At 40.6% G+C, this 57,671-nt stretch carries 47 protein-coding genes and 2 pseudogenes (2 of these 49 only partly in view); 29 read left to right on the forward strand and 20 right to left on the reverse strand.

Going from position 1 to position 57,671, the window contains the following annotated elements:
• A protein-coding gene (locus ACZ5QV_RS15510; RefSeq protein WP_464600647.1) for a sensor histidine kinase crosses the window boundary here: on the forward strand, nt 1-1,668 show its 3' portion. 96 nt of this gene lie to the left of the window's left edge; the window shows 1,668 of its 1,764 coding nt (coding positions 97-1,764); its start codon lies off the left edge, out of view; the stop codon is at nt 1,666-1,668.
• A 40-nt stretch (nt 1,669-1,708) separates the two neighbouring features.
• Here ACZ5QV_RS15510 and ACZ5QV_RS15515 read toward each other — a convergent pair whose 3' ends face one another.
• On the reverse strand, nt 1,709-2,419 hold the full coding sequence (locus ACZ5QV_RS15515; RefSeq protein ID WP_464600648.1) for an RAD55 family ATPase: 711 nt from the start codon (nt 2,417-2,419) through the stop codon (nt 1,709-1,711).
• A gap of 107 nt (nt 2,420-2,526) precedes the next feature.
• Nucleotides 2,527-3,204 (reverse strand): potassium channel family protein, encoded by a 678-nt coding sequence (locus ACZ5QV_RS15520; RefSeq protein WP_464600649.1) that lies wholly within the window; start codon nt 3,202-3,204, stop codon nt 2,527-2,529.
• 676 nt (nt 3,205-3,880) lie between these two features.
• Between ACZ5QV_RS15520 and ACZ5QV_RS15525 the strand changes: the two genes are divergently transcribed.
• Nucleotides 3,881-4,126, forward strand: a complete 246-nt coding sequence (locus ACZ5QV_RS15525) for a hypothetical protein (protein ID WP_464600650.1) — start codon at nt 3,881-3,883, stop codon at nt 4,124-4,126.
• 197 nt (nt 4,127-4,323) lie between these two features.
• On the opposite strand, the gene ACZ5QV_RS15530 is transcribed toward ACZ5QV_RS15525, so the two are convergent.
• Nucleotides 4,324-4,539, reverse strand: a complete 216-nt coding sequence (locus ACZ5QV_RS15530) for a type II toxin-antitoxin system HicB family antitoxin (protein WP_464600651.1) — start codon at nt 4,537-4,539, stop codon at nt 4,324-4,326.
• Nucleotides 4,540-5,409: 870 nt separating this feature from the next.
• On the opposite strand from ACZ5QV_RS15530, the gene ACZ5QV_RS15535 reads away from it, so the two are divergent.
• Together ACZ5QV_RS15535 and ACZ5QV_RS15540 are read left to right on the forward strand one after the other, a co-directional pair.
• Complete coding sequence (locus tag ACZ5QV_RS15535) at nt 5,410-6,774, forward strand: PEGA domain-containing protein (RefSeq protein WP_464600652.1); 1,365 nt, start codon at nt 5,410-5,412, stop codon at nt 6,772-6,774.
• Nucleotides 6,775-6,832: 58 nt separating this feature from the next.
• Complete coding sequence (locus ACZ5QV_RS15540; RefSeq protein WP_464600653.1) at nt 6,833-7,933, forward strand: hypothetical protein; 1,101 nt, start codon at nt 6,833-6,835, stop codon at nt 7,931-7,933.
• A 429-nt stretch (nt 7,934-8,362) separates the two neighbouring features.
• Here ACZ5QV_RS15540 and ACZ5QV_RS15545 read toward each other — a convergent pair whose 3' ends face one another.
• From ACZ5QV_RS15545 to ACZ5QV_RS15555, 3 genes are all read right to left on the reverse strand, one after another.
• Nucleotides 8,363-8,578: a type II toxin-antitoxin system HicB family antitoxin gene (locus ACZ5QV_RS15545; RefSeq protein WP_464600651.1), complete on the reverse strand. Its 216-nt coding sequence runs from the start codon at nt 8,576-8,578 to the stop codon at nt 8,363-8,365.
• A gap of 782 nt (nt 8,579-9,360) precedes the next feature.
• Nucleotides 9,361-11,721 (reverse strand): S8 family peptidase, encoded by a 2,361-nt coding sequence (locus ACZ5QV_RS15550; RefSeq protein ID WP_464600654.1) that lies wholly within the window; start codon nt 11,719-11,721, stop codon nt 9,361-9,363.
• A gap of 1 nt (nt 11,722) precedes the next feature.
• Nucleotides 11,723-12,733, reverse strand: a complete 1,011-nt coding sequence (locus ACZ5QV_RS15555) for an AAA family ATPase (RefSeq protein WP_464600655.1) — start codon at nt 12,731-12,733, stop codon at nt 11,723-11,725.
• 1,351 nt (nt 12,734-14,084) lie between these two features.
• On the opposite strand from ACZ5QV_RS15555, the gene ACZ5QV_RS15560 reads away from it, so the two are divergent.
• The 5 genes and pseudogenes from ACZ5QV_RS15560 (at nt 14,085) to ACZ5QV_RS15580 (ending at nt 19,554) form a co-directional block, all read left to right on the forward strand.
• Complete coding sequence (locus ACZ5QV_RS15560; protein ID WP_464602124.1) at nt 14,085-15,449, forward strand: NAD-dependent succinate-semialdehyde dehydrogenase; 1,365 nt, start codon at nt 14,085-14,087, stop codon at nt 15,447-15,449.
• 115 nt (nt 15,450-15,564) lie between these two features.
• Nucleotides 15,565-15,696 carry a hypothetical protein gene (locus tag ACZ5QV_RS15565; RefSeq protein WP_464600656.1) on the forward strand — a complete coding sequence of 44 codons (132 nt, stop codon included), beginning with the start codon at nt 15,565-15,567 and terminating at the stop codon, nt 15,694-15,696.
• 167 nt (nt 15,697-15,863) lie between these two features.
• A pseudogene (gene iscB, locus ACZ5QV_RS15570) lies at nt 15,864-17,240 on the forward strand (RNA-guided endonuclease IscB).
• Nucleotides 17,241-17,590: 350 nt separating this feature from the next.
• Complete coding sequence (locus ACZ5QV_RS15575) at nt 17,591-19,297, forward strand: acetolactate synthase large subunit (RefSeq protein ID WP_464600657.1); 1,707 nt, start codon at nt 17,591-17,593, stop codon at nt 19,295-19,297.
• 29 nt (nt 19,298-19,326) lie between these two features.
• Entirely contained in the window at nt 19,327-19,554 is a 228-nt protein-coding gene (locus tag ACZ5QV_RS15580; RefSeq protein ID WP_464600658.1) for a hypothetical protein, read from the forward strand.
• A 123-nt stretch (nt 19,555-19,677) separates the two neighbouring features.
• Here the strand turns inward: ACZ5QV_RS15580 and ACZ5QV_RS15585 are convergent, their stop codons facing one another.
• Nucleotides 19,678-19,845: a hypothetical protein gene (locus tag ACZ5QV_RS15585; RefSeq protein ID WP_464600659.1), complete on the reverse strand. Its 168-nt coding sequence runs from the start codon at nt 19,843-19,845 to the stop codon at nt 19,678-19,680.
• A 316-nt stretch (nt 19,846-20,161) separates the two neighbouring features.
• On the opposite strand from ACZ5QV_RS15585, the gene ACZ5QV_RS15590 reads away from it, so the two are divergent.
• Both ACZ5QV_RS15590 and ACZ5QV_RS15595 read left to right on the forward strand, forming a co-directional pair.
• Nucleotides 20,162-20,431, forward strand: coding sequence for a helix-turn-helix domain-containing protein (locus ACZ5QV_RS15590; RefSeq protein WP_464600660.1), 270 nt, complete (start codon nt 20,162-20,164; stop codon nt 20,429-20,431).
• A complete protein-coding gene (locus tag ACZ5QV_RS15595) occupies nt 20,424-20,879 on the forward strand; it encodes an RNA-guided endonuclease InsQ/TnpB family protein (RefSeq protein WP_464600661.1) in 456 nt (151 codons plus the stop codon). The genes ACZ5QV_RS15590 and ACZ5QV_RS15595 overlap by 8 nt, the downstream gene beginning before the upstream one ends.
• A gap of 16 nt (nt 20,880-20,895) precedes the next feature.
• Here ACZ5QV_RS15595 and tnpC read toward each other — a convergent pair whose 3' ends face one another.
• Complete coding sequence (tnpC, locus tag ACZ5QV_RS15600) at nt 20,896-22,368, reverse strand: IS66 family transposase (protein WP_464599339.1); 1,473 nt, start codon at nt 22,366-22,368, stop codon at nt 20,896-20,898.
• Between the two features lie 90 nt (nt 22,369-22,458).
• Here tnpC and ACZ5QV_RS15605 point away from each other — a divergent pair.
• Nucleotides 22,459-22,941: pseudogene (locus ACZ5QV_RS15605) on the forward strand (RNA-guided endonuclease TnpB family protein); the annotation flags it as partial.
• Between the two features lie 129 nt (nt 22,942-23,070).
• On the opposite strand, the gene ACZ5QV_RS15610 reads toward ACZ5QV_RS15605, so the two are convergent.
• Both ACZ5QV_RS15610 and ACZ5QV_RS15615 read right to left on the reverse strand, forming a co-directional pair.
• Nucleotides 23,071-23,382, reverse strand: a complete 312-nt coding sequence (locus tag ACZ5QV_RS15610) for a hypothetical protein (RefSeq protein ID WP_464600662.1) — start codon at nt 23,380-23,382, stop codon at nt 23,071-23,073.
• Nucleotides 23,383-23,435: 53 nt separating this feature from the next.
• Nucleotides 23,436-26,051, reverse strand: a complete 2,616-nt coding sequence (locus tag ACZ5QV_RS15615; protein WP_464600663.1) for a HEAT repeat domain-containing protein — start codon at nt 26,049-26,051, stop codon at nt 23,436-23,438.
• Between the two features lie 202 nt (nt 26,052-26,253).
• On the opposite strand from ACZ5QV_RS15615, the gene ACZ5QV_RS15620 reads away from it, so the two are divergent.
• The 6 genes from ACZ5QV_RS15620 (at nt 26,254) to ACZ5QV_RS15645 (ending at nt 30,492) form a co-directional block, all read left to right on the forward strand.
• Nucleotides 26,254-26,448 carry a YwbE family protein gene (locus ACZ5QV_RS15620; protein ID WP_464600664.1) on the forward strand — a complete coding sequence of 65 codons (195 nt, stop codon included), beginning with the start codon at nt 26,254-26,256 and terminating at the stop codon, nt 26,446-26,448.
• A gap of 250 nt (nt 26,449-26,698) precedes the next feature.
• Complete coding sequence (locus ACZ5QV_RS15625) at nt 26,699-26,887, forward strand: CxxC-x17-CxxC domain-containing protein (protein ID WP_464600665.1); 189 nt, start codon at nt 26,699-26,701, stop codon at nt 26,885-26,887.
• Between the two features lie 420 nt (nt 26,888-27,307).
• Nucleotides 27,308-27,496 (forward strand): CxxC-x17-CxxC domain-containing protein, encoded by a 189-nt coding sequence (locus ACZ5QV_RS15630; protein ID WP_464600666.1) that lies wholly within the window; start codon nt 27,308-27,310, stop codon nt 27,494-27,496.
• A 969-nt stretch (nt 27,497-28,465) separates the two neighbouring features.
• Nucleotides 28,466-28,642 (forward strand): CxxC-x17-CxxC domain-containing protein, encoded by a 177-nt coding sequence (locus tag ACZ5QV_RS15635; RefSeq protein ID WP_464600667.1) that lies wholly within the window; start codon nt 28,466-28,468, stop codon nt 28,640-28,642.
• Nucleotides 28,643-29,379: 737 nt separating this feature from the next.
• Nucleotides 29,380-29,568: a CxxC-x17-CxxC domain-containing protein gene (locus ACZ5QV_RS15640; protein ID WP_464600668.1), complete on the forward strand. Its 189-nt coding sequence runs from the start codon at nt 29,380-29,382 to the stop codon at nt 29,566-29,568.
• 735 nt (nt 29,569-30,303) lie between these two features.
• Complete coding sequence (locus ACZ5QV_RS15645) at nt 30,304-30,492, forward strand: CxxC-x17-CxxC domain-containing protein (RefSeq protein ID WP_464600668.1); 189 nt, start codon at nt 30,304-30,306, stop codon at nt 30,490-30,492.
• Nucleotides 30,493-30,929: 437 nt separating this feature from the next.
• Here the strand turns inward: ACZ5QV_RS15645 and ACZ5QV_RS15650 are convergent, their stop codons facing one another.
• On the reverse strand, nt 30,930-31,862 hold the full coding sequence (locus tag ACZ5QV_RS15650; RefSeq protein WP_464600669.1) for a Fic family protein: 933 nt from the start codon (nt 31,860-31,862) through the stop codon (nt 30,930-30,932).
• Nucleotides 31,863-32,338: 476 nt separating this feature from the next.
• On the opposite strand from ACZ5QV_RS15650, the gene ACZ5QV_RS15655 reads away from it, so the two are divergent.
• Nucleotides 32,339-32,491, forward strand: coding sequence for a type II toxin-antitoxin system HicA family toxin (locus tag ACZ5QV_RS15655; protein ID WP_464600670.1), 153 nt, complete (start codon nt 32,339-32,341; stop codon nt 32,489-32,491).
• A gap of 28 nt (nt 32,492-32,519) precedes the next feature.
• On the forward strand, nt 32,520-32,756 hold the full coding sequence (locus ACZ5QV_RS15660) for a type II toxin-antitoxin system HicB family antitoxin (RefSeq protein ID WP_464600671.1): 237 nt from the start codon (nt 32,520-32,522) through the stop codon (nt 32,754-32,756).
• 225 nt (nt 32,757-32,981) lie between these two features.
• Here ACZ5QV_RS15660 and ACZ5QV_RS15665 read toward each other — a convergent pair whose 3' ends face one another.
• Nucleotides 32,982-34,268 (reverse strand): ATP-binding protein, encoded by a 1,287-nt coding sequence (locus ACZ5QV_RS15665; protein ID WP_464600672.1) that lies wholly within the window; start codon nt 34,266-34,268, stop codon nt 32,982-32,984.
• A gap of 558 nt (nt 34,269-34,826) precedes the next feature.
• On the opposite strand from ACZ5QV_RS15665, the gene ACZ5QV_RS15670 reads away from it, so the two are divergent.
• The 9 genes from ACZ5QV_RS15670 to ACZ5QV_RS15710 all read left to right on the forward strand — a co-directional run bounded on the left by ACZ5QV_RS15670 (nt 34,827) and on the right by ACZ5QV_RS15710 (nt 41,314).
• A complete protein-coding gene (locus ACZ5QV_RS15670; protein ID WP_464600673.1) occupies nt 34,827-35,015 on the forward strand; it encodes a CxxC-x17-CxxC domain-containing protein in 189 nt (62 codons plus the stop codon).
• A gap of 765 nt (nt 35,016-35,780) precedes the next feature.
• Entirely contained in the window at nt 35,781-36,032 is a 252-nt protein-coding gene (locus tag ACZ5QV_RS15675) for a type II toxin-antitoxin system HicB family antitoxin (protein ID WP_464600674.1), read from the forward strand.
• A gap of 1 nt (nt 36,033) precedes the next feature.
• Nucleotides 36,034-36,252: a type II toxin-antitoxin system HicA family toxin gene (locus tag ACZ5QV_RS15680; RefSeq protein ID WP_464602125.1), complete on the forward strand. Its 219-nt coding sequence runs from the start codon at nt 36,034-36,036 to the stop codon at nt 36,250-36,252.
• An 820-nt stretch (nt 36,253-37,072) separates the two neighbouring features.
• Nucleotides 37,073-37,261, forward strand: a complete 189-nt coding sequence (locus ACZ5QV_RS15685) for a CxxC-x17-CxxC domain-containing protein (RefSeq protein WP_464600675.1) — start codon at nt 37,073-37,075, stop codon at nt 37,259-37,261.
• Between the two features lie 1,008 nt (nt 37,262-38,269).
• Nucleotides 38,270-38,995, forward strand: coding sequence for a flavodoxin family protein (locus ACZ5QV_RS15690; protein ID WP_464600676.1), 726 nt, complete (start codon nt 38,270-38,272; stop codon nt 38,993-38,995).
• Nucleotides 38,996-39,452: 457 nt separating this feature from the next.
• Nucleotides 39,453-39,671 carry a type II toxin-antitoxin system HicB family antitoxin gene (locus ACZ5QV_RS15695; RefSeq protein ID WP_464600677.1) on the forward strand — a complete coding sequence of 73 codons (219 nt, stop codon included), beginning with the start codon at nt 39,453-39,455 and terminating at the stop codon, nt 39,669-39,671.
• Nucleotides 39,672-39,896, forward strand: a complete 225-nt coding sequence (locus ACZ5QV_RS15700) for a type II toxin-antitoxin system HicA family toxin (protein ID WP_464600678.1) — start codon at nt 39,672-39,674, stop codon at nt 39,894-39,896. It begins immediately after the preceding gene.
• Between the two features lie 489 nt (nt 39,897-40,385).
• Complete coding sequence (locus ACZ5QV_RS15705; protein ID WP_464600668.1) at nt 40,386-40,574, forward strand: CxxC-x17-CxxC domain-containing protein; 189 nt, start codon at nt 40,386-40,388, stop codon at nt 40,572-40,574.
• A gap of 551 nt (nt 40,575-41,125) precedes the next feature.
• The gene (locus ACZ5QV_RS15710; RefSeq protein ID WP_464600668.1) at nt 41,126-41,314 is read left to right on the forward strand and encodes a CxxC-x17-CxxC domain-containing protein; all 189 of its coding nucleotides are present in this window, start codon (nt 41,126-41,128) and stop codon (nt 41,312-41,314) included.
• 653 nt (nt 41,315-41,967) lie between these two features.
• Here ACZ5QV_RS15710 and ACZ5QV_RS15715 read toward each other — a convergent pair.
• The 8 genes from ACZ5QV_RS15715 to ACZ5QV_RS15750 form a co-directional block, all read right to left on the reverse strand.
• A complete protein-coding gene (locus ACZ5QV_RS15715; protein WP_464600679.1) occupies nt 41,968-42,294 on the reverse strand; it encodes a hypothetical protein in 327 nt (108 codons plus the stop codon).
• 1,078 nt (nt 42,295-43,372) lie between these two features.
• Nucleotides 43,373-43,936 carry a DUF4276 family protein gene (locus ACZ5QV_RS15720; protein ID WP_464600680.1) on the reverse strand — a complete coding sequence of 188 codons (564 nt, stop codon included), beginning with the start codon at nt 43,934-43,936 and terminating at the stop codon, nt 43,373-43,375.
• The gene (locus ACZ5QV_RS15725) at nt 43,933-45,126 is read right to left on the reverse strand and encodes an AAA family ATPase (RefSeq protein ID WP_464600681.1); all 1,194 of its coding nucleotides are present in this window, start codon (nt 45,124-45,126) and stop codon (nt 43,933-43,935) included. Before ACZ5QV_RS15725 ends, ACZ5QV_RS15720 begins: the two co-directional genes overlap by 4 nt.
• A 2,722-nt stretch (nt 45,127-47,848) precedes the next feature.
• Nucleotides 47,849-50,230: an ATP-binding protein gene (locus ACZ5QV_RS15730; RefSeq protein WP_464600682.1), complete on the reverse strand. Its 2,382-nt coding sequence runs from the start codon at nt 50,228-50,230 to the stop codon at nt 47,849-47,851.
• Complete coding sequence (locus ACZ5QV_RS15735) at nt 50,214-50,390, reverse strand: hypothetical protein (protein ID WP_464600683.1); 177 nt, start codon at nt 50,388-50,390, stop codon at nt 50,214-50,216. Before ACZ5QV_RS15735 ends, ACZ5QV_RS15730 begins: the two co-directional genes overlap by 17 nt.
• A gap of 931 nt (nt 50,391-51,321) precedes the next feature.
• The gene (locus ACZ5QV_RS15740; RefSeq protein ID WP_464600684.1) at nt 51,322-51,963 is read right to left on the reverse strand and encodes a hypothetical protein; all 642 of its coding nucleotides are present in this window, start codon (nt 51,961-51,963) and stop codon (nt 51,322-51,324) included.
• Nucleotides 51,964-51,989: 26 nt separating this feature from the next.
• On the reverse strand, nt 51,990-55,559 hold the full coding sequence (locus ACZ5QV_RS15745) for a HEAT repeat domain-containing protein (protein ID WP_464600685.1): 3,570 nt from the start codon (nt 55,557-55,559) through the stop codon (nt 51,990-51,992).
• Between the two features lie 961 nt (nt 55,560-56,520).
• Nucleotides 56,521-57,671, reverse strand: partial view of an argininosuccinate synthase gene (locus ACZ5QV_RS15750; protein WP_464600686.1) — the 3' portion only. 37 nt of this gene lie beyond the right edge of the window; only the last 1,151 of its 1,188 coding nucleotides appear in the window; its start codon lies beyond the right edge, outside the window — the gene reads right to left on this strand; its stop codon occupies nt 56,521-56,523.

Raw genomic sequence — 57,671 nt, forward strand, 5'->3', positions numbered from 1 at the left:
CGGACTCCAGGGCTCCGGACCTTTCCCGGAAACTATCCCAAATGGGAAACCCTGTTTAAACTGCTGGAGGAGGAAAACGGTAAAACGTATATGGAATACCTCCTGCTCTGCGGTGGAAAAGAGCTTAAAATCCCCGGAGAATACGAAGAACGGGTCCAGGCACACTGTTTTGAACATTTGGCCGGAGCATTTCTTGGCCCCTCTGCCTTAAGAAAAAAACTTCGAGATGGGACCTGTCTGCTGCTTCCCGGTATGCTCAATGCCCTTCTGGAGGACAGAAAAAGAAACGTGGAAACGGCGGAGACAAAAGAAATTCTTGAGGCTCCGGCCGTCCTGCTGGTGGATACGGGACTGGACCCGGAGATAGAAAGAAAAGTAAAGGCCTTTTCCGCCACTTTCGGAGTTTCCTGCGGAAGGAAAGAGGCCGACCTCGACTTTTACAGGCTCTTCCTCAAAAACCTGATCATTTCCCGAAAGCATGAAAAACTCGAACAGAGAGAAAGAAAGGCAGCCGAAAAAAGCGCTTTTTATGCCATGGCTTTTGAAATGCTCAGGGAACTGATGCATACGGAAAATGAGATAAAAGCTATAGAAGGCATCACTGAAATCTTTAAGATGCTCTTTGCCCCTGGAAAGCTTGTTTATTTTTCCGTAAAAGACGGAAAGATCGGGAAACCGGGGGAAGTCCACGGATATAGAGGAAAGGAGACTCCGGAAAGAGGGGCTGAAAAAAAGACTGAAAGAGAAACTGAAAGAGAAAAGGAAGTGGAAACGGAGACAGAGAGTAAAACTCTGGAAGTGCCCGAAACCGCTTTTCTGGAATCAGAAGCCAACTACCTTATAGAAAAAGCAGGTTTTGCCCTGAAACTCCGAAATAACGGGGAAACCCTCGGAATAATAGAGCTCCGGGAAATTCTTTATCCTCAATACATCAAGCAGTACCTGAGCCTTGCCCTGGACATTGCCACGGTCTGCGGGCTTGTCATTTCCAATTCCCGCCGCTATTCTGAAATAAAGAGTTCCAGAAAAGTACTGGCACAGTATGCGGATGTCCTCAAGGTCATAAACAGGACTCTGAGGCATGACATAAATAATCAATTGAACATGATCAGCATGGCCCTGGAACTCTACATGGAAAAGCCCAATGAAAAGTACATCCCAATGGCCCTTAAAGCGGTTAACCGGGGAGCGGAAATAATTCAGCAGATGGGAGAACTCGAAAACCTGGTCTCAAAGGGGAGTGAACTGAATCCCTGCAATATAAAAGAGGTTGCTGAGGAGCTTTTGAGAAATTACTCTATCCGGACCCGGGTAGAAGGTGGCTGCCGGGCCCTTGCGGACGAGGCCTTCCCCTCCGTCCTCGACAATATAATAAGGAATGCCATAACCCACGGGAAAAGCGAACAGATAGACGTCTTTATTAAGGGAGAAGAAAAGCACTGCGTAATCCGCATTGCAGACTACGGGATAGGCATCCCTGATGAGGTAAAAACAAAAATCTTTGAGGAAGGGTTCAAATATGGGGATACCGGGAACACTGGCCTCGGGCTCTACATCGTAAAAAAAGTAATTTACCGCTACGGAGGGAGTATTTCCGTAGAGGATAACCAGCCCCGGGGAACAGTTTTTGTTATAAAATTGCAATGTGCCAGACAGGATGACGCCTGAAATCGGAGATTTTAGGAGGGATAGTTGACAGCTTGGAACCTTACCGGATTCCGCTGACTATTTTTATTCCTGCCTGAGTAAGGATATAGAGGGAGTATCTGATCGGCACCGGTTTGTTGCGCATTTTCTGGATGTAGAGATACTGTTTGGTCCTGCCGGCACTGAGGTTTTCTTTTACGATAAATTTCATGGTACCGAAAACCATGGAACCCGGAAGCCCATTGGTGAGGGCATAGGAGTCGTCGTCCATGATAAAAAGGCTTGTACAGTCGCTTTTCAGGAGGAGAATGCTGATGGAACTGAATTTATCCGCAAATTCCCTTGCATCGTGGTCAATGGCCATCATTCCAATGTTGTCGATGATAACCACATCAGCCCCGCCTGCGGTAGAGCTTATGTACTCGAGTATATCCATGTCCACGGAACAGAGGCCTTTTCCAAAGCGTGCGGAACTTTTGATTTTATTGATCTTGTCTTCGAATATGTTCTTGATAAGGAGTTGTCCGGAATTCATGAAAGGCCCGAGGTCCATCCCAAGCTCTTTTGACTGGAGGAGCACGTCATCCGTAAGTTCCCTGGTCAGGATAAGGACGCATTTTTTGCCGTTCTCACAGCTCCTGTGCAGGAAATGAAGCCCGAGAATGGTCTTTCCGGAACCGGGAGGGCCCGTTACCAGAATGCTTTTTCCTTTAGGATACCCCCCGTCGATCAGGACGTCCAGTTCTTCTATGCCAGTTGATAAACTTTCCATTTTTTAATTCTCCTTATTAAAGGTGTTTTTTATTTGCCGTGCGTTCATGTAATACATTATTTATATAATATTTACTATATTTAAGATGTATGAAATTTGACCAGTTTTCACTCAATATATTTTTTCTTAAACTCTGAGACCTGTTTCCTGCTCCCCACAACCGCTATAGTATCTCTTTCTTTGATAAGGGTCTTTTTGGAAATCCTGGTCATAACAAGCCCACCCCGCTCTATCCCGATTATGGTGCAGCCGATTGAATTTTCAAGGTTCAAATATTCTACTGAGCGGCTCGCGAGAGGGGAGCCTTTTTCAACGTGGTGTTTTTCGATTTCGATGCCCTCGTAGAGCATGATATCTTCATCGATTGTACAGCTTTTCCCCACGCAGCTTGCAGTCATTTTGGCCAGCATCTGCCCTGCTACTATTGAGAGGGAACCCACGTAATCGGCCCCGGCTCTGTAGATCTTGTCAATGGACTTTACGGAATTGGCCCTGGCAACGATGGTGGACTCAGGGTTCAGGCTTCTTGCTATAAGGGTTGAAAAAATGACGTTCGTGTCATCGTTCAGGACCACAAAAATAAAAGACGCTGTCTTCACGCCTGCGGCAATGAGCACGTCCTCGTCCGCCCCGTTGCCTACTATGTGCTCGAAGTCCACGGATTCGAAAACTTTTTCGTTTGAGTCAACGACAACAAAACGGAAAGTCCCGTTTTTGAGCACCTTGACAACGCTTTTCCCGACATCTCCGTATCCGAGTACAATCAGATGTCCTTTTGCATTCATTTTTTCACCATAACTTGATTAACTTTTAGTCTATGAAATTATATAGTCGTTTCTTCGAACATTTCTTTGTTTTTAACTATATTTTTCAAAACCGACCGACAAGCTCTGAAAAACTGAAAAAATATATTTGGCCGGTCTTGGCGAAAAGCCTTTTGAGTCGCCTGGCCTGGGTTTTTGAGCCGGATATTTTTGGTTTACCGGGACAGGGTTAATTGCTGAGGAGAGGAAAAAACGGGCCCTCAACGACTGAAAAGTGATCTTTTTGAGTATGATGCAATACGGATTCAAACCACGGAACACACGGAACACACGGAAAAAAGAATGACGTGAGACATCATTTAAGGTTGTTCTGGCTGAAGTTGAGAAGCGAACTGATAAAAATACCGGCCTGCGGAGTTGAAGGGCCGGAAACCTCAAAAAACTGAAAAAATATATTTGGCCGGTCTTGGCGAAAAGCCTTTTGAGTCGCCTGGCCCGGGTTTGTGAGCCGGATCTTTTTGTTTTGGCGGGACAGGGCTGATCTGAATATAGGAAAAACGGGCCCTCAACGCCCATCAGGGCGGCCCTTCTCAAGAATGATGCGAAACGGATGCACACTTTTACGCTGCTGTTTTTTGAGAGGAAAAGAAATTTCAGCACCCAACGCAGGGTTTCTGTGAAGTCAAGTTTTTTATGTGTGTCATCACGAAAAGGCCGCTCGCTGATGCGACCGGTGAGAGCGCCGTCTTCTATTCTTGAAATCATGAACGATTACCGGGAATTGGGGTTGATTCGAAAAAGTGAAGCCCTGGTCGAAGTGGAGAAGAGGACATATCAAAACTGGCCCATGGCGTTGAAAACCCGGAAAGCTCGAAAAACAGGGAAAATATATTTTGCCGGTTTTGGCGAAAAGCTTTTTGAGTCGCCTGGCCCGGGTTTCTGAACGGTTCAAGATATATTATTCCGGCCGGGTAGGATTGATTGCTGAAGAGAGGAAAAAACGGCCCCTCACCGACTGAAGAGCGATCTTTTTTAAGAATGATGCAAAACGAATTCAAACCACGGAACACACGGAACACACGGAAAAAAATGATAATTTGTGTTATTCCTGACAAAGTTTTTAATTTTTTATTCAGAATGTCAAACCCCTTCTTCGAAGCGTAAAAAACCAGAAGGAAAACGGGTCTGGTCTTCGGCCTCAATACAGACCTGGATAGCTTCCCTAACTCGCTCCATGGCCTGTTCCACAGTTTTTCCCTGTGTATAACAGCCGGAAATGTCCGGTACTGTTGCTATGTACATTCCGTCCTCATCCTGTTTGATCAGGACCGTGTAATTCAAGCTCTTGCCTTCCATTTGTACCATAACATTATTGGGTCAATAAGTATTTAAAACTGATTTGAATAAGGGAATTTAAACCTCTGTTGACAGTTGTGGTTCAGAAAAAAACGGATCCTCAACGCTCATCAGGGCGGCTTTTTTCAAGAATGATGGAAAACGGATGCATACTTTTCCGCCACCGTTTTTTGAGAGGAAATAGAGAGTTCAGTATTCAAGTCCGGGCTTCTGTGATATTTGAAATTTTTTAAAACCGGCGGCAGGGACGAAGGGCCGGAAAGCTCGAGAAAACAGAAAAAATATATTTGGCCGGTCTTGGCGAAAAGCTTTTTGAGTCGCCTGGCCCGGATTTGGGCACTTGATATTTTTGTTTTGGCGGGGCTGGGTTGATCTGAATCTAGGAAAAAAGGGTCCTCAAACCTGAAAGAGCGGCCTTTTTCTAGAAGGTTGTAAAATATATGCATACTTTCCCGGCAGTGTTTTTAGTAGAATTCTTAAAATTTTAATCCTGCATTCCGCATTTTTAGGCGCATAAATATCTCTTGATGCCGAATTATGCACTTAAATTTAAGCGTATAATTCTTCTGGCCGTATTTTAAAATCGGTATCTATTGAGAGATCATAGGTTTGTAAAAATGCTTATATGTGCTTAAAAATGGGAACTAATGTGTAATTCTTTCAAAATAATTGATAGATATCTTATTTTTCAAAAGGGAGATGTTTCTACAAGTTTTTTTGTCGAAAGCTGTTTTTCTAATCTTTGTTTCCATAAGTATATTTCTCATGACATAATATAATAATTCATCCATTTTTATAAATACAGATCGTATAATTGATTTTCCTAGTAGTGGACCTATCGAATTCTAATCTGAATAGGAGGAAATCTACTTGAAGATTGGAAAAACCACATTAATTTTTTTAATAATCTTGGCTTTAATAATAACCGTTACACCATCTGAAGCTGTAATTGATGACTCTGTACCTATTCTATTTATATACTCATCTGATAATTCCTCTGCGAGCAGTTTTAAATCCCTCTTAGATTCAAATGGATATTCTACAGTTATGGTTTCCCGGATGTATCTGGATGAAGTTGATTTTACAGAGTATAATTTGATCATCATTGGACCTGATACGGGTTACTGGGATGATTCAGAGTTTGTTTCGGCTATAAAGAGTTCCGAGAAACCCATTATGGGACTTGGAGAAGGTGGATACTCTTTTTTTGGGCAGCTTAACCTTGATACAGGATCTCCTCACGGGTGGCACGGCTATGAGAACAGAATATACGTTGTGGATGACTCTGATATTATTCTTAACACACCAAATTTAATAGAAATAGCAGATGATCAAACAGTTCAGCTTTATACATCCACAGGTCATGTAGGAATCTACCTTCCTTCAATACCATCAGATGTCATCGTCTTGGGAAGAGAACCTGACGACAGTAACCATTATTCTATTACTCTGGAAGAAGATAAGTACCTTCTATGGGGTTTTACGGCCTCCCCCTCGAGTATGACCAGCTCAGGAAAGGATCTATTTGTCAATACATTAAGTTATATGTACTTTCTAGGTGAGATGCTTGAACTAGAGGAAGTGGAACTTGTTTATCCCTACTTTTCCATGACTATTTCTTCTTCTCCTTCTGGAGCTGACATATTTATTGACGACGATTATATGGGTAAAACTCCAAAAACAATCTATATTGAAGATATGGATCCCCACTTAATGTGCCTTAAAATGGAAGATTATGAAAATTACGAAGAAAAATTCCAATTTCAATCTGGGGATGACAAAAAGGAAACAAGTCCTATATTATCCATTAGTAAATTTAAGTTAAAAGTCATTTCCAATCCAAATGGTGCTGACATATTTATCGATGAAGATTATATGGGTAAAACTCCAAAAACAATCTATATTGAAGATACGGATCCCCACTTAATGTGCCTTAAAATGGAAGACTATGAAAAGTGTGAAAATGCTTTTCAATTTTTATCTGGAGACAACGATAAAGAAATAATTCTACATATGTCTCCGGTGGTAGTAGAGGAAGTAGAGGAAGTAGAGGAAGTAGAGGAAGTAGAGGAAGTAGAGGAAGTGGAGGAAGTAGAGGAAGTGGAGGAAATAGAGGAAGTAGAGGAAGCAGAGGAAGTAGAGGAAGAGGAAGAAAATGGTGCTTCTGGCTTTTTGCTAATAACTGCAATTTTAGCGTTTCTCTTTTGGTTTCTGGTTTTAAAAAGAAAGGTATAATAGCTATAAATAATTAGGTTTGTGGGTTGATTAAGAGGGATCAAGAGGGATCATTTTCATGAGACTCAAAAAATTCATGAGAACATTATCCACTAATTATTTACTTACAGCCTTTGGAATATCCATTATTATTTTTTTGATTTTGATTTTTTTTACAACCAAGATACGGTGTTTTCCCCTTAAATTTCCAACCTTTCTTGTTTTAGTTTCATCAAGTATTGTTATTGGTTACCAGTTTGGATTGATTATATATTTCATTTCCAGCATGCAATCTGTATTTAAAAAGTTTGAGCCTCTTTTTCAGGAAAAAAAATTCATGGTTTTCCGGGATTGTGTGGACAAAAGATTCCAAAGAACTGGAAATTATTATTTCATAATAATTCTGGTTTTAATTCCTTTTATCCTGCTAGATCTTATCGAATTCTTTAAGTGGAAATTTGCTGAGGGTCCTATTCCTCCCTATTTTTATCTATTTGAGCCGACGTTTTGGTCTCTCCTTCTCGACGTGGTTAATAATATATTTGGATATCTGATGCTCTTCTTGCTGGCAAATGTGGTATGGATTGTCTTCAACCTGATTTTGATAGTAAGTGTCCTTGATAAGGCACATTATCTCAAAGCTGATGTTTTCCACATTGATCAAAGTGGTGGATTGCAGCCACTTCGAAATTATATTCTATTTATTGTAGTTAATTATTTTCTAATCATAACGCTTGCTATGCTTTCCTACATTTCTCCAACTGCAAGCGTACTTGTTTTCATTTCTCCAACAGCAATCATTTCTTATGAAATCATTTTTCTAGCCGGTTTGCTATTTCTGGGAGTTGTTCTCTTTTTCCAAACAGAGAAAGTAATCATAAGTCTAATTGATAAGAGTATGGAATGTGAACTTAGAAGAATCGATAACGAATATCGAAATACTTTTGAAAGATTGAATGAACTCAATTCAGGGTTAAAAAATAAGGAAAATGGAGTAGAATTAAAAAATTTATCACTCATACTGGATATTCTGGGAAAGGAAGAGGCAAAAATAAAAAGTCTGAAACATAGAAGGTTTGACCTTAAAGGGATTTTTACTTTCATAAGTTCATTCCTGATACCTACCGTTACTGCAATTACCAAAGAAAAATTATTTGAATTCGTTCTTCGAATAAGCTGAGAGGGTGAAAAGGAATGTCTATCATATGATACAAAAAAGATGCATACTTTTTACGCCACGTTTTTTGAGAGGAAATGGAGATTTCAGTATTCAAGTCCGGGTTTCTGTGAAATTCAAAATTTTTTAAAACCGGCGGCGGGGACGAAGGGCCGGAAAGCTCGGAAAAACTGAAAAAATATATTTGGCCGGTCTTGGCGAAAGGCTTTTGGAGTCGCCTGGCCCGGATTTGTGAATTGTTCGAGATATGTTTATTCCGGCCGGGGAGGATTGATTGCGGAGGAGAGGAAAAAACGAGCCCTCAACGACTGAAAAGTGATCTTTTTGAGTATGATGCAAAACGGATTCAAACCACGGAACACACGGAACACACGGAAAAAAATGATAATTTGTGTTATTCCTGACAAAGTTTTTAATTTTTTATTCAGAATGTCAAACCCCTTCTTCGAAGCGTAAAAAACCAGAAGGAAAACGGGTCTGGTCTTCGGCCTCAATACAGACCTGGATAGCTTCCCTAACTCGCTCCATGGCCTGTTCCACAGTTTTTCCCTGTGTATAACAGCCGGAAATGTCCGGTACTGTTGCTATGTACATTCCGTCCTCATCCTGTTTGATCAGGACCGTGTAATTCAAGCTCTTGCCTTCCATTTGTACCATAACATTATTGGGTCAATAAGTATTTAAAACTGATTTGAATAAGGGAATTTAAACCTCTGTTGACAGTTGTGGTTCAGAAAAAAACGGATCCTCAACGCTCATCAGGGCGGCTTTTTTCAAGAATGATGCGAAACGGATGCACACTTTTACGCCACCGTTTTTTGAGAGGAAATGGAGAGTTCAATATTCAAGTCCGGGTTTCTGTGAAATTCGAAATTTTTTAAAACCGGCGACGGGGACGAAGGGCCGGAAAGCTCGGGAAAACTGAAAAAATATATTTTGCCGGTCTTGGCGAAAAGCTTTTGGAGTCGCCTGGCCCGGATTTATGAGCCGGATATTTTTGTTTTGGCGGGGCTGGGTTAATTGCGGAGGAGAGGAAAAAAAGGGCCCTCAACGACTGAAGGGTGATCTTTTTTGAGTATAATGCAAAACGGATTCAAACCTATGGGGTCAAAATAAGGTTAGATTTTTGGCTCACAAAAATCCCACCATAGCAGCCCATTCTACTTCTACGTGCCTAATATGGCATTTTTTACTGCAGAGTGGCAATATATTGTAGTGGAACCGTAGTACAACAATATGAGTTGTATACAAAAACTACTTATCGTTACAAAAACGATAGCTTGAAGACGAATACTCAGTTGAAAATTGGATCTCCAAACTCGACATTTCCAACCCCATAATGATGCCATAAGATCAAATTCACATTGGATTTTTTATGGTTGATAAATAACGGTGGGATGAATATAAAATAATTTCAATTGTTGTTGACGTTACCGTCTCAATATTAAAGGCAACCTTTCTCTATTTTTAAGCCTAATTTGGTTGTAAAGATCAATTCTACTAGAATGCTCTACTGTTGCGACTACTGCATAATCCTGTTCATAATTTTCGTCTTTAACCCATACATCTTGGCATATCACAACTAATATTAATGGTTTTTCGACATCTATTTTAGGCTTCCCTCTATACTGTTTAATGCCTTTTTGGTGAACTCCCTTTTTCCTTAAATTGATTCCAGGACTCAATTTGATTTCTTTGTTTCGAATTTTACTTGGAACTATATCTTCCGCTTCATTTTCTATTTGAACTGGACTGTATAATTGAATTACGTCTTCAAGATTTACATTTCTGAACAAATGTGTTTCGAATTTTGTTCCAAGATATTCTATTCTATTTTTGTTAGTATGTGGGTCAAATACCAGTGTAACAGACAATGTTTTATCTCCTGGTATATCTACAAAATCTTCTGGAATTGATATCTGATATATGTGAAAATGATTTAGCTTAATTTTATTCTCGTTCATTAAAAGAACACGACTTGATTCTGAAAAAATTGCTTTTTCAAAATCTGGTTTTCCATAACCATAAATCTTCAGGAGATTCTTTAATTCATAATCACTAGAGTTTAGGTCTATTGTTGACAAACACTCAGGTCTATTTTCGGGTATACTTGTGGAAGACAAAAGTAAAGCTTTGATTAGATTTAGAGACTTATCAGGGTATTTGTTTATTAATTTCGATAGCTGATTAGATACTTTAGGTGCACTGTAGCTAGTCCCATAAACTAAGGTGAAAAGTCTACCTTCTTGTATCCAATTCCTATTTGTAGTAATTATATTAGACTCATCACCAAATCCACCCCCACCACTTTCGACAATTTCGGGTTTAATCATTCCTTTGTATCCCATTCCAACCCTAGTCACAGGAGATGGATAATTCTCGTAGGCATCAAATAATGTACTAATCCTATTTTTTGATACAGACCCCACCGTTAATGCAAGTGCAGCTGTAGCTGGATCAGTAATTTTGAAATAATCAGTACTTTCATCAATCAAGTAATCAGGATATGAATCTGGAATATTCGCATCAAGTGGAACATCAGCAATATTTCCGGCTGAAACCACGAAAATAACGTTCAGCTCTTTAGCTAAATCATCTATCAAACTTGCTATTTTAAATTGCCTTTTACCTTCAATCATTCTCTTAGTGGTATCACCAATTGACAAATTTATAATTTTACAATTTGAGTAACTATTTACAATCGATCTAACCGCTTCATCTAATTGGTGTTCTAGCAGTTCTTTTTCATCATAGATAGCATAGCCATCTTCATCTTTGAACATTACTTTGGCAGAAAATACCCACGTTTCAGGTTTGAAATTATTGTTTTCCAAACACTTTTGTAAATCACCATATAATGCTATTCCTGCTACTTCGGTGCCATGACCGATTTCATCATAAGGATTATCAGTAGACACACTTGAATGATTTATTGTAGATACTGAAATTGCATCTCCTACCGCATTTTTTAAAAGAGGATGATTTGAAAGTATTCCCGAGTCAATAACTAAAATACCACTTGCATCTTCTGATGGTTCATCATATATTTCAAATTCATCGATATCTGCATTTAGTGACGCTTCCAATTTAATTCTAGGTGGTCTATCAATATAAGCAACTTCTCTTAAATACAATAAATCTATATACAAATTGTAGTTAACATGTACTCTTAAAAGACAAAAATTGTTAGTGGTTAATAAATCAGAGATATTTCCATTTTTATTTTCAATCATTTGATTAAGCTGTAATAGAAAACTATTTAATTCACTATCTTCCATTCTCCATATTTCAACATCTAAATAAGATAATTCATTTTCATCAAATGGGTTTTTTTGTAGATTTTCCCCCATTTTTTCTTCAGGAGGAATTAATCTCAATTCATCTATAGCATCGAAAAATTTGTACTTGTCATCCTGTACATATTTTTCAAGTCTCCCTTTAAAATTTTCTCTTTTTTCATCATCAGCAAAAACAATCCAATAACCTTTGTTGTCAGGAGAAGGAGATATAACTTCAATACCAGCACGTTTAAGCTCATTTCTAAAGGTATCTTCGGAAACATTCTGATTTATATTTATTTTAAAAATTAATTTTGGGTCAATAAATCCTTGATACCTTTCTTTGTCTTCTTCATGTTTTTGATGAATATCTTCAAATGATTGCAAAATATTTCGGTAAAAATCTTCTTTATCACGAGTACCTCTACTGTATCCAAATCCACCACCATTTTTCCTACGCATGAACTCATCGGGTATATGTTGAAGGTCGAGGTGCCCTAAATATTCTACCACATTAATCACTTCGAATTATTTTTTTTCTTTCTTTGTGTTCATCGATTACTGAATATATATTTTCAAACTTGATTTCATTGATATTCAGTAAAATAGTTCTTCTTAAAGATTCTTCACATACTTGAGAAATATCAGCTGGAGAAAATCCTTCCGTAAGTTTGGATAGTTTTAAAATATCTAAATCTTTCGATTTTTTCATCACGCGCAAATATTTTTTGAAAATCTGAGTTCTTAATTCCTCAGTTGGAATATCAAAATACAGTACGTCATCAAACCTGCGCCATATTGCAGTATCTAATAAGTATTGGTGATTTGTAGCAGCGATTATTATGCTCCTACCATTGTAGTTATCAAGCATTTGCATAAAGTTATTAACTACTCTTTTAGTTTCACCATGCTCATAGGGATCATCCCTCTTTTTGCCAATTACATCAAATTCATCAAACAATACTACCCATTCACCTTTGTCTATAAAATCAAAAATTTTCCTCAAATTTGTTGAAGTTTCTCCCAAAAATGAAGATACTATTGAGTCAAATCTAATGTAGACTAACGGATAACTTAACATAGAACTAATTAAGTAAGACGTTAAAGTTTTTCCAGTCCCAGGTGGACCACAAAAAAGGTATTTTTGCTTTGGCTTTAAACCATAGCTTGAAAATATTTCTTGATAATTTATCTCTTTAGGAATATTTTCAATTTTTTTCTTTATTTTTGCATCTAAAATTAAATCATCTAAATTGAAATATCCTTCTTTAATTTCTAATAAAGGAAAACCTTTGTCACTATCCCTTGGAATAGGTATGTTTGATTTATATCTTTTAGAAATATTTGTGTTTAAATTGAATTTATTCTGGTTTTTTGAATAGAGAATCTTTTTCAAATCTTTTGCAAGCAAATGGTGTTTCTTTTTTTCTTCGTCTTCAATAATTTCAGCCGCTACTCTAACAAATTGATCGTTGTCATTTTCGATAAACGACTGAAATATATTTTTTAATAGGTCACTTCTCATCGAAAACACCTTATTCAATAGTAGATATTATAAACTCATTCAGATAATTAGTTTTATCGCAAGAAGACTTAAAAGAACTATATCTTTGCTAATTAATTTATAAATATTGTCGCTTCTCAACAACCAAGTGTTGAATAATTACGAACTATTGTAATTGATTATATGCGACAATACATGTTTGGCACAACACGATTTAGTTTTTAGAAGTATCATCATTTGACTACATCTTTAAGTAAAGGCATAAATTACAATCTTTCTAATTTATAACGATATCGACAGCAAGTGTAGGTATACATCAAATATACAAATGTTGAAAATTTACTTAGGACCCGCAACGAAATAACCTATACAACTTATTTACTCATTGTAACTTCGATTGACGATCTTGATCTTGAAAATCAATATGTTCAAGTGAAATATGCATAGTGTCGCGTCAACAATCAAGCATATGACAATTGCAAATGATTGTAATTGATTTTATACGACCGTTCATAATTGACATGACAATAAGTTGTTTTGTGATAAGTCCTTAAATAAACGATTTTTTGCAATCATTAAGGAATGGTAAAAATATAATTCAGATTTTCAGTTTGGTAATTGCTTTATACTCATACATACTGTGTTTTTGTTGGTGGAGATGTTTGTTGTGTGTATTCAAACCACGGAAAGTCACGGGAAAGCACGGGAAAATAAAGGCCAGAAGACGGTAATTACGGTTGCTCTGGCGTTTTTTCCACAATGGATTTTGAATTGATTATTTAAAATCCCGGCGTACTCACCGGCCTTCAGGCTGGTTTCCATGTCCTTCCATGTTTTTCCGTGATTAAGGAACGGTAAACAAAAATACTTGATATTATATTTGACTCATTCCTAACCATACTTCTAAAACGGCAATAGTTACGCACAATCTAGTCATTTACTCAAAAAACTACACTTAATATAAAAACTACACTTAATATAAAAACTACACTTAATATAAAAACTACACTTAATATTATACTCATTGCTGGGACAATTCATGTGACAAAACCTATTATTTATGGTTTTGTCTCCGATCAAGAGATTGGGTATAGATATTTACGTAAAGAATATAATATGACTGTACCATTCTTCATAATAATTTAGTAAATATTTAAACTTTTGCCAATAATTTATATTTAATTGTGCTTTTAATATTCCAAAACTTATCCATACAATTTTAAACTCATAAAAATAATAGTAAAATAATTATTTTTACCAGCTAAAGAATGTAAACCGTCTTGGGAACCCAATCGCCTAGAGAAATCCCCTCCTTATTATCCTTCCCTTAATTATAATAACAAAAACCCCCTAATTACAGAGGGGGATAATTCTGAAAATAAAGTCCATTAATCCTTATACTGAAGAACTTAACTGGGCATACGATGCGCTTTCTTTTAAGGAATGTGAACAGGAAATAGAGAAATCCCGGTTTGCTTTTGAGGGCTGGAGTTCGCTGTCGGTGGAGGGGAGGGCCAGGTACATAGCTCGAGCTGCCTCAGTCCTCAGGAAAAATGAGCGGATCTACGCCGAAATCATAACAAAAGAAATGGGAAAACCCATAAAAGAGTCCCTGGCCGAAATCGAAAAATGTGCCTGGATCTGTGACTATTACGCTGAAAACGCGGCCGAATTTCTAAAGTCCGAAACCGTCGAAACCGGGGCCGAAAAGAGTTATGTAAGCTTTGAGCCTCTCGGCGTCATCCTCGGGATTATGCCCTGGAACTTTCCTTTCTGGCAGGTCTTTCGCTTTATCATCCCTGCGCTCTCGGCCGGAAACGTCTGTCTTCTCAAACACGCCTCAAACGTGCCGGGCTCGGCCCTGGAAATCGAAAAGGTATTTCTGGAAGTGGGGCTTCCTGAAAACGTTTTCAAGACGCTCCTGATCGACTCGAAAACTGCCATGAAGCTAATCGAAGAGGACCTCGTAGACGGCGTATCCCTCACCGGAAGCATCAGGGCCGGGTCGGCCGTAGGAGAGCTTGCCGGAAAAAGGATAAAGCCTCTCGTGCTCGAACTTGGCGGGTCCGATCCCTTTATCGTATTCGAGGACGCCGACATAGACGCGGCCGCACAAATGGCGGTAAAATCTCGATTTATGAATGCCGGGCAGAGCTGTATTGCAGCAAAGCGTTTCATCGTCCTGGAACCGGTCGTCGGGGTTTTTGCGGCCAGATTCGACGAATACATGCAGCAGCTTAAGGTAGGAGACCCCCTGGACGAGGAAACCGACATCGGACCCGTGGCAAAACCTGAATACGTGGGAGAGCTTGAAAAGGTCCTGAAGGACGCGAAAAAGAAAGGAGCCGAGCCGAAAGTGCACGAAGCTCTGCCCGAAAAAGGCTTCTTCTTCAGCCCGGCCCTCGTCCCGGCCGCAAAAACCGATATGAAGGTCTGCTCCCTTGAAATCTTCGGGCCGATTGCCCCCATAATCACCGTCAGAGACGAAGAAGAAGCCGTGGAAGTTGCAAACTCCACGGAATTCGGGCTCGGAGGAGCTGTCTGGTCAAAGGACCTTGAGAGAGCCGAAAGAGTTGCCGGAGAGATTAAAGCCGGTTTTGTAGCGGTCAACGGAATGGTAAAGTCCGACCCCAGGCTGCCTTTCGGGGGAATCAAAAAGTCCGGGGTCGGAAGAGAACTTTCCCACTACGGAATAAAGGAATTCGTGAATATTAAGACAGTTGTGATTAATAAATAATCGTTGTCCAATCAAAATTTTTTAGTCCGCTTGAGCTCGCAAAGCGAGCGAAACGGACCGCGTGCTCCCGAAGCGCAACTCGGGTGCCGAAACGAAACTAGGGAGAGGGGAAAATATGCAGACTCCAGAATTTTTGAAGAAGGAAACAGAGCAGGGGAAGGAAAAATTACAGAAAATAGGATCTGAAAAACTAAAGATAGTCAACTACCCCCACCTAAAACCTTCGCCTAACGGCTCAGGTTTTTGAGGAGGGGGCTTGTTTCGACAAGTCCCTAGTTGAATAGCCTTTCGTTATACTGGTCATGATATTCGAGGATACTCCACACGTTCTCGGAGATTTCGATCTGGATTAAACATCCCTGAGAGGTAGGGGAAGTGTTCAGGTCATTAACAAGCCAGTATAACAGTGGCGATGTGGACCCACTCCAATCAAGGAGGACAAAACTTTTGAAGGTCTTTGTTATTAACAACAAAAAAGAACCACTAATGCCCACGACCCCTCGAAAAGCTAGAATATTGTTAAAAGAAGGACGTGCGGAAGTGGTACAAAGGAATCCATTCACGATCAAACTTCTTTATCCTTCGGGAAAAAATACTCAGGAAATAACCCTAGGAATCGATACTGGGTTCCTTAACATAGGATTTTCGGCAGTTTCCGAAAAAGAAGAACTTATTTCAGGAGAGGTAAAACTTCTTGCTGGAATGCCAGAGCGAAACGAAGAACGGAGAATGTACCGAGGAAACCGAAGAAACCAAATCAGACACAGGAAACCTGGGTACAATAAAAACACCAACTAGGAAGGTTGGTTAGCTCCTTCTATCAAACACAAGCTTGAAAGCCATATCAGATTAATAGAGGATCTTGCCGAAATCTTGCCCATAACAAAAATCGTTGTCGAGGTTACGAACTTCGACATTCAAAAAATCAAAAACCCGGAAATTGAAGGCAAACAGTATCAGGAGGGGGAACAGGCAGGCTACGATAACGTTCGGGCCTATATTTTGCACAGAGACGGATACTCTTGCCAGAACCCGGACTGCAAAAACACATCAAAACGGCCTTTGCTCCAAGTGCATCATATCCAGTACAGAAGTAACAGTGGTTCTGATCGGCCTGATAACCTGATTACACTCTGCAATCAGTGTCATACCCCTGAAAATCATGAAGGATTCCTTTTAACATGGAAACCAAAGGTAAGAGGCTTCAAAGATGCTACATTCATGAATATAGTACGCTGGAAGCTCGTGGATATTTTAAAAGAAAAGTATGATGTTGAGCACACTTTCGGATATGTCACAAAAGCAAAAAGGTACGAGCTTAATCTTGAGAAAACTCATTCAACCGATGCCTTTTGTATTGCTGGAGGGGGAACTCAGACTCGATGTGCTCCCCATGAAATACTACAAATAAGAAGAAATAACAGAAGCCTCTCGAAATTTTACGATGCGCAGTATATTGATTTGAGGGACGGCACTCAAAAAACCGGACAGGAATTAAATTCAGGAAGAACTACCAGAAACAAAAATCTTAACGGGGAAAATTTGAGAGTGTATAGGGGTAGGAAAACAAAGAAAGGAAGGTACAGCATAAGGAAAAATCATTATCCTATTCAACCAATGGATTTAGTTGAGTACGAAGGAGAGCTATATTATGTAGCTGGAGCACAAAATTACGGAAAGTATGTGAAACTTCGAGCCTCAGCAATTAAATCATCCAAAGTAGTAAATATTCAAAAAGTTAAAATTGTAAAGTACGGTAAAGGATTCTGTTGGATTGACCAATCACCTTAGTTCCCAAATTTTAAGCGCATATAAGCATTTTTACAAATCTATGGCCTCAATAGATGTCGATTTTAAAATACAGCCAAAAGAATGATGTGCTTAAATATAAGCGCATAATTCGACATCAAGAGACATTTATGCGCCTAAAAATGCGGAATGCAGGCCAATCAGTACCACGTTAAAAAAATATAGAATCCGGCCCCCGTAGTCTCGACGCATTCATCTCCCACCTGCCAGTTCCGCCAAAGCCGGAACTGTCGAGGAAGGAGTCTTCTGCTGTTTGAGATAAACGCAAAAAGGACACTCAGTGGTATATGAAGAATACATCAAATGTAACACATTATGCAGGAGGATGTTCCATGACTATAAAACCTGAAAAAATGCAGGAAATAAAACCGCCGGAAAAAATCGAAACCGGGAAAGGAAAAAGCATGAAAGCCTCGGATCTCTTCGTGGCCCAGCTTGAGGAAGAGGGGGTGGAACACATCTTCGGGCTGCCGGGAGAGGAGAACCTCGACCTCCTTGAATCCCTCAGAAAGTCCAGCATAAACGTAATCATAACCCGGCACGAGCAGGCAGCCGCCTTCATGGCTGCGGCCTACGGGAGGCTAACCGGAAAGGCGGGGGTCTGTTTTTCGACGCTCGGGCCGGGGGCCACGAACCTTGTGACAGGAGTTGCCCAGGCCCAGCTGACAGGGGCTCCCTTCATCTCGATTTCAGGGCAGAAGGCCCTGGTTGATAACTGGCAGGCCCGCTTCCAGCTCGTGGACGTTGTCAGGATGATGGAACCCCTCTGCAAAAAAGCGGTCTCCATAGCCGACCCCGGGGTGATCCCCACGGTCATAAGGAACGCCTTCAAACTGGCCGAAAGTGAAAGGCCCGGGGCGGTCCACCTCGAACTTCCCGAAGACGTGGCCGAAGAGTTAACCGACGCAACAGTCCAGAAACGGAACGGAATAGAATACCCGCTCCCGAACCCCCTGGCCGTCGAAATGGCTGCGGCCCTCATACGAAAAGCCAGAAATCCTTTGATCCTGGTCTCCTCAGGGGCAAACCGAAAAGCCATCGCCACCGAACTGGAGAGCTTTGCAGAAAAAACCGGCATCTACCTCGTGCATACCCAGATGGGAAAAGGCGTGGTCCCGGACGACTGTAACAGAAGCCTCTTTGCAACCGGCATCCACGCCCACGACTACGTGAACTGTGGAATTGACAGAGCGGACCTCATAATCACCCTGGGCTACGACGTCGTGGAATATCCCCCCTACCTCTGGAACGAAGACCTCAACAAACAGATCATAAACATCGACTTCATGGAATCCGTACCTGACAGGTACTTCAACCCGGACCTGGAAATCATTGGAGACGTCGCAGCCACAATCCGGGCCCTTGGGGACCAGATCCTGCAAAAACGGGAGTTTCCGATCTTTGAGAAAATGAGGACTATTCTGGAGGACAAAATCAACGTCCCTGCCGAAAAACGCTACCCTGCCCTTCCGGAGGAAATCGTGCAGGCCGTCCGGAAGGTCATGGACCGGGAGGACATTATCTCCCTCGATAACGGGATCTACAAACTCTGGTTTTCCCGCAACTACAAGACCTATGCCCCCAACACCGTGCTTCTCGACAACGCTCTCGCCACCATGGGAGCAGGCCTGTCCGCCGCCATGACCGCTAAAATACTGCACCCGGAAAAGAAAGTGCTTGCGGTCTGCGGAGATGGAGGTTTCCTCATGAACTGCCAGGAACTCGAAACCGCCATCCGCTATAAGATTCCGGTGGTCGTCCTGGTCCTGAATGACAACGCCTTTGGCTTCATTAAGTGGAAACAGCAGAAAATGCATTTAGAGCCCTTCGCCCTTGATTACGGGAACCCGAACTTCGCCCGTTTGGCGGAAAGTTTCGGAGCTCCGGGTTTCCAGGTGAAGGAAAGGGATGACCTGGCAGAGGTCCTTGACATGGCCTTTGCCCTGAACAAGGTGACTGTGGTCGAGTGCCCGATTGATTACTCCGTGAACTACGAAACCTTTTCAGTCGAACTCGGCAACCTGGTATGTAAACTCTGAGTTTCAGTATTAAGGGGATGGGGGTCAAATTGGGGGAAGAATCGAGAGTGTTGGTTTCCATGCCTCCGCTCAACACCACGGTCATCTCCAAAATCCCCCATGCGTTGGCCCAGGCCGGGCAGTTCGAGCTAAACGTCATGACTCGGTTGAGCTGCAATATCCCGGAGTTCCTGGTTCTCCTTACGAACTACCGGCCTGTTTTTCGGGAGCACTGCGTTTTGGGGATTAAAGCAAACGAGGAAAACTGGTGGTCATGAAAGGGGGTTTGAGTAAAGAAGCAGCTGACGAACTCTTAAGAAATCACATTAAATCGGAATAAAAAATATAAAAAAATAAAAAGTAAATAATGATAAATGTTGTAAATACTTCTGATTTTTGGCTTATTTTTTCTCCCGCTTGAAAATCGCTGTCGCGGTTCCTTCCTCGTCCAGGTCATCCTTTATTAAAACAAGCTCCCAGCCTTCGTTTCCAATCTTTTCAAGGTCGGTCATCTGCTGTGGCATGTGAACAGCGTGAATCTTTCTGGAATCATATTCCCATAATTTCATACAATACCCCTCATGTTATTGATAATAAGAAAATAGTTTAATATTTAATATTTAATATCGCAACAAAAGTATAAAAACCTAAACAACTAAAAAAACATGGCCCTGTGACGTGAAAATCGATCAGGTACTTAAGAATCCGGGAGGGCCTTAATCTCAGATCTAACTGAAACAGCAGAGGTCTCCTTCCTCGACAGTTCCGACTTTGGAGGGACTGGCAGGTGGGAGGTGAATGCGTAGGAGCTACGGGGGCCGGTTTAAATAATCTCAAATGTCAATAAGTATTTTTACATAATATTAAAAATATATAGATGATTGCATGAAACAGGGATATTTTTTCCGGCTATATCCAACAAAAAAACAGGAAATAGCACTTGCTCAACACTTCGGAGCTTGCCGTTTTGTGTATAATCATTTTCTCAATATTAAGACAGAGATGTATAAGAAGTTTAGGGCAAGTCCCACAAAAAAGCAACTTCAAAAATACTTGACAGTGGCCAAACATACTATTTTTGATTGGATGGGGGATATTAATTCTCAATCCCTCCAGAGTGCAAATAAGAACCTTTTCACTGCAGAATATGTTTGAGCATGGCAGAGGATATCCACAATTCAAGTCAAAAAACGATCTAGATCAATCTTTTCAGGTGCCTCAAAGTTACAAGATTAATCTGACTACATCCAAAATATATTTGCCTAAAATCGGGTGGATAAAAATCAAGTTACACAGGGATTTTTTAACGCCTGAGATAATGGAAAATTGCATTACCTACACGGACTTAAACGGGGACAGGATAATCGAAAAAGATCTGAATAAGGACTTTTTCAAAACTGCAACTGTTTCAAAAAAATCTTCGGGAAAATACCACGTAAGTATCCTAACGGAAGACGAAACAGCAGCACCGGAAAAGGTTGAATATTCAGAGGATACAACTATTGGAATTGACTTGGGACTCAAGGACTTTGCGATCCTGTCAAATGGGGAAAAGATAGAGAACCCCAAACACTTGCAAAACTGTAACTATTCAGCCTACTGATAAAAAAAGCATAGTTTCAGCTAATGTTGCAACTATCGGATAATAGCGGCGCTCCATTGAGCGCCGCTCGAATAGCATCCATGACATTCAAGCTATTCTTTCTAATAGTGGATATGTATCCCCGAATTCTGCAGAAAGCTACCGCTCCTTCGATGCTTCGGAAAGTTCCCGAAATCTTCTGTTGTAGCTTCATCATTCTGATGTCTCGCTCTGCTTGATTATTATCAAATGGAACTCTCAGGTCATTGAGGAATTTCAGAATCCTATCCTTGTATTTTATGAACCTATCAAGGAGATTCTTTGCTTTTGTTTGTGCTGGTCTTCCTCTTTTTTTAACCTGTTTTGAGAGGTCAGGAGGTGGATTTTCTTCAATTCCCTCTTTAATTATTTTATCGTATATTTCCTCGAATGCCCTGACTTTTATTGGATCTATTGGAATTTCCATTTCTCTGCATTCGTCGGTATATTTTTTTACTTCACTCAGAAGTTCATTTACTTTTTTAGCCCATTGCTGCTCAAAATTCTCTTCAACTCCAGTGAGGTCCCTCTTAAGATGAGCATTGCAGAGAGCATGTTCACATCCATATTTGTTGTATGATGCCCAACCATCATGAACTACTACCCCCTTGTATTCTGGAAGAAAACCCAAAGCATTCATTGCCTCTGATCCTCTTTTTGGATGTACAAAATAGTATGTCCACAGACTGTTTGAAACAACATGGAGCCACCATTTTGTCCCTAAAACCCTCATTCCTGTTTCATCACAATGTACAGAATAGGCTACCCGTAGATGTTCGAAAACAGCTTTTTCGAAAGGTTCCAATTTCTGGAATAATTCCTTTTCAGCTCTTTTTATGGTAGCAGGGCTGATACGTATTCCATAAAAGTCCTCTGACAAATCACAAATCCGTTTATAAGGAATCAATTGAAAGTTCCTTAAATATACAAGAGAGGATAAAAGGCGAGGTCCATATTGAATAGGGAATTTTATAGAGTCTGGAAAAGTACCTTTGTTTATTTTCCCACAGTGAGGGCATTTCTTGGACTCAGCACGATGTTCGGTAAATATGATGTTCACAGGAGGAATATCAGCTTCTTGCCTGCGTTCACAGTCCCGAACTTCAGTATCTTCAAGATCATGACCACAATTTTCACAGCAGTGAGGGGAATGAAATATTATATGGTCAGGATCCCCAACCATTTCGAAAGTACTTCCAGAATGACCTTTTTGACCACCAGGTTTTTTCCCACTTCTTGTGCGGCTACTCTTAGGTTTAGGTTTTTCATTCACAAAAACGTCAGTAGAAGGAGGTTTACTGCTGTTTTGGCTGTTTTGATTTAGACGAGCCTCTAAAACCCTTACACGTTCCTCAAGTTCAGCAATTTGAGAAGCCTGTTTCTCTATGATAGTCTCAAGTCTCTGAATTACAGCAACGACTGCTTCAGGGCCTTCTTCATAGATTTCAAGAATCTCTTCACGTGTAAGCATGATACTGAAGAGATAGAGTTATTTTATATGCAATTTTTCCTCGAAACGAGGAAAAATTGCCTTTGTTCAAAGTATGGCTGAATAGTTACGCAAAACTCAGAAAAACGCCTAAAGGTACTTCAAAGAAGAGTAAGCAGGAAAGTTAAAGGTTCCAATAACCGAAGAAAAGCAGTAAGAAAACTTGCAAGACAACACGAAAAAATCGCAAACCAAAGAACGGATTTTCAGCAAAAACAGTCTTCAAAAATAGTCTGCGAAAGCCAAGCAGCCATAGCCGTGGAGACGCTGAACATTGAAGGGATGCGAAAGAACCACAAACTTGCAAAAGCGATAAGTAGTGTTTCGTGGGGTTCTTTTGTTAGAATGTTAGAGTACAAGGCGGAGAGGGTAGGGAAAACCCTCTTAAAAATAGGAATGTTTGAGCCTTCGACAAAAACCTGTAACGTTTGCGGGTTCCGTAATCCTGATATAACATTAAGTATCCGTGAATGGGAATGTCCTGAATGCAAAACGTTCCACGATAGGGATATTAACGCTGCAATTAACATCAAAAAGTTTGCACTTGCAAATTAATTAAAGGAACACCGCCGGAACGGCGGGAAGAGCCTGTGGACTCGTGGAGATTTCTCCGGGGTACGAAGCAGGAAGCCCCTTCCTCGATGTTTCTAATTGAAAATTAGAAACTCCTGTTAAACCTATGGTTTAACACGACAGCCGAAGGCTGACAGGTGGGAGTAGTTCACAAAGGACTCCATCGGTGTAGCTGAGCACACGAATTCTTTCCCTCGTCATAAAGTCAAGGATAAGCTCAATATCCTCCGGGTAGCGGGATTCCACGTAAACAGGGTTCATGGGTTCGGAATCCTGCCTTCCGATATAGAACATGTTCTCCCCGAAATGAATGATGAACCGCAGTTCATATTTTTCAAAGGTCAAGCAAAGGAATTTTTTGGAAAGCGGGGGTGTTGCAAGTTCAAAGTCCTCGTCGGTAATTTCTATATCTGCCCCGTACATAACAGAATTATTGGCAGGACCGGATATTAAATATACAGGCCCGGGAAATTTACTCAAAATTTCCTGACTTTTCGGGCAGGCATCCGGGCCCCGGGCAGGAGACCTACAAAACGGGCCGTTTTTCGGTAGCGTTCCAGGAGGTCTTCTTCATGCTTGATCTCTTCGAGCCTGTCAAAGATATACATATTTTCGGAAACCGGGGGGATTGTGGTCGTGAGGACCTGGATAAGAGACTCAAGCTGCCCTTCCAGTTCTTTTCGGTCTTTATCCAAGTTCTTGATTTTCCACTTTTTGACCCTCCGGCTTACCAGACAGGCCAGCTCCTCGGTTGGGGTCCCCTTTGCCCTGAGGCAGGCTGCCTTTGATTTGTTCTGGATTTCCGAAAGGGCTTCTTTTATTTTCCGTTCCGAAAGCATTTTCCCGATATCGGGACGCTCTTTTTTCGCCAGCTTTCCGGCGAGGATTAATTCCTCTTCTGTGAGGTAAAATAATTCCGAAGCCCTCTCAAAAGCCAGGATGCAGCCTTCAAGCAGCTCTTTTTTTCCCGCGAGGTCTTCCGGCTCAAGGTCTCCGGCAATTTCAAGCAGGCTGGCAAATTGCCTTATTTTTTCGAGCAATTGCTCTCTTTTTCCGGGCTCTCCGATTTGTCCTATTTGCCCGACCTGCCCGACCTGCCCGATTTCTCTGATTTCCCTCTCCATTTTTAAAAAATACCTTTCGGACTCGGGCCCTGCTTTTCGGAAAGTCTGCTCGCTTTCAAGGATGAAGAGCAGGGACTCAAAAAAAGGCAGGTAAAATTCCGGGACTTTTGTATCGGTAGAAATTTCAGAAGCTGCCCTGAAGTAGCGGATCGCTTCTTTCAGGCCGAAAATGTAGGTGACCCTGTCTGTTCCCTGCAGGGATCTCCAGAGGGAAGCTTTCCCGAGGGACTGGAAGGCGTACTTTTTTACATAGACGCAGCCCGTCCTGGTAAGTTTGAGCATATCTCTCCAGGCCCGGGTCTTGTCCCTGACGAGGTAAAAGGCCAGACCCATGACCCTGACCGTCCCCCTCCTCACGTAGCTGTCCCCATGCCCGGAAAGCCGCATAAGGTCCTGCCATCCCTCTTCTTTATCCGGGACTTCCGGAAATGCGACCGCAAAAGCCAGGACAGCGTTTTTCCGGACCTCCCTGTCCTCGTCCCCGGAGGCCAGCCGGACAAGTTCGATCCAGGCCAGTTCTTTGTCCCGCGCCTCCTTAAAACCCAGGCCCAGGAGTTCGGAAGCTTTCCTCCGGACGCTGGCGTCCCCCTCCGCAATCAGGTTCAGAAGGTCAAAAAAGGCCCCGGACTTATCTTCCAGGTCGGGAAATACATGAGAAAGCATTTCATCCGCGTTTTTCCGGACCACGACGTCTTTATCCCCTGCCATTTTCAAAAGTTCAGCCCAAATGTCCCGTTTTTTGCCCTGACATCCGGCCGAATACAGGGCCAGGAGAGAACTTACAGCTCCCCTTCGCTCGGTGGATTCGGCAGTCGTTGCAGAACCCAAACGGAAGAGTTCACGGCAGACCTCTTTTTTATCCGGCAGGCGGGAAAAGGAAGCTGCAAGGGCCTGGGCCGCTTCCTGCCGAACATAACTGTCCCGGTCCCCGGTCAGTTTAAGGAGCTCAAGTCCTGGTCCTTTGCCTGTTCCATTCACGGACCCGGCTTTTGCCTGTTCCGTGCCCATACTCTCTTTTTCCTGCGTCTTCTCTTCCTTCTCCTGATTTTCTTCCTCCTCATTCCCCTCCTGCAAAAAAGCGGCCCCAAGAGCCTGTGCCGTGTCCCTTCTGGCGTAAGCTGCCTTTCGAGCCGCAAGCCCGTAGAGTTTTTCAACCCCGTTTTCCTCGGTAAGTTCGGGGTAAAGGGAAGCGAGCACCTTTAAGGCTCTCCGGGTCACGTAACTGTCCCCCTCTTCACTCAGGCGGACGAGGTCCGAACAGGCTTCGACTTTCCCCTCTTCCGGAACGAAAGGATAAACTTCCATGAGAGCTTTTACGGCCTCTCTCCTTACCTTTTCGTCCTCCGACCCGGCAATTTTCAGGAGCTTTTCCCAGGCCTCTCCCCTTTCATTTTCCGAGAGCTCCAGACAGACCATCCCCAGGCAGAAGCCCGTATTTTTCCTTATGTTTCCATCTCCGGTTTCATCCCCCGCCATTTTGAGCAGGAACTCCCAGGCCTGTGATTTTCCTGTCTCCGGCAGATGCGGAAGGACCGAGGGGAGACTCCTGACAATTATCCTGCGGACCCCTTCGGTGCTTGAGGGGGAAGTTACCAGGGCCGCAAGCTCTTTCCAGGCTTTTTCCCGCTCCGTTTCCGGAAGGTGAGAATAAGAAGAGACCAGGGCCTGGGCGGCGTTCCTTTCCACCTCTTCTACAGGGTAGGCCGTAAGGTTCAGGAGCCTGTCCCATACTTCCTTTTTCCGGTTTTCCGAGATATGAGGGTAAACGGATTCAAGGGCCTGGATTGCGGCGGCCCTTACACGGCTTTCGGAGTCTGCTGAGAGCCTTAGCAGGTCTTCAAGGGCCTCTTTCCTGTCAGGGCTTTCAGGGAGAAATTCAAAAAGAGCGCTCAACTGCCTTAAGGCATCGATACGGGTATTCGATGCCGGGCTGTAGGTTCTGTCGTGTAGTTTGGGTTGTTCGGTCAAGATTTCCACCAGATTTTCCTGAAAGGCCCGTTTTTGTTTATATTATATGTTTGAACAGGTTTATTTTTATCTCAAACCGCAGAAAACTCCTTCCTCGACAGTTCCGGCTTTTCCTGAAATGGAAAGGAGGGGGGTTCACACGTCGTAGTTAAATTTTATCTAAATGTACATGTTTTATATTATCATGGATTTACTTTTCGTTATGAACGGTGGCAATATTAGGAAAAATATTAAAGAAGGTTTAAATGTAGGGATTGTTCTGAAGCAGGACCAGAGAACGGGAAAAATTACTAAAGGCGTTGTGAAGAGACTTTTAACCAAATCTCCGAATCACCCGCATGGAATAAAGGTCCAGCTTGAAGACGGCCAGGTCGGAAGGGTTAAGGAAATTTATTGAATAGTTAGAGGAGGGAATCGATTTTAAAGTCCATGTTTGTGGCTGTAATCTGAAATCGCAGTGCTGGAAAGAGTGTATTTTCATCCTGTATGGGTATATTTATATGTTATAAGTGCAATGTGTAGATGTTGAAAATAATGAGAAGTGTAATAATCTGTTGTTAAAAACCAATTTTTGTTTTTATCAAAGAGTTCTATACAATCTTATTTTTAAACTATTTAACTAATAATTAAAACAAAGGTGAAACAAAATGGCTTTTAATGACAGAAATACCAGAGGAAATAATAATTTCGGCGCACCCAAAGAAATGTTCAAGGCAACCTGCTCTGATTGCGGTGTTGAGACTGAAGTGCCTTTCAAACCTGATCCAGAAAGACCTGTCTACTGTAGAGAGTGTCTTCCTAACCACAGGACACCCAGAGATAACAGTAGATATTAAGCCCGAATCCTGTTTCGAGATTTGAAAAATCTATAATTTTTCTGCTAGTTGCATTGCAAATGTAACAGCACGATGTCCGCTTCACTCAAGCGGACTCATACTTTTTTAAAATTGTAAGCCCGGTATTTTTGCACTTCCTCAATCGATTTCCACAAGGCCGTTTTTTTACTGCATCAATACGATTTTAGGCCTGAAGCGGCTGTTCGAATAATGGTGGGAATTTTACAAGTTCTTCCATTTGAGAAAGTGTGCTCCTATTTTCATAGGCATGTTTATATATTATAAGCGTGAGGTATGCGTGTTGAAAATAATGAGACGTATAATCTGTTGTTAAAAAGAAATTTTTGTTTTTATCAAAGAGTTCTATACAATCTTATTTTTAAACTATTAACTAATAATTAAAACAAAGGTGAAACAAAAATGGCTTTTAATGACAGAAACTTCAGAGGAAATAATAATTTCGGCGCACCCAAAGAAATGTTCAAGGCAACCTGCTCTGATTGCGGTGTTGAGACCGAAGTGCCTTTCAAACCTGATCCAGAAAGACCTGTCTACTGTAGAGAGTGTCTTCCTAACCACAGGACACCCAGAGATAACAGCAGATACTAACCCTGAATCTTGTTTTGGGATTTTAAATAATCTGTTATTTTTTTGCAAGTTGCACTGCAAGTGCAACAGCACGATGTTCGCTTCACTCAAGCGGACTCATGCTTTTTTAAAATATACCATCGATCTGGAATACTTTTTTTTAACTCGTGAATTTTTGCAGCCTTGAGAACTGGCACTTCGCAGGCCCGATTATCTTTGCGTTTCCTCGATCGATTCCTCGCGGGACTGTTTTTTTACTGTGATATTTGTCTATCAATCGGCCAAAACAACCTCGACCAGTCTCTCTCGATAAAAAACTGGATAAAGCAGAATCCTGAAATCACGGAAAACGCGGAAAGACACGGAAGAAACGTAGATGAGGGAAATGAATTCCAGAAAAAGAGGCCGGTGTTCAGTCAACTACCCCCACCTGTTAGCCTTCGGCTGCTGAGGAAGGGGACTCCAGCTGAGTCAGTTGAAAGAAAAGCGAAAGAAAATAACATATCCAAAGCAACAAAAATATATTTGTTCAGTCAGCGGACTGCTTCACTCTCCCCCCGAACCCTTTTGTAAAATATGAAAGATCAAAACCGGAGAACGTTTACACATTGAGAGGTAGCAGCTGGCAGGCTCAATTATTTTTATCCTTTATCGATTCCCTGGGGCTGTTTTTTAGATAGTCAATAGGATTTTTGCCTGAGGTAGTTGTTTTCAAGTTATAGTGAAAAAATATCAGGCAATCCTGATTTCAAAATTTATTAATAAATGGGGTACAAACTCCGCCGTAAACCATGTATAAGTTCTCATTTGAGTGTGTGTACGTCCATTTGTATGGATGCACTTATATAATCGGACTGTATAGTTGTATATATTGAAAATAAAGAGACGTATAATCTGTTATTAAAAACCAATTTTTGTTTTTAATCTAGGGGTCTATACAATCTTGTTTTTAAACTATAAACTATCCGCTAAAGCGGAGGTGAAACGAAAATGGCTTTTAATGACAGAAATTCCAGAGGAAATTCCGGAGGTTTCCGCGGTAACAGTGGACCAAGGGAAATGACAAAAGTAACCTGTTCTGACTGCGGTGTTGAGACCGAAGTACCGTTCAAACCTACCGAAGGCAGACCAGTATACTGCAGAGATTGTTTTAATAAACACAGGTAATTCTAACGATAATCTGCATCAGGTGTTAATTTTGTAATTAAGTTTACATTAACACCTGATTCATCTTTTTTTGAAACTATTTGGCCCAGGCAAAACAACATCAATAACCATCTTTATGAAGATTCAATGGGCAAATTTAGATGAATTGATTTTATTTAATTGTTGACTATTGGTTGCGTTTTTTCGTATTTCATCAGTGTTAGTAATCAGACTTTTCTGTTTTCAAAATCAATATCAATCAACTGATCCACTTCGGGACCGGAAAAATCGTTGATTTTACTTTTAGCTACGATGAAATTGCAACAGCACGGAGGGATCCCCCGTTTCGCTTCGCTCAAGTGGACTAAGAATTTTTAAAAATAATTGGCCCGAGAAGTTTCGTATTTCCTCAATTGATTCCTCAAGGACCTGTTTTTTGATTGCATGAATACTTTTTCATCGACCGGCAAACGCAAGCTCGACCAGTTTAATTTTATTCCGCAAGCCTGGCACCCGGGGGTTGTTTTTTTAACTGCATCTATATGATTTTAGGCATAGGGTGTCTGTTTTCGAATAATAGTAGATACCCCTCAGTTGTATCGATATGTTTATATATTATAACTGCGATGTATGTGTGTTGAAAAATAAAGAGACGTATAATAATCTGTTGTTAAAAACCATTTTTTGTTTTTAATCAAAGAACTCTATACAATCTTATTTTTAAACTCTTAACTAACAACAAAAAAGGTGAAACAAAAATGGCTTTTAATGACAGAAATAACTTCAGTGGTAACAATTTCGGCGCTCCCAAAGAAATGCACAAGGCAACCTGCTCAGACTGCGGTGTTGAAACCGAAGTGCCTTTCAAACCTGACCCCGAAAGACCTGTTTACTGTAGAGAGTGTCTTCCTAACCACAGGACACCCAGAGATAACAGCAGATACTAAGTGTTGTTTGTGTAATTAAGTTTACACAACACTTTTTTTTCTACTTTTTTTAAACACACTATAAATCTGAATATACCTTTTTTCTTAACCCGTGATCTTTATCAGGATGAGAAGGAGCACTTTACAGGGTAATCAGTTTTGTTTCATAGAGAGATTTTTCTCGGTTTTTTTCTTACTGCATCAATACAATTTTTTACAAGGGGTAACTTTTTCGAATTATAGTGGAGAATTTTTCAGATTCCAAATCAACTAAAATATATTTTTTTGGTAGGTGGGCCGCTTCATTCTTCCCCCTAATCCTTTTGTAATCAGAGAGATCGAAAACTCGTGAACCTTAACAGATTAAGAAGTAACAGTTGACGAACCCGATCATTTTCGCATTTCATCTATCGATTCCCAGCAGGATTTTTTATTAGATTTCATCGATACTTTTTCATCGACCGGCAAACACAAGCTCGACCAGTTTAATTTTATTCCGCAAGCCTGGCATCTGGGGACTGTTTTTTGGACTGCATCGATATGATTTTAGGTATAGAATGGCCATTTTCAAATAATAGTGGATAGCCCCTATTTGTATAGATATGTTTATATATAATAACTGCAATGTATATGTGTTGAAAAATAAAGAGACGTATAATAATCTGTTGTTAAAAACCATTTTTTGTTTTTAATCAAAGAACTCTATACAATCTTATTTTTAAACTCTTAACTAACAACAAAAAAGGTGAAACAAAAATGGCTTTTAATGACAGAAATAACTTCAGTGGTAACAATTTCGGCGCTCCCAAAGAAATGCACAAGGCAACCTGCTCAGACTGCGGTGTTGAAACCGAAGTGCCTTTCAAACCTGACCCCGAAAGACCTGTTTACTGTAGAGAGTGTCTTCCTAACCACAGGACACCCAGAGATAACAGCAGATACTAAGTGTTGTTTGTGTAATTAAGTTTACACAACACTTTTTTTTCTACTTTTTTTAAACACACTATAAATCTGAATATACCTTTTTTCTTAACCCGTGATCTTTTTTAGCTTGAGAACCCGAGTTCCACTTCCCAAGTTCCGCTTCGGGATCACAGGAAATCGAAGATTTCCTGGGAGTTGCGATGCAATCGCAACAGCACGGTGTCCGTTTCGCTTCACTCAAGAGGACTGAGTATTTTTTAAAATCTGAAAAATCGATAAACGGCTGGCGTGTAAAGTTGAGAAGCAGCAGAAAAAAGGCCAGAGAAAGTTTGAACTTCCTCTATTTATTCCCCGCCGGCCTTCCTCCACAGAAAAGCAAAAGAAAAGAGAAGAACTGTCTCCCTCGGCGGAAAAGTGGGAAAAAAATGAAATGGGAAAAACATAAAAAGAGTCTGAAATCAAACATCCTTTTTTCCATGTTCGGACATATATTGTTCGATAGCCATTTTTGAACTATGCCATGTTTTTCCAATTTTCACCGCGTCCAGAAACCCCTGCCTTGCCCGCAGGCTGAGATATTCCTGAGAATAGGGAGTTTCTCCGGTAAGTTCTTTGAGGGGGCGCAGTTCATCAAGGCCTCCTGATATGGAAAGATAGATAGTCAGGCTTTCATCCACGGCTTTTGCGATGAAATTGGCAAAATGACTCAGGTTTCCGGAATCTGCGGCTCTCAGGGCCCTGTAGTATTTTATTCTGTCTTCTTTCTTGAGCACTATGGACGGATAATTTTTCGAAATCAAATACAGGTTTGTGAGGAGCCGGGCAACCCTGCCGTTCCCGTCGATGAAAGGATGAATTTCAACAAAGCTGTGATGTAGAAATGAAGCGGTTTCAATGGGATGTCTTTTGTCTTCAGCCATATTTTCAATCAGTTTATCCATTAACTGTAAGATATTTGACCAATCAGGCGGGGCCTTTACAGCACCGGTTATCCTCACATTTTTTGTTCGGTATCTCCCGGCATCCTCAAGTATACCCCTGGTTACGATTTCATGAATCTCCTGAATTGTAACATGGTTTATCGCCTTTTTTTTCTTTGCGAGTTCTTCTATCCGGTCGAAAGCTTTTGCGTTATTACTTGCTTCAAGGTGCTCCCGAACCGATTTTCCTCCTATAGTCAGGCCCTCTTCCAAAATGAGTTTTGTTTCCGAGAGTGTGAGAGTGTTCCCCTCTATCGCATTGGAGTGGTAGGTATGCACCAACCTCATCTCTTCATGCAATCTTCCCAGGGCATCCGCTGAAAGGGGACGCATGGCGTGGAGCCGCTTCATTTTTTTATCTATACGTGCAAGAAGTTCTTTCTGAACCAGGTTAGTATCGGTATCGGCCATAATTCAACGTATCCGATATTGACCCCACGGCATATATCGGTATCGGCCATAATTCAACGTATCCGATATTATGAATTTATTCACTCCCCGAGTTCCACTTCTCGAGTTCCACTTTTCGAGTTCCACTTCCCAAGTTCCGCTTCGGGATCACAGGAAATCGAAGATTTCCTGGGAGTTGCGATGCAATCGCAACAGCACGAGGTCCGTTTCGCTTCACTCAAGAGGACTGAGTATTTTTTAAAATCTGAAAAATCGATAAACGGCTGGCGTGTAAAGTTGAGAAGCAGCAGAAAAAAGGCCAGAGAAAGTTTGAACTGCCTCTATTTATTCCCCGCCGGCCTTCATCAAAAGAAAAGCAAAAGAAAAGAGATCAGGCCTGGCCCCCTCTACAGGAAGCGAAAGAAAAAAGCAGGCCGGGAAAATTTGAAAAAACACAATTATGTTTAAATATCCTTGAAGACCAAAGATGGATTAAAATGAAAGTACGTGAAGTTATAAAAATATTAGAAGCTGATGGCTGGTATCTTGTTGCTACGAAAGGCAGCCATCAGCAATACAAGCATCCAGACAAACCAGGCAGGGTAACATCGCTGCTCATTCTGGACACGATCTTGCACCGGGGACATTGAATAGCATATTAAAGATGGAGAAATAAAGATGTATCGTTTCCTTGTTGTAATCGAGAAAGTAAACAACAACTATTCAGCCTATTCACCTGATTTACCGGGTTGTGTGGCCACTGGCACCACCCGAAATGAGGTGGAGAAAAACATTTATGAAGCTATTGAAATGCATGTACAGGGATTACCGGAGGATAATTTACCTGTTCCTGAATCATTTGCAGAGTACGTGGCAATTTCTGGAGAATCCTCTACAACATCCAAAGCAGCATAAACCGTAAACAAACTTCACCACATATTTTTTACAATGGCCGAAAGCAGGGATTTCCAGCTTCAGGCAACTTAGTTTTTTTGCATTCCTGGATTCCTCTACAGAAAACAGGAAAAGAGGCCGGAAGGCAGTGAAAGAAAATACCCGGCCGATGGCTGGTGAAATATATTTTGTAACGGAGCGAGTCACGGCAACTTTAATAATTTTCTAATTGAGTAAAGAAATCCTTCATTCGATTTCCAGAACCCATTTCCAGAGAGGAATGTAGCTGATTCCGGCTTCTTCTTTTACCAAGTTTTTCGTGAGCAAAATAAGCCTCGATATTTTTTCTCCGAAATGCTCTTTGAAATCCAGAAGAGCCCTTATTTCTCCGGCCCTTACTTGATCGGTATAGGTGCAGTTTATTCCTGTGAGTGTGCCGTCCCTGTGCTTTATAACAAAATCCACTTCACCTTTTTCTTTCCAGTAAAAAAATTCCACTTTGCGTCGCTTTAATTCCACAAAAACAAGGTTTTCAGCCAGCCTGCCCTCATCAGCAGAGAAAGTGAACGCCACCGAATTCCGAAGTCCGTTATCGATGCAGTAGATTTTCCGGGGCATTTTGATTGAGATCGAATTTTTCACAGAATATGAAAAGAAGTTAAGCTGGTAGATGAGATAAGCCTGTTCCAGATAGAGCAGGTACTCTTTTAGGCTGTTGACGGAAAGCCCCGTGGCCGTTGAAATCTTTGAATAACTCAGAAGTGTAGAGACGTTTGAAAGTGAATAATTTGTAAGCTCGATCAGTTTTGCGCTTTCCCGGATCTTTTTGCCTGCCACGATGTCCCTGAGCAGGATACTGTTGAAGTATTCGCCGAGCCGCATGTGGTTAATATCCTCATCTTTTTCCAGGACAACCTCGGGAAAGCCCCCCTTGAAGAGGTATTTGTTGAAGTGGTGCAGAACCTCGTTACTCTGAACATCTGCGTCTTTTAGCTCGAAACCCGCAAATTCCAGATACTCTTTGAACGAAAGGGGAAAAACGTGTTGCGTGATCATCCTCCCTGTCAGGAGGGTTGCGAGCCTGTCCGAGAGCATGGTGCTGTTCGAACCCGTGAGCACGAACTTGATTTCTTCCCCATAAAGGTCGTAAAACTTCTTGATCCACCGTTCCCAACCTTCGATGTTCTGGATTTCGTCCAAAAAAAGGTATTTTCTCCCCTTCGGCAGATGCAGCTCGATATATTCGTTAAAAAGGCGATCAAGTAGCCTTACTCCTTTTTCCTCGAAAGGCTCGTCCAGGTTGAAATAGAGGATATTTTCAGGCTTTACCCCTCTCCCAATCAGCCTGTCGATTGCCTGATACATAGCAGTCGATTTCCCGCACCTCCTGACCCCCGTTATGCAAACGACCTCCCTTATGTCCAGAAGTTTCAGGATTTTTTCAAGGGTCTCAGGCCTGAAAATCCTTTTTTTGGAGGCCGGGACCTGGCCCTCTGTCCACCAGGGATTCCACATCTTCATGAGCTGCTTCATGAGTAAGTGTTTGCTTTGAGACTATTTATATCTTTCATTATAATGATGGTTTTTGTGATAGATATACTAATTGTAATGATGATAATAGTGATTTTTACTATTATTACAATGAGAACTATTTAAATAAAAATTAGTTTTCAGGAACCGGTTTCAGTATTATTTGAGAGATACAATGAAAAAGTCTTTTTGAGTTTGTAAGTATCGGTATAGGTAATATTTTGAGCAATCCGATAATGGATTTGATTCGCAGGCCTGGTTCTCTCAATAAAGAACTCGAAAAGAGGCCGGAAGACAGCGAAAGAAAAGCGAGATATTTAACCCGGCCCAATGCTGTTTAAATATAGTTATTCTGTCATCAGCCTGCTTCACTACCCGAGTTTCGCTTCGGGATTGCCGTAATTATAGATATAGTTATATATTTTAAGTGCAATGTATGTGTGTTGAAAATAAAGAGACGTATAATCTGTTGTTAAAAACCAATTTTTGTTTTTACAAAGAATTCTATACAATCTTATTTCTAAACAATTAACTAACAACTAAAACTAAGGTGAAACAATAATGGCTTTTAATGATAGAAATAACTTAAGTGGTAACAATTTCGGCGCTCCCAAAGAAATGCACAAGGCAACCTGTTCAGACTGCGGTGTTGAAACCGAAGTGCCTTTCAAACCTGACCCCGAAAGACCTGTTTACTGTAGAGAGTGTCTTCCTAACCACAGGACACCCAGAGATAACAGCAGATACTAAGTATCATTTGTGTAATTGAGTTTACACAACACTTTTTTTCCACTTTTTTTAAATACACTATAAAACTGGAATATACTTTACATTTCGACCCCCCTTTCAAAAATAAGGTGATTTTTGAAGCAACTGTGCATATTTAGTGAATCTAATGTGGACACAAGCTCAAAAAACTCGATGATTTTGGCTGAATCCCATAATTCTCCAAAAATTCCTTGCGAAATTCACAAAAAATACCACGAAGTTAGCCTGTTTTTCAGTGATATGTCATGGAAGTTTGAATTATTAATTAGGAAATAGGGCAAAATGAACAATAAACTGTATGAATAAAAAAATTAAGTAGCTTTTTTTGGTGGGGGTCGAAATGTATGATATACCTTTTTTCTTAACCCGTGATCTTTTTCAGCTTGAGAGCCCGAGTTGCACTTCCCGAGTTCCGTTTCGGGATCACAGGAAATCGAAGATTTCCTGGGAGTTGCACTGCAAGTGCAACAGCACGGTGTCCGTTTCGCTTTGCTCAAGCGGACTGAGAATTTTTTAGAATATGAGAAATCGATAAACGGCCGGCGTGTAAAGTTGAAAAACAGCAGGAGAAAGAACAGAGCAGGTTTGAGCTTCTTCTGTTCTCCGTTTATTTCCGCGGGCCTTCATCCAAAGGAAAAACTCCAGCCGAAAGCTAGCGGGAAAGGTAGTTCACTCATCCGAACCCATAACCTATATATAAACACAGCGTAAAAGCAAATAATTAATATTTCAGGAAGGAGTCTTACCATGCTTATTCAATACATCCATGCAGCACTTGAAAAAGCCACATATGAAATAATCGATGACGAGGAACCGTTCTATGGGGAAGTGCCAGAACTGGAAGGAGTATGGGCTACCGGAAAAACCCTGGAAGAATGCCGCAGAAACCTGGAAGAAGTTATCGATGAGTGGATAATTATCCGGTTGAGAAATGGACTTCCTCTACCTCGGGTAGGAGATCACATGATCAAAGAACCGGGAGATATTGCTGTTGTCTAAATTGGTACCCGTCGATTGGCGGACCCTCGTAAAAAGGTTGCGGGATCTGGGGTTTGAAGGGCCGCATTCAGGTGGGAAGCACCCATTTATGATAAAAGGAGATCTGGTTCTTACAATTCCCAATCCACATAAGGAAATAATCGGGGTCGATCTACTGAAAAGGATTCTTAAACAGGCCAGAATTTCAAGGGAAGAATGGCTTGGTGAACAAAATTCCTGAAAAATTCTCTTTTATAAACCCCAAATTTCAAGATAAATATATTATTTCAGTCGCCGGATCACTTCACTTTTCCCCCGAAACCTTTTGTAAAATCTGAGAAATCGAAAAACGGCCGGCGTGTAAAGTTGAGAAGCAGTAGGAAAAAGGCCAGAGCATGTTCGAGTTCCCTCTATTTATTCTCCGCCGGCCTGAATCCAATGAAAAGCGAAATAATCAATCCGGCCAATAATGCCTAAATATATTTTGTCCGTCGTTGGCTTACTTCACTTTCCCCGTGAACCTTTACACATTGAAAAGCAGCATTTGACAGGCTCTGTTCCTTCGGTGGATAACTGGAAAAAAACAGAAAATGGGTGAGTGAAAAGCCAGAAAAAGAGGCCGGAAGGCGGCGAAACAAAAACGAGATATTTAATCCGGCCCAATGCTCCCCAAATATATTTTTTCTGTCGTCGGCCCGCTTCACTCTCCCCATGAACCTTTTTTCTGTATTCGAAAAATTGAAAAACGGCCGGCGTGTAAAGTTGAGAAGCAGTAGAAGAAAGGCCAGAGCAGGTTCGAGTTTCCTCGATCGATTTCCCGATGAATTGGTTTTTGATTGCATCGATATGAAAGTTATGTCTAGAAAGAGTTCTCTTATTTGAGAGAGTGTACCACCATAACAATAGATATATTTATATATTTTAACTGCAATGTAGGGGTGTTGAAAAATACAGAGACGTATAATCTGTTGTTAAAAACTAATTTTTGTTTTTACCAAAGAGTTCTATACAATCTTATTTCCAAACAATTAACTAACAACTAAAACCAAGGTGAAACAAAAATGGCTTTTAATGACAGAAATAACTCCAGTGGTAACAATTTCGGCGCTCCCAAAGAAATGCACAAAGCAACCTGCTCTGATTGCGGTGTTGAAACCGAAGTGCCTTTCAAACCTGACCCCGAAAGACCTGTTTACTGTAGAGAGTGTCTTCCTAACCACAGGACACCCAGAGATAACAGCAGATACTAAGTGTTATTTGTGTAATTGAGTTTACACAACACTTTTTTTCACTTTTTTTAAATACTATAAAACTGGAACATACCTTTTTTTTAATCCGTGATCTTTTTCAGCTTGAGAACCCAAGTTTCACTTCCCGAGTTTCACTTCCCGAGTTGCACTTCCCGAGTTGCACTTCCCGAGTTCCGCTTCGGGAGCACGGTGTCCGTTTCGCTGCGCTCAAGCGGACTGAGAATTTTTTAAAATATGAGAAATCGAAAAAAGGCCGGCGTGTAAAGTTGAGAAGCAGAAGAAGAAAGGCCAGAGCAAGTTCGAGATTCCTCTATTTATTCTCCGCAGACCTTCAGCGAAAGAAAAGCGAAAGAAAAAGGCAGGCCTGGAACCTTCTCGAAAAAGAACTGGAAAGAACAAAATCCCGAAACCACGGAACACACGGAACACACGGAAGAAACGTAGCCGGGAGATGTGAAAAGCCAGCGAAAGAGGCCGGAAGGCAGCGAAAGAAAAGTCCGAGAATTAATCCGGCCCAAGGCTCCCAAAATATATTTATTCCGTCGTCGGCTCACTTCACTTTCCCCCAAAGCCTTTTGTAAAATCTGAGAAATCGATAAACGGCCGGCGTGTAAAGTTGAGAAGCAGCAGGAGAAAAGCTAGAGCAGTTTTGAGCTTCCTCTATTTATTCCCCGCGGACCTTCAGCAGAAGAAAAGCCAGATATTTAATCCGGCCCAAGGCTGCCTAAATATATTTTTTTTTTGTCGTCGTTCCACTGCATGTGAAATGAAAGTTATTCCCCTCGATTCAATATGATCAGACTTTTGATCGTTTTATATAAAATATATATTTATATTTCAAATCAATACATTAAAAGGGGGCGTTTTTCATTTCAATTGGACCCACAAGATAGACCCATAATGTGGGAAGCCTGGAATGATTATGGTTTGATGCAATAAAACATCAGCTTGTTCCCTTATTTGTTCTCTTACTTAAGAGTGGATTAGGAATATTGGAGGAAATCACACATGAAAGTTCTGGCAATAAACTCCAGTCCCAAAATGGATAAAAGCAACACGGCTCTGATATTGAACCCCTTTCTTGAAGGGATGGAAGAGGCCGGGGCAGAGGTAGAACTCTTCTATACAAGGAAACTTAATATCAATCCCTGCACAGGGGAGTTTAACTGCTGGCTGAAGACCCCAGGTAAATGTTACCAGAATGATGATATGAACATCCTGTATCCCAAAATCGATGAGGCTGATGTTATTGTCTTTGCCACGCCGGTTTATGTGGATGGGGTCACAGGTCCTATGAAAAACCTGATTGACAGGATGCTTCCCAGATTAGAACCCTTTTTTGAGATGCGCGACGACCACTGCCGCCATCCCGTGTGCGGGGGACCAAAGGCACTAAAATTTGTGCTGGTTTCTAACTGCGGTTTTTGGGAAATGGATAATTTTGATCCCATGCTTGTATATATGAAAGCCTTTTGCAAGAATGCATCCGCCGAATTTGCAGGAGCCCTTCTGCGCCCTCACGGTGAAGCTATGCCTACAATGCTGGAGATGGGGAAGCCGATAGGCGATATTTTCGAGGCAGCAAAAGAGGCAGGTCATCAGCTCGCAAAGGGACAGAAGATGTCTCAGGAAACCCTTGACATAGTCAGTCGTGAACTTATGCCAAGGGAAATGTACGTGCAGATTGTAAACCAGTACTTTCAGCAGTGTCTGAGAACACCGGTGAAACAATAAATGTAGCTCAGATCATTCTTTATTTTATCATTTTTGCTTACTGAGGGCTGGATATACTAAAATGGATGCTCACCTGATCGTATCTCTGATCTTACTGTTTTTTCAATTGCCGAGTTCAGCTTCCCGAGTTCCGCTACCTGAGTTCCACTTCCCGAGTTCCGCTACCTGAGTTCCGCTTCGGGAGCACGGGGTCCGTTTCGCTTCGCTCAAGCGGACTGAGAATTTTTTAAAATATGAGAAATCGATAAACGGCCGGCGTGTAAAGTTGAGAAGCGGCAGAAGAAAGGACAGAGCAGGTTTGGGATTTCTCTGTTTATTTCCCGCCGGCATTCCTCCACAAAAAAGTGAATGAAAAAAGCAGTATGGGAAAAGTGAAAGTCAAGAAAAGAGGCTGGCAAGCGAATTTGAAACATTCTCACCCATAGGAATTTAAGCAAAAAGCCTTATAACCGGTACTATGAGGTTCAAAATAATCCTTGAAGAGGATGAAGAAGTAGGGGGGTTTATTGCCAGCTGCCCCGGCTTATCTGGTTGTTTTTCGCAGGGGGATACGGTAGAAGAAGCTGTTGAAAATATTAAAGAAGCAATTCAGGCCTGTCTGGAATCCCTCGCAAAAGATGAACTTCATGAATGCTTGGGGAAATCCTCCTGCAGAGTGGTTGATGTTGTTGCTTAAATGTCCGGGCTTCCTGTAATCTCCGGGATGAAGGCGATTAAAGCCTTTTCTAAAGCAGGCTGGATCCCTCACCGGCAGGTGGACAGCCATGTGGTCCTGAGAAAAGAAGGCTCGAAAGTTACGTTGACTGTCCCGAAGCATAAGGAACTGAAACCGGGCCTTTTGAGAAATTTGATAAAAGCTTCAGGACTTACGATAGAAGAATTCGAAGCCCTTTTGAAGTAAGGTTTTTGTGGACCTGGCCACTCTCCCGGATGAAACCTCATTCCCGAAGGAATGCACATCTTTTAGCTCTTTTTAAATATGTTCCTGATTATCAGATCAATTGGAATATATTATCCCAGTAAGCGGCCCGCTTCACTTTACCCCAAAATCCTTTTTTAAAATATGAGATATCGATAAACGGCCGGCGTGTAAAGTTGAGAGGTAGCAGTTGACAGGCCCGATCATTTTGCGTTTCCTCGATCTATTTCCTGCGGGATTGGTTTTTGACTGCATCGATATGAAAGTTATGTCTAGAAAGAGTTATCTGATTTGAGAGAGTGTACTACCATAATTATAGATACATTTATATATTTTAAGTGCAATGTATGTGTGTTGAAAATAAAGAGACGTATAATCTGTTGTTAAAAACCAATTTTTGTTTTTACAAAGAATTCTATACAATCTTATTTCTAACAATTAACTAACAACTAAAACTAAGGTGAAACAAAAATGGCTTTTAATGACAGAAATAACTTCAGTGGTAACAATTTCGGCGCTCCCAAAGAAATGCACAAAGCAACCTGCTCTGATTGCGGTGTTGAAACCGAAGTGCCTTTCAAACCTGACCCCGAAAGACCAGTTTACTGTAGAGAGTGTCTTCCTAACCACAGGACACCCAGAGATAACAGCAGATACTAAATATCATTTGTGTAATTGAGTTTACACAACACTTTTTTTTCTACTTTTTTTAAATACACTATAAAACTGGAATATACCTTTTTTTTAATCCGTGATCTTTTTCAGCTTGAGAACCTGAGTTGCACTTCCCGAGTTGCACTTCCCGAGTTGCACTTCCCGAGTTCCGCTTCGGGAGCACGAGGTCCGTTTCGCTTCGCTCAAGCGGACTGAGTATTTTTTAAAATCCGAGAAATCGATAAACGGCCGGCGTGTAAAGTTGAGAGGTAGCAGTTGACAGGCCCAATCATTTTTGCGTTTCCTCGATCTATTTCCTGCGGGATTGGTTTTTGACTGCATCGATATGAAAGCTATGTCTAGAAAGAGTTCTCTATTTGAGAGAGTGTATCACCGTAATTATAGATACATTTATATATTTTAGGTGCAATGTATGTGTGTTGAAAATAAAGAGACGTATAATCTGTTGTTAAAAACCAATTTTTGTTTTTACAAAGAATTCTATACAATCTTATTCTAAACAATTAACTAACAACTAAAACTAAGGTGAAACAAAAATGGCTTTTAATGACAGAAATAACTTCAGTGGTAACAATTTCGGTGCTCCCAAAGAAATGCACAAGGCAACCTGTTCAGACTGCGGTGTTGAAACCGAAGTGCCTTTCAAACCTGATCCCGAAAGACCAGTTTACTGTAGAGAGTGTCTTCCTAACCACAGGACACCCAGAGATAACAGCAGATACTAAGTGTTATTTGTGTAATTGAGTTTACACAACACTTTTTTTCCACTTTTTTTAAATACACTATAAAACTGGAATATACCTTTTTTCTTAACCCGTGATCTTTTTCAGCTTGAGAACCCGAGTTCCACTTCCCGAGTTGCACTTTCCGAGTTGCACTTCCCGAGTTCCACTTTCCGAGTTGCACTTCCCGAGTTCCGCTTCGGGAGCACGGGGTCCGTTTCACTTCGCTCAAGCGGACTGAGAATTTTTTCTGTGTTCGAAAAATCGAAAAAAGGCCGGCGGGAAAAGCTGAAAAGCAGCAGAAAAAAGGCCAAAGCAAGTTCTTGCTTCCTCTGTTTATTTCCCGCCGGCATTCATCACGAAAAAACCAGAGAAATGCCCCGGCTGATAGCTGATAAAATATATTTCTCCGGTGGCCGGGCCGCTTCCCTCTTCCCCGTGAACCATTTGTCGGGATTCTATATTTAAAAAGGCCGGCGGGAAAAGCTGAAAAGCAGCAGAAAAAAGGCCAAAGCAAGTTCTTGCTTCCTCTGTTTATTTCCCGCCGGCATTCACCAAAAGAAAAGACAGAGAAAAGCTCAGGCCTGGCAACCTTTCGGTAGAGAAATGAAAAAAGCAGAAATCCCAAATGCAAGACTTTATTCAGTTACTCGAGTTTATAATTTCGCTTTCCTTGCTAAAAAAGTAGAACTTTCTCCGAGATGAATTCTAAATTCGCCTTCCAGCACATCTTTTTCCTTTATCCTGACCCAACCACCACCCGATTCAGGAGTGCCCTCTTCCATTCCTTCCCAGGTAAATTCAAACTTTTTGCCTTCAACATAATCAACAATCCTGCCGTCTATCTCCCCATAAACCAAACAAAATTGAAAACGCCCCAAGTTGTCTGGCTTTATCTCAATATAAGCCTGAACTTCCGTATTGAAAAATTCTTCATCCCATTGTTCCATTTGATAAATATGCCATGTTCCTGTGAAGTCCATACTTTTGATATTCCGTTTTTGTATAAGAAATATCGCTATATAGTATCATGAATTTGGACCTTTTGGAGACAACAGAAAAAGGCCGGCGGGAAAAGCTGAAAAGCGGCAGAAAAAAGGCCGCGGGAACCTCAGCAGAGAAGCGAGAGAAAAGAGCAGAAATCAAGAAACCACGGAACACACGGAACACACGGAAGAAACGTAGACGGGAGAAGTGAAAAGCAAAAGAAAACAGGCTGAAAGAATACAAAAAAAAGCTCCGGCCGATAGCTGACAAAATATATTATTTAGGTGGCCGGACCACTTCCCTCTCCCCGTGAACCTTTTGCCTGAAGTCTATTTTAAAAAGGCCGGCGGGAAAAGCTGAAAAGCAGCACCAAAAAGACCAAAGCAGGTTCTTGCTTCCTCTGTTTATTTCCCGCCGGCATTCCCCACGAAAAAGCCAGAAAAAAGCTCAGGCCGATGGCTGATAAAATATATTTATTCAGTTGCCGGGCCACTTCTCCCTTCCCCCGAAACCTTTTGTTTGAATTCTAAAAGTAAAAAGGCCAGCGGGAAAAGCTGAAAAGCGGCAGAAAAAAGGCCGCGGGAACCTCAGCAGAGAAGTGAAAAAAAAGAGCAGAAATCAAGAAACCACGGAACACACGGAACACACGGAAAAAACGTAGACGGCAGAAGTGAAAAGCCAAGGACAGAGGCCTGAAGAAAGCCAGAGAAAAGCTCAGGCCGATAGCTTAAAAAATATATTTTACCGGTGGCTGGGCCGCTTCCCCTTCCCCCGTGAACCTTTTTTAAAATCTGAAAAATCGATAAACGGCCGGCGTGTAAAGTTGGGAAGCAGCAGCAGAAAGGCCAGAGCAGGTTCGAGTTTCTTCTGTTTATTCCCCGCCGGCCTGAATCCAAGGAAAAGCCAAAAAAGAGGCCGGAAGACAGCCAAAGAAAAGTGAGATATTTAATCCGGCCCAATGCTCCTTAAATATATTTTTTCAGTCGTCGGCCCGCTTCACTTTCCCCCGAATCCTTTTGTAAAAAAAGAGAGATCGAAAACTGAGTGGCGTGTATAGTTGAGAAGGAGTACATTTCATGATTCTATAATTTTTTCCACACCTGAAATGAATATTTTGAAACTATTCGAGGTGTTATTTTCTAAATCTAGATGAGGTGATATTTTTTTTGCACCGCCGATTTTTTGATAAGTACCACAAAGTTTTTTCAATTCATCGCAAGCATTGGTAAGATCATCCGGATTTCTGAATTTTTTTTTATTCTGCATTCTGGCAATGTTTCTAATACCCATTCCCAATTCAACGGCATTCAAATCCCCTAAAAACCATGATTCAAGTTCGTTGCATACTATGCGTACTAAAGAATCGGATCGGCCTGCATCAGAGCATAGTCGTACTAAATTCTTTTTAAAACTGATGCAATCTCCTCCATCTTTATCACGAAGAACAATAAATTTATACTCTATACCTTCGCAATTATTCCAGGCTCTGAGTTTCTTTGGGATCGATTTTTCAAGATCTTGTTTCCCTTCATGGGGGATTATCTGAAATGTCACATCATCAGGGAGAAATTTTGGAAGGATGTGGCTTAGACATACTTCCATTGATGCCTCCTCAGTCATAAAAACGAGATGTTTCACTTCAAATTTACCCCCTTGAATAGTTTTTGTTTCCACAAATAGCCTGGTTTGTCGCCTTCATTGATCAAGCTTACAAGTTCAGGGTAATCGCTTCCTCGATGAACCACTGAAAATCCATTATTTTTCTCCAGCCAATATACCTCGTCAATATTCACTCCATTAAGGAAGTCTGGAGAGTGAGTTGTGACAAATATCTGGCCCCCTCTTTCTCCATAACTTCTAAACTCTTCTGCGAGTTCTAACATTAATTCAGGATAAAGCTGATTTTCAGGTTCTTCTACACATAATAGTTTATGGGGTTTTGGGTCATAGAGTAAAACCAGATAAGCAAACATTTTAATTGTTCCGTCCGAAACATAACGTGCAATAAAAGGATCTTTGAATGATCCGTCTTGAAATCTTAATATTACTCTTCCATCTTCTGTTACTATTGCATCCACTTTTTCAATTCCTGGTACACGGGAAGACATCTTTTCCCGGATTTCATCGAAAATATCCCTGTGATTTTCGTAGATATATTTGGTTACAATTGGGAGATTTTCTCCTTGTACAGAAAGATGTTCTGCATAGCCGTCATCCAGTATCTGTCTTGCTGCATTTATATGAAAATCAGAAACATGCCAATCTTCTATCATTTTCCTAAATGCATTTACTGCTTTAAATCTTTGGAATTGTCCAAGTCCTTTAATTGCAAGAATATCAGGAGAATCCAATTTTTGAAAATCTCTATTCATTTCCTTAAAGCTTTTGCCTTCGTAATCTTCTTCATCTATGATAGCAAAACCTTCTCCCTTTTTAAAATCAAGGAAATGCCATGGCTGTCCGCTACTTCCCCTTCTGAACTTTAATATTTCACGCTCTACAATAGGGTGATTATTTTCTTGAGAAATTGATACACTATATGTTGCTAATTTCCCTGAAGGTTCGCGGAATTTTATTTCAATTAAGATTGGGCCTTCTGAATCTCTACTTACAACTTCTTTGAATCCTCCCCTACGCGTTAAAGCGATATTTACATTATGGGTTAAGGAATCTTTAAGAAAGCCAAAAACATCGAAAAAGGATGATTTTCCTGATCCATTGGCACCTACAATGACGCACATTTCTCCAAGGTTTTTAAATTCAGTATCTTTAAAAATTTTGAAATTTTTTATGTTTATCTGTTCTATTTTCATTATATCTTTCTTCATCACATTCACCCTTTTCATAAAATTATAGATGATAAATGTAAATGTAAATGTTGCAATTCCTCTATGATTTATAGTTGAGTTACTGTTTTCCTAATATTAACCACTTAACACTCATAAAATTTAAAGTCATATCTATTTTACTGTTAAAGTCAGGTTCCAGCAAACATCGGAAAACCATAACATTTAAAATAGTTTAACTTCCCGAATTCCACCTACCCGAGTTCCGCTTCGGGAGCACGGTGTCCGTTTCGCTTCGCTCAAGCGGACTGAGAATTTTTTAAAATCTGAGAAATCGATAAACGGCCGGCGTGTAAAGTTGAGAAGCGGCAGCAAAAAAGCCAGAGCAGGTTCGAGTTTCTTCTGTTTATTTCCCGCCGGCCTGAATTCGAAGAAAAGCCAGGAAAAGAGGCCGGAAGGCAGCGAAAGAAAAGCGAGAGATTTAATCCGGCCCAATGCCCCCAAAATATATTTATTCCGTCGTCGGCTCGCTTCACTTTCCCCGAGAACCTTTTGCTGTATTCGAAAGATCGATAAACGGCCGGCGTGTAAAGTTGAGAAGCAGCAGCGGAAAGGCCGGAGCAAGTTCGAACTTCCTCTGTTTATTCCCCGCGGGCCTTCCTCCAAAGAAAAGTGGAAAAAAAGAGCAGAAATCCCGAAACCACGGAACACACGGAACACACGGAAGAAACGTAGCCGGGAGATGTGAAAAGCAAGAAAAAGAGGCCGGAAGGCAGAGAAACAAAAGCGATATATTTAATCCGGCCCAATGCTCTCAAAATATATTTTTTCAGTCGTCGGCTCGCTTCACTTCCCGAGTTCCGCTTCGGGAGCACGGGGTCCGTTTCGCTTCGCTCAAGCGGACTGAGAATTTTTTAAAATCTGAGAAATCGAAAAACGGCCGGCGTGTAAAGTTGAGAAGCAGCAGGGAAAAGGCCAGAGCAGGTTTGAGTTTTCTCAATTTATTCCCTAGCGTTTTTAGCGTGTTCACTCTTCATTTTCATTTCGGAAAGCCTGACCTTTTGCGTTGGCCGTTGAGAGGGCCGGGTCAAAAATAGATTCAATAAAGACCCGGCCAAAGCAAGCTCGGTCAGTTCAACTTTATTTCACAGACCTGTCTCCTTCGATGGAGAACTAGAAAAAACAGAAAATGGGTAAGTGAAAGCCAGAAAAAGAGGCCGGGAGGCAGCGAAAGAAAAGTCAGAGATTTAATCCGGCCCAAGGCTCCCAAAATATATTTTTACCGTCGTCGGCTCGCTTCACTTTCCCCCAGAACCTTTTGCCTGGATTCGAGAAATCGAAAAACGGCCGGCGTGTAAAGTTGAGAAGTAACAGTTGACAGGCCCAATCATTTTTGCATTTCCTCGATCTATTTCCTGCGGGATTGGTTTTTGACTGCATCGATCGTTGAGAGGGCCGGGTCAAAAATCGATTCAATAAAGACCCGGCCAAAGCAAGCTCGATCAGTTTAACTTTATTTCACAGGCCCGGTTCCTTCGATGGAAAACTGAAAAAAACAAAAAATGGGTAAGGGAAAAGCCAGGAAAAGAGGCCGGAAGGCAGCGAAAGAAAAGCCAGAGATTTAATCCGGCCCAATGCTCCCAAAATATATTTTTTCAGTCATCGGCTCGCTTAACTTTCCCCGTGAACCATTCTGAATCTGATAACTTCGAAAACGGCCGGCGTGTAAAGTTGAGAAGTAGCAGTTGACAGGCCCAATCATTTTTGCGTTTCCTCGATCTATTTCCTGCGGGATTGGTTTTTGACTGCATCGATCGTTGAGAGGGCCGGGTCAAAAATCGATTCAATAAAGACCCGGCCAAAGCAAGCTCGGTCAATTCAACTTTATTTCGCAGGCCTGTCTCCTTCGATGGAGAACTGAAAAAAGCAGAGATGGGATAAGTGAAATGCCAGAAAAAGAGGCCGGAAGGCGGCGAAAGAAAAGCCAGAGATTTAATCCGGCCCAATGCTCCCAAAATATATTTTTTCAGTCGTCGGCTCGCTTCACTCCCCCCGAATCCTTTTGTCGGAATTCTATAAGTAAAAAAGCCGGCGTGTAAAGTTGAGAAGCAGCAGAAGAAAGGACAGAGCAGGTTCGAGTTTCCTCTATTTATTCTCGTGAACCTTCACCCAGAGAAAAGCTCTGGCCGATGGCTGCCTAAATATATTTTTCCGGTGGCCGGATCACTTCACTCTCCCCCGAAACCTTTTGTCGGAATTCTGTAATTAAAAAGGCCGGCGTGTAAAGTTGAGAAGCAACAGAAGAAAGTCCAGAACAGGTTCAAAGCTGGTGAAATATATGTTTTCAGTCGTCGGCCCACTTCACTTTCCCCTTGAATCCTTTTCTCAATTCGAGAGATCGAAAACCGGCGAACGTTTACAGGTCGAGAAGCAGCAGAAGACAGGCTCGATTAGTTTTACATTTTCCGAGTTCTGCTCCGCTCAAGCGAACTAAATACTTTTTTGAAATAATAGGTGGTCAATTTATATCTAATCAATAGTATATAAGAGGTAGCAACGCGAATTCCACGGATTTGAGTGAAATTTAATTAATTTTATGAATTGGGGAATCGCATCCTTGCGCCCCATTCAAGTTATAAACTTCATGGATTTAAAGTTTAAGTATTTGCCTAGCTGGAAAATTCACCGCTGATTTTGAAGCGGATACATATATTTCACTGATTACATATATTAATCATGGAATAAGGAATAATTTAGATTACAATCATCTAGTTTTTTCCTCAAAAGGTTTTTCACATCTAGGATTTGGACACCTTAATATTTTAAGATCCGAATAATATTTAATGAAAGTTCTGCACTTAGAGCATTCAAATACTTCATGGAAATTGTGCACACATTCCCCAAAATCTTTGACTTCATCTAGGGAAAAATTCCCTGCATGAGGATTATCATGTGATAACAAATTTGCCATAAAAACTGTACTATCAAGTTTTGAGATCACTATTTTATATTTGTTTTTAAAATCTCCATCACGTAATAATTTATTCAGACGGTTATTAACTGGAGTGAAAAGTTCCGCTATTGTATATAACCCAGAGTGTTTAAATTTAACAGAAGCTCCTATATTTTGAGCTACTTCTTTTAGTATCCATTCTAAGTAATATCTACTCGCGCTTCCTGCTCCTTCTTTGTCATTATTGTCAATCTTTTCTTGTATTTTTTCCCATTTGGGTTTATACTGACTAATTATTGGGCCGTTTTCCAAATTCCAACTATATAATGTTAAATTTTTAAATAATCCTTCAGACCCGTATGCACGTTGTGATGCTCGGAGTTGATCATTCCATATTTTGTCATGTGTTGTGATGATTAACTGACAATCATTGAATTGATTATACAATAGTTCACATATATTTCTCCGATGTTGAGAATCTATGGTAGTTACAACATCATCTAAAATCAACAAAGAACAATTTTGGTTGAATTTTTTTACAAAAGCCAGAAATATACATAATCCCAATGAATCCAAATGTCCCTCACTGATTAGGGCTCGAGGATCATCTTCATCTCGATCAAAAAGCTTCATTTTTAAGCTGGTGCTAGCTCTCTTTACAACTTTAAGCGTTATGTCAGTATGAATATCATTGGGGTGCAATATAGAATAGAATTGATTGATTTCGGATTGAATTGAACAATAAATTTCTTGAACTTTAGCTTTTTTTGTTTCTGAAAATGTTGAATATAATTTTTCTGCAATAATATATCGATCATTATAGTGGGTTAACTGATCTTTTTCTTTCAACAAATCATCATGCTTGAGTTTTACTTGCCCAATTAATGTTATTGAGCTCAACGTCTTTTTTTCTTCATCGTTTAATCCAATTGAATTAGCTATTTTACGGCTGTATTCAAAGATTGAATGCCATAATTTCTCAGTTATGGTAATTTGTCTTTTGATTTGTTGGATTTGGATTTCATTCTTAAATTCGGCTGCTAACTGAATATTATTTTTTAAATCAATATAATTAATGCATTGAGATATATCACTACAGTAATTGCTTATTTCTGGAAGTAAGTTTACTTTTTGTAAAACCATGTTAAATCGATTTGAAACTCTTTCAATTTCACCAATTATTTTAGAAGATTGCGTTCTGATTTCAGATGCAGTCGCAGAAAGATTTTGAATTGTCTCCAACCGTTTTTCTATATCATACAATAACAAATCCCTATCAATTGTTTGTTCACACAATGGACAAATATCCAATTGTCCATTATATATTGTTTTTTTCCCGATTTCAAGAAGAGAAAGTGTGGATAATTTTTCCTTAATTTGTTCATCTAAAAGAACTACTATTTTTTCATTAAATTGAATTATATCCTGTATAAAAGAATCATGTGTAAGAGGTGTTTTTGTTTCTTCCATTATTTCATTATAAAGGTGAATTTTATCGATGTCCTTGCTTTTCACATTTGCCAGCATATTTTCTGAATGCTGGGTAATTTCATTAAAAGAAACTATAGGAACTTGTCCTTCTTCAACAAGTTTTTTATTCAAAGTTAAATGTATATCTTCTACATTATTGATATTTACCCCTATAAGTGTGGATATTTGATCAAGTAATAATTTACAATTCTCTTGTTTTGAATTTCTTTTTCCCTTTAAATCGTCTCGGACATGCAGCATTGAAAGTTCTATATCATCCAAAGGTTGAAGGCCTATTATACCGGCTATTGACCTAAAACGCTCTGCAGGTTTACTAATAATAAATTCTAGAAGTTGGGGTCTACGAAGAATAATAATTCCTTTTTGTGCAATTTCAAAATATTCTGTCAAAATTTCTGGAGGATTTGGGGCTGCTGAAAACGTTCTACTCAATAATATATTGCTTGGATTGAAGACCATTCTAATATTGACATCATTTATATTAAAATTTACATGTGGTCCATGTTTTTGTAAAGATAATCCTTGAACTCCCTCTAAAGAAGTGATTTCGCCAGTAAAGAAAAACTCAATCGCATCAACTATTGAACTTTTTCCCATCCCATTTTCACCTAATAATAACAAACTTTTCCCATCGAGACCAATTTCTAGCTCAGGAATACCTCTAAAAGCATTAATATTGATTTTCTTAATTTTTGTTGCCATCTTTAGCCCCTTTCTCAATAGCAGTAAAAATATTATCATTCGAATTCAGAGAATTGTTTGCATAAAGTTTTTTGAGTTCTTCAATTGTGATTTTTGGAAAAGATTCTTCATCGCTTAATTTTTCAAAAAACTCATTAAATATATTTTCTTTAATTCCCATTTTCAATCACTTCGTTCATCGACAATTTTGAAAAATCGCTTTTACAAGTTAGGGTATTTTCTTAGTAAGTGTATGATTATTGTAGTGCAATATAAATAGATATCTATTGATCATCGGTTAAGGAATTGAATCCTTCCTCAAATATTGTTTTTTGTTCAAATGCATAAGTCGGTCATCCAGTGCTGAATGGTTGATGTTTTCATGGTGAAATATCCAATTTGTCTTTTGCCTGTGTTTTAGGACTACGGGTGCAGGTTGATTCCGGTCGAAGCAAAAAATGGAAAACAGGAGCTAAAGGCTCTATTCCTATTACATAAAATAACACCAACCGAATACAAATGGACCACCCAGCTATTCGGCAACTCAGAAAAGATCTAAAAAATCAACTGCTCCGCTCTCTGAAAACAAAAACAATCAGAAATCCGAAAACAGTCTAAAAAAAGAAAATTCTGCCACCCTTCTTCAGGAAGCAGACAAAAAAACAAACTTACTCTTTATCAACGAACTTCTTAAACATCCGGACCTAGAATCCGTGATATTTCACAAACCCTTCGGCATCCTTTTAGTTTTCGATTTTCAAAAAAAACAGTTCATTCTATTTGAGAATGATTTTATAACTGCGGGCCGGATGATGAGGCTGCCTTTGTAAGTTTAACCTGAAAAGTTTTAAACATCGAGAATTAGCAGGTTAAAGGTTCGATCAGTTTCGCGTTTCCTCGATCGATTCCCTACGGGACTGTTTTTTGGCTGCATCGATATGTTTTTTTATCAGGTGGCCAAAACAACCTCAACCAGTTTAACTTTATTTTACAGGTTTGGCTCCCCCAGCGGAGAACTGGGTAAAAAGAGCAGGACAAAAGCAATTGAAAGATACATTATCTAGTAGGCAAACGGCTTCATTCTATCCAGATCCCGTTTACTCAATATCCATTTAGTACAGAGCCATATCAATTATTTGCATTTTTGGGAATCGATTTGTCATATGCATTTTTTCTAATTCTTGTAAAACACGTTGTGAAGAATTAAACCTATCAAAATAATCACGGTGCTTCTTCACAAAAAAATTAGTTGCTTTTTTGAATTCAAAACATAATTCTAAATTCATTTCTCCCAAATTCTGATTAGTTCTTACTAATGTATCCATAATTGGGTTTTCTTCCGGGTTATAAAAATGCATCAACTTTGTACCAAAACTAAATGCGCTTTTTTTAACTTCATTACCTTTGTATGTTGTTGGATTACAATATGCAAACTTTTGCAATACATACTCATAGTCGTCAAAATTGTCAACTTCGTGTAGCCGATTTGAAATCTCTTTTAACCCTTTCTCGGATAATCGGGTTCTATAAATGTCGTTAACCAATTCTAAAAAATTGTTATCAACCAGTAGTTTTTTAAATTGGTCTGTGGTAAATTTCCCACCCAAAAATTTTTCATACCCAAGCTGACTGTAAAGGGATTGATATACTAATGGAAAATAGCTCTCGGAGATATTCTTGAGGACAACTTCCTCAAACTTTTCGTAGTTTGGTATGTGTCTTTCAAGATTTTGAAGTATTATCTCTTGATTCAATCGCTTATCCCTCAGATCGATTTGTTTCAAGTTAATTGTTCAACAAGATCTTCTCTGTCATGCAGCAGTAGATATCCTTTAATTTTCCTAGCTAATCTTCCTGGAAGCTTGGACAATTTGGTAATATGCTTCCCTTTTATCCTTATTAAATCGTCCTTCAGTTCCGCATAAGAAATTTCCTGCAAAGGAATTGTTACTATGTGCTTTGTTCCTGTCCCCAAAATTTCAATTCCCAATGAAATTTCGATTTCTTCTTTTATTCCAGGCTTCAGACGAATCATTATTTCGTTCATTTCTTGGGAAAGCCCATCCAATTTTGTCCCTAAATCTTGACCTACTTTGTTTATATTTTCTACAACAACATCTTCAGATACTACTTTCATAGTGGGGATCTGACCAATCACGAAAAGCAGGGTTTCATACTGTTTCGTCAGATCTCTTTCATACCTCATTGCTTCAATCTTATTCAGAATATACTCGTTTTCGGGTAGATTTGCTACTTTCGATTTTAAAATATAAGCAGCATCTTCGACTTTTTGAGTCATTTCTTCCTGACTACCAATTTCCCATTTCTGAACTTCTCGACTGACAGCGCATGCAATTTCTTCCGTATCAGTTCCTTGAGATTCCCGGCACGTGGTCTTTGCTTTCTCTTGGATTTCTTCGAGGAGGGATTTTAGTTTTTTGTCTAGTATTCGTGAGCCAATTCTCATTACTTTTGTGGCAGAAGGTGCTGTTTTTTCAGTATTTTTCATTAGCATTTCAGCTTGTTCACAATGCTGCCTGTAAAAATCAAGTTCTTCTTTTTTGAATTCAAGATTCATATTTTCAATGTTCTGTACTTCTTTCAATGCGATTGAAAGATTTTCAACAATTTTGAACAGTAACTCTTTTTTTTCGGATCTTCCTATAGCATTTTTTGCTTTTACAAGGTATATTTCAACTTCATTTTTAGCCTGCTGTTTTTCGGCGCAGATTATTGTATAAAAAGAACGGTAGAAAGGTAGGCAAAATTTAGAGGGATTATTCCACCATGTTGATTCTTGTGACGCTTTTTCAAAAAATCCAATCGCATCTTTCAATTTTATTATATATTCCTCATCGCTTTTAGATTGAGATGCCTCATATATCGAAATTCTACCAAGTAAGTGATATGCATTAACTTTCACATCACTTTTTTCATCTGATGCTAGGCGGACTAAATCTTCCCACGCTTGTTTTTTATCAGGGACATATTGAAAAACAGCTCCAAGTAATTTTACTGCTTCCTGTCGCACATCACTTCTTTCATCTGATACCAGTCTATGTAAACCCTCGCCTGTCGGTTTTTTATCAGGCATATGTTGAAAAACAGTGCTTAGTGCCCTTGCTGCTTCCTGTCGCACATCACATTTTTCATCTGATACCAATCGGACTAAATCTCCCCACGCTTGTCTTTTATTGGGGACATATTGAAAAACAGCTCCAAGTAATTTTACTGCTTCCTGTCGCACATCACTTCTTTCATCTGATACCAGTCTATGTAAATCCTCACCTGTCTGTTTTTTATCTGGCATATGTTGAAAAACAGTGCTTAGTACCCTTGCTGCTTCCTGCCGCACATCATATTTATCATCTGATGCCAATCGGACTAAATCTCCCCACGCTTGTCTTTTATTGGGGACATATTGAAAAACAGCTCCAAGTAATTTTACTGCTTCCTGTCGCACATCACTTCTTTCATCTGATACCAGTCTATGTAAACCCTCGCCTGTCGGTTTTTTATCAGGCATATGTTGAAAAACAGTGTTTAGTGCCCTTGCTGCTTCCTGTCGTACATCACATTTTTCATCTGATGCCAATCGGACTAAATCTCCCCAAGCCTGCCCTTTATCGGGAACATATTGAAAAACCGTGCCAAGTAATTTTACTGCTTCCTGTCGCACACCACTTCTTTCATCTGATGCTAGTCGGACTAAATCTCCCCATGCTTGTCTTTTATCAAGTACATATTGGAAAACAGTGCCAAGTAATTTTACTGCTTCTTTTTGCACATTACTTTTTTCATGTAAAGCTAGTCGGACTAAATCTCCCCATGCTGGTTTTTCATCGGGCAAATATTGAAAAATAGTGCCAAGTTCCATTGCTGCTTCCTGTCGCACATCACTTTTTTCATCTGATGCCAGTCGGACTAAATCTCCCCATGCTTGTCTTTTATCGAGTAAATATTGGAAAACCGTGCCAAGTGCCCATACTGCTTCCTGTCGCACATCACTTCTTTCATCTGATGCCAGTCGAACTAAATCTCCCCATGCTTGTCTTTTATCGAGTAAATATTGGAAAACCGTGCCAAGTGCCCATACTGCTTCCTGTCGCACATCACTTCTTTCATCTGATGCCAGTCGAACTAAATCTCCCCATGCTTGTCTTTTATCGAGTAAATATTGGAAAACCGTGCCAAGTGCCCATACTGCTTCCTGTCGCACATCACTTTTTTCATCTGATGCCAGTCGGACTAAATCTCCCCACGCTTGTTTTTTATCTGGCATATGTTGAAAAACAGTACTTAGTGCCCTTGCTGCTTCTTGTCGCACATCGCATTTTTTATCTGATGCCAGTTGGACTAAATCTCCCCACGCTTGTCTTTTATCAAGTACATATTGGAAATAAATTCCAATTGTCTTTGTTATCCACCATCGTACATTGTTGTCTTCATCTGAAGTCAGTCTGTGTAAATCTTCCCATGCCTGCTTTTTCTCAGGAACATACTGAAAAACAATTTTAAGTATCCTTGCTGCTTCTTGTCGCACATTGTTGTCTTCATTTAAAGTCAATTTGTGTAAATCTTCCCATGCCTGCTTTTTCTCTGGTGTATATTGAAAAACAGCTCCAAGTATCTTTGCTGCATCTCGTTGCATATATATTTTTTCATCTAAAATCAGTCTGTGTAGATCTCCCCATGCTTTTTCTTTATCCGGCACATATCGAAAAACCGTTCCAAGTGCATTTACTACCTCTTGTCGTACATCCTTTTTTTCATCTGAAGTCAGTTTGACTAGATCTTCCCATGCCTGCCTTTTATCTGGTACATATTGAAAAAAATAAATCGATATATTTACTGCCCACCATCTAATCTTTCTAGATTCATCTGAAGTCAGTTGGACTAAATCTTTCCATACCTGTTCTTTATTAGGTACATATTGAATAACAGTTTTAAGTTCCCTTACTACCCTATATCGCACATCACTGTTTTCATCTGAAGCCAGTCGGACTAAATCTTTCCATGCCTGTTCCTTATTAGGTACATATTGAAAAACATAACCAATTCCTTCTGCTGCCCCCCATCTCACCTCACCATGTTCATCTGAAGCCAGTCGGACTAAATCTTTCCATGCCTGTTTTTTGTTAGGTATACATTGAAAAAAAGTCTGAAGTACCAATGATACTTCTTGTCGCACATAGTTGTTTTCATCTAAAGTTAATTTGTGCAAATCATTACATGTCTGTTCTTTATCAGAAAGAAATCTAAAATCACGTCTTAATTGATTAACTGCCTTACGACGCTTTTTAGGATCAATATTAAAACATTTCTCGTGAATTTCTCTCTGATCGACCAATTCCTTACACCACTAAATAATAACACCCCAAAAAATAAAAACGTTTTCTTTTTACTGTGGTTAGCAATATCTCTAAAAATAAAGCCGCAATGCTATGATTTCATGAAGTCTATTCGATTATACATCCATTTCAATTTTTCACAAATTAACCGGAAAAACTGATATTAAGGCACGATCGGCGAAAAACCCGCTACTTAATATAAACACATTGACTAACAGCTTCAGAACTCACCTGAAAAAAAGAAACCTGTAAAAGGCCAAAAGGAAAGGGGCTCTTCACTTTTTTGTATGGGTTAAGAATAGTTGTGTAGATGGGAAGTTGCGGTTTCAAAAAGACAAATATCTGTCTTGTATGTGATTTCACACAAAAAATATTTTTAAATATTATATGTGTTGTTTCCACATTTAGGATGTATTTATAAATCAACCACTCGAAATAACGAAGAGCCAAAAAATTGAAATCAAAAGCATGAGCATGTTTTTTGTGGTGATCACAGGCGGGTCCAAAAATGCAGTATCTCGATGCGTTTTCTTCCTTTCGACCCCGTAGTTTTTAGCGTGTTCTCTATCTTCATTTTCATTTTGAAACGCCCGTCCTCCTTCGTCGGCCGTTGAGAGCGTCGGGACTAAAATAAGATTAAAAAAAGGCCCCCTGTCTTCCAAACGAAATCTCGTAAATCAAAAAATACAGTATCTCGATGCGTTTTCGTCCGTTCGACCCCGCAGTTTTTAGCGTGTTCTCTATCTTCATTTTCATTTCGAAACGCCCGTCCTCCTTCGTCGGCCGTTGAGAGCGCCGGGACTAAAATACGATTTCAAAAAAGGCCCCCAGTCTTCCAAAAGAAATCTAAAAAACGGCTTCCGAAAAAACAACAGAGAAAACAGAAAAACCATCGGAAAATATTACAATTTAAAAAAGAAAATTCTGCTTCCCCATCAAAGGGAGCAGACAAAAACAAAATTATTCTTTATCCATAACTTTTCTGTACATCCGGGCCTGGAATCCGTGGTATTTCGCGAATCCTTCGGCGTCCTTCTGGTCGATGGTCTGGCTGTCGAAGGAGACCAGTTCTTCGGAGTAGAGGGCGTACGGAGAGTCGCGGGCCTGGATCGTCAGGCTGCCTTTATACAATTTGACCTTGACATTCCCGGTAACCCTTTCCTGAGACTTGTCGATGAAGGCGTTGAGGTCGGCGTAAAGGGGGTCGTCCACGAGGCCGTAATAAGCAAGTTCGGACCACTGGTCATCGACCTGTTTCTTGAACTTGAGTTCCCCGCGGGTCAGGACCAGTTTTTCAAGGTCGCGGTGGGCGGCCAGGAGGACGGTGGCTGCGGGGTGCTCGTAGTTTTCACGGGCTTTTAGGCCGAGGACACGGTCTTCGATCATGTCGGTGCGGCCAACTCCGTGGGCCCCGGCGATTTCGTTCAGGGTCTTTACGAGTTCATAGCCGGACATTTTCTCGCCGTTTAAGGAGACCGGGACTCCGAGCTCGAAGGCGATGTCAAGAACCATGGGTTCTTCCGGGGCCTTCTCGGCGGAGGTTGTCCACTCGAAAATTTCCTCGGGGGGGACGAACGAAGGGTCTTCGAGTTTACCGCCTTCGATACTGCGGCTCCAGATGTTCTCGTCAACACTCCAGGGTTTGGACTTCGTGGCCTCAACAGGGATGCCGTGTTCTTTAGCGTAATCGATTTCCCACTCCCGGGTCAGGTTCATCTCCCGCATCGGGGCGATGACTACCATATCAGTCTGGCGGAAAACAGCCTCGAAACGGAGCTGGTCATTGCCTTTCCCGGTACAGCCATGGGCAAGAGCGATTGCTCCTTCCTTTCTGGCAACTTCCACTACCTTCTTTGCGATCAGGGGGCGGGCGATGGAGGTTCCCATAACGTAGCCCTCGTAGTCTCCATTGGCCTTAATGAGAGGGAAAATGTAGTCGTTTACAAACTCTTCCCTGGCATCAATAGTGTAATGGGCGTCGCTGACCTTTGCAGCTTTCTCGTCAGCCTTCCTGATATCGGCTTCGGGCTGGCCCACGTCCACGGCAACAGTTACCACTTCATCATAGCCGTACATTTCCTTCAGGATGGGGATGCACACGGAAGTGTCAA

The organism is Methanosarcina baltica, assembly GCF_055394095.1.

Bases quoted from the DNA above. Each gene is read 5' to 3' on its own strand.
- ACZ5QV_RS15660 (WP_464600671.1), top strand. From the start codon at position 32,520: ATGTATCGTTTCCTTGTTGTAATCGAGAAAGTAAACAACAACTATTCA.
- ACZ5QV_RS15685 (WP_464600675.1), top strand. From the start codon at position 37,073: ATGGCTTTTAATGACAGAAATAACTCCAGTGGTAACAATTTCGGCGCT.
- ACZ5QV_RS15620 (WP_464600664.1), top strand. From the start codon at position 26,254: ATGAACGGTGGCAATATTAGGAAAAATATTAAAGAAGGTTTAAATGTA.
- ACZ5QV_RS15625 (WP_464600665.1), top strand. From the start codon at position 26,699: ATGGCTTTTAATGACAGAAATACCAGAGGAAATAATAATTTCGGCGCA.
- ACZ5QV_RS15710 (WP_464600668.1), top strand. From the start codon at position 41,126: ATGGCTTTTAATGACAGAAATAACTTCAGTGGTAACAATTTCGGTGCT.
- ACZ5QV_RS15725 (WP_464600681.1), bottom strand. From the start codon at position 45,126: ATGAAGAAAGATATAATGAAAATAGAACAGATAAACATAAAAAATTTC.
- ACZ5QV_RS15575 (WP_464600657.1), top strand. From the start codon at position 17,591: ATGACTATAAAACCTGAAAAAATGCAGGAAATAAAACCGCCGGAAAAA.
- ACZ5QV_RS15675 (WP_464600674.1), top strand. From the start codon at position 35,781: ATGCTTATTCAATACATCCATGCAGCACTTGAAAAAGCCACATATGAA.
- ACZ5QV_RS15515 (WP_464600648.1), bottom strand. From the start codon at position 2,419: ATGGAAAGTTTATCAACTGGCATAGAAGAACTGGACGTCCTGATCGAC.
- ACZ5QV_RS15700 (WP_464600678.1), top strand. From the start codon at position 39,672: ATGTCCGGGCTTCCTGTAATCTCCGGGATGAAGGCGATTAAAGCCTTT.
- tnpC (WP_464599339.1), bottom strand. From the start codon at position 22,368: ATGCTTACACGTGAAGAGATTCTTGAAATCTATGAAGAAGGCCCTGAA.
- ACZ5QV_RS15585 (WP_464600659.1), bottom strand. From the start codon at position 19,845: ATGAAATTATGGGAATATGATTCCAGAAAGATTCACGCTGTTCACATG.
- ACZ5QV_RS15690 (WP_464600676.1), top strand. From the start codon at position 38,270: ATGAAAGTTCTGGCAATAAACTCCAGTCCCAAAATGGATAAAAGCAAC.
- ACZ5QV_RS15670 (WP_464600673.1), top strand. From the start codon at position 34,827: ATGGCTTTTAATGATAGAAATAACTTAAGTGGTAACAATTTCGGCGCT.
- ACZ5QV_RS15650 (WP_464600669.1), bottom strand. From the start codon at position 31,862: ATGGCCGATACCGATACTAACCTGGTTCAGAAAGAACTTCTTGCACGT.
- ACZ5QV_RS15630 (WP_464600666.1), top strand. From the start codon at position 27,308: ATGGCTTTTAATGACAGAAACTTCAGAGGAAATAATAATTTCGGCGCA.
- ACZ5QV_RS15635 (WP_464600667.1), top strand. From the start codon at position 28,466: ATGGCTTTTAATGACAGAAATTCCAGAGGAAATTCCGGAGGTTTCCGC.
- ACZ5QV_RS15530 (WP_464600651.1), bottom strand. From the start codon at position 4,539: ATGGAAGGCAAGAGCTTGAATTACACGGTCCTGATCAAACAGGATGAG.
- ACZ5QV_RS15715 (WP_464600679.1), bottom strand. From the start codon at position 42,294: ATGGACTTCACAGGAACATGGCATATTTATCAAATGGAACAATGGGAT.
- ACZ5QV_RS15565 (WP_464600656.1), top strand. From the start codon at position 15,565: ATGCAGACTCCAGAATTTTTGAAGAAGGAAACAGAGCAGGGGAAGGAA.
- ACZ5QV_RS15520 (WP_464600649.1), bottom strand. From the start codon at position 3,204: ATGAATGCAAAAGGACATCTGATTGTACTCGGATACGGAGATGTCGGG.
- ACZ5QV_RS15645 (WP_464600668.1), top strand. From the start codon at position 30,304: ATGGCTTTTAATGACAGAAATAACTTCAGTGGTAACAATTTCGGCGCT.
- ACZ5QV_RS15610 (WP_464600662.1), bottom strand. From the start codon at position 23,382: ATGTACGGGGCAGATATAGAAATTACCGACGAGGACTTTGAACTTGCA.
- ACZ5QV_RS15555 (WP_464600655.1), bottom strand. From the start codon at position 12,733: ATGAGAAGTGACCTATTAAAAAATATATTTCAGTCGTTTATCGAAAAT.
- ACZ5QV_RS15640 (WP_464600668.1), top strand. From the start codon at position 29,380: ATGGCTTTTAATGACAGAAATAACTTCAGTGGTAACAATTTCGGCGCT.
- ACZ5QV_RS15655 (WP_464600670.1), top strand. From the start codon at position 32,339: ATGAAAGTACGTGAAGTTATAAAAATATTAGAAGCTGATGGCTGGTAT.
- ACZ5QV_RS15665 (WP_464600672.1), bottom strand. From the start codon at position 34,268: ATGAAGCAGCTCATGAAGATGTGGAATCCCTGGTGGACAGAGGGCCAG.
- ACZ5QV_RS15695 (WP_464600677.1), top strand. From the start codon at position 39,453: ATGAGGTTCAAAATAATCCTTGAAGAGGATGAAGAAGTAGGGGGGTTT.
- ACZ5QV_RS15545 (WP_464600651.1), bottom strand. From the start codon at position 8,578: ATGGAAGGCAAGAGCTTGAATTACACGGTCCTGATCAAACAGGATGAG.
- ACZ5QV_RS15540 (WP_464600653.1), top strand. From the start codon at position 6,833: ATGAGACTCAAAAAATTCATGAGAACATTATCCACTAATTATTTACTT.
- ACZ5QV_RS15730 (WP_464600682.1), bottom strand. From the start codon at position 50,230: ATGGCAACAAAAATTAAGAAAATCAATATTAATGCTTTTAGAGGTATT.
- ACZ5QV_RS15590 (WP_464600660.1), top strand. From the start codon at position 20,162: ATGAAACAGGGATATTTTTTCCGGCTATATCCAACAAAAAAACAGGAA.
- ACZ5QV_RS15595 (WP_464600661.1), top strand. From the start codon at position 20,424: ATGTTTGAGCATGGCAGAGGATATCCACAATTCAAGTCAAAAAACGAT.
- ACZ5QV_RS15705 (WP_464600668.1), top strand. From the start codon at position 40,386: ATGGCTTTTAATGACAGAAATAACTTCAGTGGTAACAATTTCGGCGCT.
- ACZ5QV_RS15735 (WP_464600683.1), bottom strand. From the start codon at position 50,390: ATGGGAATTAAAGAAAATATATTTAATGAGTTTTTTGAAAAATTAAGC.